We start from the raw sequence: 55067 nt of genomic DNA, 5'->3' as shown, positions 1-55067 counted from the left end.
TGCCGGTGATGTCGACGAGTTCGGCCGCAAGGTCGACAGCCTCGCTGGCGCCATCACCCAGCAGGTCCGTTCGGCGTACATGGGCGAAGACGCCGTTGGCAGCGCCACCAATGCCAAGGCCAGCCCCGCCGAGCAGAAAATGCTCGAAGACGCCGCGCTGATTGGCCACGCGATGCAGCTGGCGTACCTGGGCAAGGCCAGCGGCACCCAGGCGCCGCCGGTGTTCGAGGCGTGGATCAGCGACCGTGACCCGATCAAGCAGAACGTGCCCACCACCGATGTGCGGGTGCTGCTGACCAAGGCGCAGCTGAGCGACCTCAGCGACGTGCTCAAGCAGATCCTCGACGCCGCCAACGAAGGCATGATCTCGCCCAGCGAGATGTTCACCCGCCTGCGCGCCGTGGCCGCAACCATGGGCGCCGACCCTAACCAGCTCAAGCAAGACGCCCGCGTGGCCGACCTCGGTGTGCTCGGCGAGTACCTCGATGGCCTGCCGTACCAGAGCGAAGTGCTCAACCTCGATGAAGAAACCTGGAAAGGCTGGGACGGCCTGGCCCAGGAGAAATTCATCCGCAACCTGAGCACCAAGCTGCGCCACTACCAGCGTTACAACGCCGATGTTGACCGCTGGGTGGCGCTGGCCCCGGGCGCCGACAGCCGCGACAACGTCTACCCGGTTCCTCTGGAAATGATGCCCTGACCACTTATGCTCGAGATCAAGGGATTGCGTGTGGTCCGCGGCCAGGGACCACAGTCACACGCCGTGCGCCTGGATGCGCTGCAGTTGCGCGCGGGCGAGGTGTGGGCGGTAACCGGCGAGAGCGGCTGCGGCAAGAGCACGCTGCTCGAAGCCATCGGCCTGCTGCTCAAGCCTGAGCGACTGGACTGTTACCTCCTCGGCAGCGAGCAGCACGACGTTGCCCGGCTGCTGGCCGGCGAGCAGCACGCGGCCTTGGCTGCACTGCGCTCGCGCGAGCTGGGTTTCGTCCTGCAGAGCGGCGGCTTGCTGCCGTTTCTCAGCGTGCGCGACAACATCCTCTTGCCGCGCCGTCTGCTCGGTCTGGACGCGCACAGCCATGCGGTCGACAAAGCCGTCGCAGCGCTGAGCCTGACGCCATTGCTGGACAAACTGCCGCAGGCACTGTCGATCGGTGAGCGCCAGCGGGTCGCCTGCGTGCGCGCCATCGCCCACGAACCGCGGGTGCTGCTGGCCGACGAACCAACCGCCGCGCTTGACCCACACAACGCGCAGCGGCTGTTCGAGTTGCTGCTGGAGCTGGTTGCCGAACTGGGCCTGAGCGCCTTGCTGGTGTCGCACGACTGGGCGCTGGTCGAGCGCTTTGGCCTGCCGCGTCTGGGCGCGATCAATGGCCAGGGGGAGACCCGTTTTGAACCCTTGGTATAAGCGCCTGGCGCTGCTGGTCAGGCTGTCGCTGGCAGACCTCTGGCATGACCGCAACGTGTCGCTGTGCATGGCCGCGTCGCTGGTGGCGGTGATCGCGCCGTTGCTGTTGCTGTTCGGCCTCAAGCATGGGGTAGTCAGCCAATTGCAGCAGGAGCTGCTCAGCGACCCGCGCAACCTCGAAGTGAAGATGCTCAGCAGCGGCCATTACGACCAGGCCTGGCTGCAACGCCTGCAACAACGGCCCGAGGTTGGCTTTGCGATTGGCCAGACCCGCTCGCTGAATACCCAGGCCGACCTGCTTGGCGAGCGTGGGCGCTTTGTCGACAACGTCGAAGTGATCCCGACCGCGGCCAACGACCCGCTGCTGGCCAGCGAATTCAGCGCGCTGCAAGCCGACCAACTGATCCTCAGCGAGCGCGCGGCACAGCGCCTCGAAGCCAAGGTCGGCGACAGCGTGCGACTGCGCGTCAGCCGCCGCCTCAACGAAGTCAATGAACGTGGCGAGCGCACTCTGCGCGTGCAGGCGATTGTCGCCGCTGTGCGCTTTGCCCGCCCCGCGGCGTTCGTCAGCCCTGAGCTGCTGCTGGATCTTGAGCATTACCGCGACGGCTATCTGGTGCCTGCGTTGGGCGCCGGCAGCGGCCAGTCGCTGGAGGCGGTCGGAGTCGGCTATGCCCGTGCGCGGGTCTATGCACGCGATATCGACAGCGTCGCGCCGCTGGAGCAGTGGCTCAATCAACAGCGCATCGAGACCAGCAGCCGGCTGGCTGAAATCGACAGCGTCAAAGCCATCAACCATGTGCTGGGGCTGATCTTCGGAGTCATCGCCGGCGCTGCCCTGATCGGCTGCATTGCCTCGTTGGTGGGGGCGTTTCTGGCCAACATAGACCGCAAACGCCGCGACCTGGCGGTGCTGCGCCTGCTCGGCTTCACCAGCAGCGCGGTGGCCGTCTACGTGGTGCTGCAAGCGCTGCTGCTGAGCCTGACCGGGTTTGTCGGCGGGCTGGCCTGTTATTACCTGGGCAGCCTGCTGTTCGACCAGTTGCTCGGCAGCAGCCAGGCGACCGGCGCCTTTATTTGCCATATCACTGTCTGGCATGGCCTGGTGGCCCTGCTGCTGGCCTTGCTGGTCGCTGGCCTGGTTGCCTTGATCGGCGCCGTGCGGGCGATACGGATCCAACCTGCGGAGAGTCTGCGTGAACTGTAAAACCTTTGCTCGCCTGGCCCTGGCGCCCCTCGCGCTTGGCTTCGCCCTGGACGCCGCGGCAGCGAGCTGGGACGAGAAATTCTACAATCCCATGGCCGATGCCGACGATGTCGTGCTACCGATGCCCTGTGACGGCGCAATGGTGTTTCGCAAGGTGCTGATCCCGGTGGTCGGGCCGCTCGACGACTACCCGATCAACATCGGCGCCGACAGTGCCGAGTACGGTTATGTCGAGCAGACCCGACCAGCCTTCATCGCCGGCAGCTTCACCAGCGCCAAGGGCGACAAGTCGCGCTATTACCTGCTGGCCAAGTACGAGATGACCCAGCTGCAATACCGCGCCCTGACCGACGAAACCTGCCCGACACCGTCCAACAAACAGCGCCTGCCGGTGGTCTCGATCAGCTGGCTGGACGCCTTGCAGGCCGCCGACAAGTACAACCGCTGGTTGCGCGCCAATGCTGCCGACAAGCTGCCCCGCGAAGACGGCGCGCAGGGCTTCGTGCGCCTGCCGACCGAAGTCGAGTGGGAGTTCGCCGCACGCGGCGGGTTGCAGGTCAGCACCGCCGAATTCCGCGACATTCGCTACCCGATGGCTGACGGCCTGAACGCCCACGAATGGTTTGCCGGTGCGCAATCGGCCAACGGCCAGCTGCAGTTGAGCGGCCTGCTCAAGCCCAATCCGCTGGGCCTGCACGACATGCTCGGCAACGCCAGCGAGATGATGTTCGAACCGTTCCGCCTGAACAAACTCGACCGCCAGCACGGCCAGGCCGGCGGCTACGTAGTGCGTGGCGGCAACTACCTGACCAGCGAAGCCGAGCTGCGCACTGCCCTGCGTCAGGAAGAGCCCTACTACAACGCCGAAGGCGCGGTGACCAAGAAAACCAACGGCATGCGCCTGGCGCTGGTGTCGCCGACCCTGACCTCACGCGAACGGGTCAAGGCCATCGAGAAGAGCTGGAGCAGCCTGGGTAACGACCAGCCGGCCGCCGACAGCAAGGACAAAGGCACGGTCAAGGCCCTCGAAGCGCTGGCCTCGAGCGTGCAGGACGAGGCCCTCAAGGGTCAGTTGAAAACCGTCGAAAACCAGCTGCGCGCGAGCAACCAGCAGCAACAGGAAGCCCGCGACCAGGCCATCCGCGCCAGCCTCAACCTGGGTGCGTTCCTTTGCACCAAGATGCTCGACGACGGCCAGTACCTGGACTTCCTGCAGAAAAACTACGCCGCCAACTGCAAGGCCGGCGAAGAAGACCCAACCTGCGGCATGCGCAAGAGCAAGCTCGACGAGCAAAGCGCGCGCCTGCACAAGCTCAGCCGTTACTACGCAAGCTCGCTGGTCGAATCCGGCTCGCTGTATGGCAAGAGCCTGCTCGAAGCGCAGGTGCCGGTGCTCGAAGGGGTGCTTACCGCCAACAACAATCTCAAGGAACTGACGCCGTACCTGCGCGCCCATTGGGCCAACCAGGTGTCGTTCCTCAAGTCGCAGAAAATTGATACCAACGCCTGGCTGAACAGCTGCAAAGCCGTCGCCCACTGACACCACAAGGAAGCGTAATCGTGATGCACAGCAAAACCGCTCGTAGCAGCTCCTGGATGAGCCTGATGATGGCCGCCTGCCTGGTCCTGACCGGCTGCGCCAGCACCGGCAGCTCGATGCTTGGTGACAGCGGCGGCGGCAAGGCCGACCCGCGCCTGACCTCGGGCGCCGACGCCAAGTTCTTCAGCACTTCGGGATACCAGGCCTGCGCCGTGGCCGCCGGTGCCGGCGTGCTCGCCTGCGTACTGTCCAACTCGGGCAACAAGGCTGCCTGCGCGGTGATCGCCGGGGTTGCCGCTTGCGGTGTGGCCATGGGCGCCAACTACTACCTCGACCAGCGCCGCACCCAGTACGCCGACACTACCCAGCGGCTGAACGCGATGACCGGCGAAGTGCAGAAAGAAAACGCCAAGGTGGTCGAGCGCAGCAACACCCTGCAGCGGGTGATTGCCGACGACAAACAGCAGATTGCCGACATCCAGAAGAGCATCAAGGCCAAGACTGTCGACAAGGCCAAGGCGCAGCAGGAGATCGCCAATGTCGATACCAACATCGGCCTGATGCGCAAAGACCTGGGCAACATGAAAAGCCGCGTCACCGAGTTCGAGAAGGTCGCCAAACTCGAGCGTGACGGTGGTGCCAGCCCGGCCGAAGTGCAAAAGGTCGAGGCCGAGATCGCCAAGATGAACAACAAAGTCGTCGCCCTGCAGCAGGAAGTCGACGGCCTCTACAACCAGCGCTCCGCGATCACCCTCGGTTAAGGAACAGCCCATGTCACTTCGTCATTGCCTGGGCCTTGCCCTGCTCGCCAGCCTCGGCGGTTGCGCCACCACTGCCTCGCAGTGCAACGCTACCGACAATAGCGCCAGCCTGGTCAGCAAGCTCAATTGCGACTACGGCGGCGGCTATGCCGAAGGCGTGCGCAACAGCGAGCAGCAGTTGGTCACCGCGCAGGAGCAGAACCGCCAGTTCAATCAGGTGTTCAGCGAGCTCAGCGCCCTGCAGAGCTCGACCCGCCAGGACCTGGCCGGCCAGCAACGCCAGCAGGCCAACCTGGAGAAATCCCTGAACGGGCTGCTGGCCACGCTCAAGAGCCGCCATGGCAACAAGCAGGAGGTGCAGCAGCAGATTGCCAGCCTCGAGCAACAGCTGAAGAACCGCCAGGCAGCGCCAATGCAGAACGCCAGCAGCGCGCAGGTCGAAGCGCGCAAGCAGGAGCTCAAGGCCCTGCAGCTACAGGTCAGCCGTTTGCAGCTGAGCCTGGGTTACGAGTAAGCCCTTCGGCAGCTACGGCTGCCGATCCTTTTTCAGGATATCCACATGCAGCGGGTCACCCGCGATACCCGACCCGCGCAGGACGATCCGCGGGTGTTGGAACAGGCCATGGCGATCATCGTCAGGCACTTCCCGGCCAGCATCGCTCATCTCTACGCCACCCCGCGCACCGGCCAGGACGGTGTGCGTGAATGGTGGTCGCCGCTGGAAGGCCAGCCGCAGCGCTATCACGACCTCACAGGCGAACAGCAGACGACCTTGCTGCGCGTCTATGACCAGCGCCAGGACGCCCTGCGCCAGTTGGTCGGCGAGCTGAAGGAACGCGGCCAGGAGCAGGAGGCGAGCGTGCTGCGCGCGCTGATCGGCCCGGCCAACCTTGAGCACCTGTACAGCGTCAATGGCGAGCCACTGCTGGTGCGCTGGGCACAGCCGGCGCCGGTCAAGCCAGCACCGGTGGCGGCAGCGCCAGTGCCCGCACCGCGCCCGCGCCGCTGGATCTGGTTGCCGTGGTTCCTGCTGCCCCTGCTTGGCCTGTTGCTGCTGGCCCTGGCCTTGTGGTTTGGCTGGCCGTACCTGCAACGCTGGTATGAACAGCGCGAGCCGGCCAAATTTGCCTGCATGAAAGACGATCAGGCGCTGCCTCCGGAGTTCTCGGTGGTGCTGGATACCTCCGGTTCGATGCTACTGAGCGTCGCAGCGACGGCGGAGGACGAGCAGTGGTTCTTCCAGAACATCGCCGACCCCGCCATCGATCAGGCGCGAGTCGCCGAGGTTACCCGCGCGCCGGTACGCATCGATGTCGCCAAGCAGAGCCTCAAGCAGATGGTCGATGATCTGCACCCGGCCATCGACACGCGCTTCATCACCTTCGACGGCTGCCGAGCGCCGCTCGACCATGGCCTGTTCACCCCGGCCCAGCGCCCGGCGCTGATCAGCGGCATAGAGGGCCTGGTGCCGAACGACGGCACCGCCTTGAGCGCCAGCCTCGACCTTGCCGCAAAAAGCATGAACGGCCGCGACCGCGATGGCGTGATCGTGATGTTCGTCGACGGCGCCGATGGCTGTGGCGAGGATGTCTGTGCAGTCGCTCAGCGCATCGCCCAGGAGCAGCCGCGGCTGCGGGTCAATCTGGTCAATATCAGCAACAACAGCCTGGCCAACTGCATTGCCGACAGCACCGGCGGCCGGGTCTACAGCGGCGATAACGCCGTGCAAGTGGCGGCCGCGCTGAAACAGGCGAGCCAGGAAGTTTCCAGCAGCAACAACTGCAACTAGGACGATCGATGCAACGGGTAATCCGCGACAGCCACGCCAGCCAGGACGCCGCCGCTGCACTCGAGCAGCGGGTAGCGTTGATCCGCCAGCACTTCCCGCCGGCCATTGCTCACCTATATGCCATTCCCCGCCAGGGGCGTGATGGTGTGCTGGAGTGGTGGTCGCCGCTGGAAGGCCAGCCGCATGTGTATGCCGAGCTGGGCCGCGACCAGCAGGCAGCGCTGCTACAACGCTATGAAGAGCGCCAGGCCGCAGTCGGTCAGTTGGCCAACGAGCTGCAGCAGCGTGGTCAGACCCAGGCAGCAGGCGCCTTGCGCAGCCTGATCGCGCCGCCTGATCTGGGCAACCTCTACAGCATCAACGGCGAACCGCTGGTGATCCGCTGGGGGCAGACCGTGCCGGTGGCCGCGCCACCGCCGCCGCCACCGCCTGCACCAGCACCCAAGCCGGCGCCGCCCGCAGCCAGGCCGGCACCGCAGCCCAGGCCTGCGCCACCGCCCAGGGCCGTACCTGCGCGGCGCCTGCGGCTGTGGCCATGGCTGCTGTTCGGCCTGCTGCTGGCGTTGCTCTATGCGCTGTGGTTGAACTGGCCAATGCTGTGGGCGCGCTGGCAGGCCGATCACAGCGCCATGTGCACGCCGGGCGCTGGCTTTCAGGCTTCGGAGTTCGCCGTGGTGCTGGACACCTCCGGCTCGATGAACGAACGCATCCGCGTCAAGCGCGCAGACGACCCGTGGTACATCAGCTTGCTGGCGAAGATCCCGGTGGTCGAGCAGTTTCTGCCGTCGGGCAAGGCCCCGCCGACGACCCGCCTGAGCGTGGCCAAGACGGCCTTGGGCGCGGTCATCGAAGACCTCGACCCGAAGGTGGCGATGCGCCTGGTGACCTTCAATGGCTGCAAGTCGCCCGTCGATCATGGCGTGTTCGCACGTGACCAGCGCGCAGATCTGATCGACCGTATCGCCACGCTCAACGCACGCGGCGGCACGGCGCTCGGGGTCAGCCTGGAGGCGGCAGCGGCCAGCATGGATGGGCGTGAGCGCGACGGCGTCATCGTGATGTTCGTCGACGGCCGCGACAGCTGTGGCACCAGCATCTGCAAGGTCTCCGAGCAGATCGCCCAGAACCAGCCACGGCTGCGGATCAACATCGTCAACATCAGTGCCAGCACCGGCTCCAACTGCGCCGCCAGCAATACCGGTGGCCGGGTGTATACCGCTGATGATGCAGCTGCGGTGGCCGCCGCGTTGGAACAAGCCAGCCGCGAAGTCTCGCAGGGCAACGGCTGCTGAAGCGCAAACGGGCGCACGCCGTGCGCCCGTTTGCAGCCATGACGTTTTTCAATCGACTCCATGCCGTTTTCCGCGTTGCCGTGCAAGGCGCCTTGGCGGATGCTTTATTTACCTGAGCATCCCCCCATTCGCGCACCGAGGCCTGCATGAAAACCGTCGACGAAATCCTCAAGAGCAAGGCACAACACCAGACCGTCTACACCATCGGCCCAACCGAGTCGGTGCTGGCGGCGCTGAAGCTGCTCGCGGAAAAAAACATCGGCGCCTTGCCGGTGGTTGAAGACGGGCGCGTGGTGGGCATCGTCAGCGAACGTGACTATGCGCGCAAGCTGATGCTCAAAGGCCGCTCGTCGCCGTTCACTACAGTGGCCGAGATCATGACCGCAGCGGTGATCACGGTTGAGCCCAAAACCAAGCTCGATGAGTGCATGCAACTGATGACCGACCGCCATCTGCGCCACCTGCCGGTGGTCAGCGAGGGCAAGCTACTCGGCTTGCTGTCGATCGGCGACCTGGTCAAGGAAACCATTACCGAGCAGGCCAACCTGATCAGCCAGCTGCAACAGTACATTCGCGGCGAGTGAAGGTTGTTTCAGTGATAGGCGCTTTCCAGCTCGTCCAGCTGATGGTCGAAGCTGCGCAGGCGCGCTGACCAGGTGTACACCAGCACTTCCAGATCACGGTTGAGCACTGCCGTCCCGCCCTTGCCGGCCACCGGCCCGTCGCCCAGATCCAGCTGGTAGCGCTCACGGGCCATGGCCGTAGCCACGCTGGAAAGGTCGCGGGCAAATGCCAGCCAGTGCTGGTGCGGGTCGTGGATTTCGCGGTCGAGCTCGCGGCATTGGCACTTCAGCGCATCCAGGCTTTGCTCCAGCGGCGTGCCCTTGAGCTCGCCCATGACCTCTTCGAAGGTGCGCCCGGAGTGCCAGTAACTGCCCCAGAAATAGCGGTCGAACACGGTTTCGACCCGGCGCAGGGCAACTTTGGTGTTCCAGATGGTGACCAGGGTATGGCCCTGGCTAAGTTCGCGCCTGTTCAGCTGCAAGTGCTGCCAGGCGATCCAGGCCAGCCCGCAGAGCGCCGCTGCCGCGGTGACCGCAGCAGCGGCGTACAGAAACTGCACGGCCTGGTTCAGCTGATGGGTGTGCCGGATACCGTAGAAGTAGCCGGTGGTCAGGGTGCCGAGGATTGCCACGATGCACCAGAAACCGGCTGCATAGGGATCTTTCATCACGCTATCCCCTTGTTGTTTTACCTCAGCATAGCAACGCCACTTCACCCATCAGGTGCCGCTCGGCGCTTTATTTGCGGGGGCGACGCAGGGCTTCGTTGAGTTGATCAAAGGGCATTGCCCAGTCGGCGTCCTCAAGCACCGCTTCTTTGAGGAATGCGCGCTGCGAGTCGCTCCAGAACGGCGCATCGACCAGCTTGATTTCGTTTTTCAGCGGCGAGTGCGAGGTGATGAACTGATCGATGCTCTGCGCATCGTGGTCCAGCCCCAGTTGCATGAACAGTTCGGCAAACTGATGAGTCGGTGCTTCCATGGGTGCCTCCTCGCCAAGCTGGCCGTCGACGACGCCGGCCCGGCGCTGGTTGAGTGAGAGATGAGGTGGCCGCAGCCACCTTGCTCAAAGATAGACACCAGCCAGGCCACTCAAGGTCGAAGCAATTTGCACTTTTTATCCGACAAGCGTCACAGCGGCGCCCGGCGCAGTGTGGCGAGGAAAGCTGCAGCGCCGACAAACAACCCGGCAAAGGTACGGTTCAGGCGCTTCTGCTGTTTAGGCGTGCGCAGCAGCCGCAGCACCCGCGAGGCCAGCCCGGTGTAACCAGCCATCACCAGCAGGTCGACGCAGACCATGGTCGCGGCAATCGTCAGATACTGCGGCAGCAGCGCCTGATGCGGGTCGATGAACTGCGGCAGCACGGCGAGCATGAACACCAGTGCCTTGGGGTTGCTGACATTGACCAGCAAACCACGGAACACCAGGCTCAGCGGCTTGCCGATCGGCCGTATCGGCGACTCGGCGCTCATATCCATGGGCAGCGCGCGCCATTGCTTGTAGGCGAGGTACACGAGGTAGAACACGCCGAACCACTTGATCACCTGAAACGCCGTAGACGAGGCGGCGAGGATGGCGCCGACGCCGGCTGCAATGATCGCGATCTGCAGCAACAGACCGAGTTGCAGGCCCAGGGCGTTCCAGTAACCGCGCCAGAAACCGTACTGCAGGCCGCTGGACATCGAGGCAATCGCCCCCGCCCCCGGCGACAGGCTGATCACCCAGCACGCGGCAAAGAACGCCAACCACGTTTCCATCGACATGTAGCACCTCATAGCGGATATGTTGCAAAACATTAAGCTAAGAGGTTGGCGGCGAAATCACCAGCGTTTTTTGTGGGTTTGCAGCAGGTGCGGCTAACGTCAGTCAGCCTGGACAGCAACATCCTTGGCCACACCCGGCACCTCGCTGCCACGCCAGCGCCGTACGCACTTCTGGAAGAACTGGCTATTCGGCACCTGCACCAGCGCGCCGCCGGCATCGGGCATTTCCATCAGGGTGGTGAACAGCAGGTTGATCGCAATCACTCGGCCCTTCACGCCCGGCTTGTCGAGGGTTTCCACCAGCTCGACGACGTCACCGATACGAAACGGGCCGACAGTAAAGATCAGCACGGCGCAGAGCAGGTTGGACAACACGCTCCACATGGCAAAGAACGCCACCGCCGCTACGGCGACAAAGCCTGAAAGCGCGGTCCAGAGCACGGTGGCCGAGACGCCAAGACGCTCCAGCACAAACAGCAGAGCACTGCCCATGATCAGCCAGCGCAGGCCGCCACGTACCGGTACCAGCAATTCTGGTGGCAGTGGATAGCGTTCGCCCAGCCGGCTCAGGCAACGGCCGACAAAACGTTGCAGGATGAACGCTGCGGCGAGGATCAGCAGAATCTGCGCGCCTAGCCACAGCGAGCCCATCCATTGCCCCGGCAGCAGGCCGTGCAGGTCTTCCATCAGGACAACGCCTCAAGCTCGGCCTGCATGGTTTCGAGCAGCTCAAGTGCCTCCATCCAGGCTTCTTCAAGCTCGGCTTCGCGCTGCTTGAGTTTGCTCTGACGGCCGAGCAGATCACGCAGAGCATCCTTGCGCGATTGCTCGTAGAGGCCGCTGTCGGCCAGGGCCGTGTCGATCTCGGCCAGCTGACTGTGCACCTGGCCCAGCTCGGCTTCGAGCTTGTCGGCAGCGCGCTTGTGCGGCGCCAGTTGCTGGCGCAGGGCAGCGGCGGCCTGACGCTGGGCCTTTTTGTCGGTCTTGTCCGGGTTGACCGGGGTGCTGCTGACCGGAGCGTTGCGCTGGCGGTAGTCGATCAGCCAGCGGCTGTAGTCATCGAGGTCACCGTCGAAGGTGTCGACCTTGCCGTCGGCAACCAGCAGGAAGTCGTCGGTGGTGCTCTTGAGCAGGTGACGATCGTGAGAGACCACCACAACTGCCCCGCTGAACTCCTGCAAAGCCATGGTCAGCGCCAGGCGCATTTCCAGGTCGAGGTGGTTGGTCGGTTCGTCGAGCAGCAGCAGGTTGGGCCGTTCCCAGGCGATCAGGGCCAGGGCCAGCCGGGCTTTTTCACCACCGGAGAAGTTCACCACCGGCTCCTCGGCACGCGGGCCGTGGAAGTCGAAGCCGCCGAGGAAGTCGCGCAGGGTTTGCTCGCGCTCGGTCGGGGCAATCCGCTGCAGGTGCAGCAGCGGGCTGGCCTTGTCGTCCAGCGAGTCCAGCTGATGCTGGGCGAAATAGCCAACCGAAAGGTTCTCACCGCGCACCAGGCGCCCGCCCAGCGGCTGCAGTTCGCCGGCAAGGTTCTTGATCAGGGTCGACTTGCCGGCGCCGTTGGGCCCGAGCAGGCCGATCCGCGCACCCGGCGTGAGCTGCAGCTTGACATTCTCCAGCACGGCGGTGTCGCCGTAACCCAGACGGCCTTCGGAAAGGTCGAGCAAGGGGCTGGAGATTTTTTGCGATTCGCGGAAGACGAAGTCGAACGGCGAGTCGACGTGCGCTGCCGACAGCTCTTCCATGCGTTCCAGGGCCTTGATCCGGCTCTGCGCCTGACGGGCCTTGGTCGCTTGCGCCTTGAAGCGTGCGATGTATTTTTCCATGTGCGCACGCTGCGCCTGCTGCTTCTCGTAGGCCTGTTGCTGCTGGGCCAGACGTTCGGCGCGGGTGCGTTCGAAGGCGCTGTAGCCACCCTTGTACAGGGTCAGCTTGCGCTGCTCGACGTGGAGCACGTGGTCGACCACCGAGTCGAGGAAGTCGCGGTCGTGGGAGATCAGCAGCAGCGTGCCCGGGTAGCCCTTGAGCCAGTCTTCCAGCCAGAGGATGGCGTCCAGGTCCAAGTGGTTGGTCGGCTCGTCGAGCAGCAGCAGGTCGGACGGGCACATCAGGGCCTGCGCCAGGTTCAGGCGCATCCGCCAGCCACCGGAGAAGTCGCCGACGCGGCGGTCCATCTGCTCGTTGCTGAAGCCAAGGCCGGCCAGCAACTTGCGTGCACGGGCATCGGCGGTATAACCGTCGGCGCCCTCCAGCTCGCTGTGCAAGCGGGCCAGCGCAGTGCCGTCGTGGGCTTGCTCGGCCACTGCCAGCTCGGCCTGGACCTGACGCAGGCGCAGGTCGCCATCGAGCACATAGTCGACTGCCACGCGCTCGAGGGTATCGACCTCCTGACGCATGTGCGCGATGCGCCAGTCGCCGGGCAGCTGGCAGTCGCCGCCGTCGGGCGTGAGCTCGCCGCGCAGCAAGGCGAACAGGCTGGATTTGCCGGCGCCGTTGGCACCGATGAGGCCGGCTTTATGACCGGCGTGCAGCGTCATCTCGGCGCTATCTAGCAGGCGCTGCGGACCACGCTGTAAAGTGAGGTTGGTTAGTCTGATCATGATGGTCGCGGAGTCTACCAGCTTCCTCGGCCGCTAGCGCGAGTGGAACCATGCACACCGACCTGTGGAATTACGCCCTGGCCCTGTACGCCCGGCCCGGAGTTGAAGCGGCTTGCCTGCAACTGCAGGAGGACGGCGCCGACGTGTGCCTGCTGCTTTGCGCAAGCTGGCTGCAAGCGCGCCGGGCACGCGTCAGCGATGAGCGCGTGTGCGCCCTGCTGGCGTTAGCTGAGCCGTGGCGAATCGAGGTGGTCCAACCACTGCGCACGCTGCGTCAGCAATGGCGTATGGCAGCGCAGGGCGATGCCGCGCTGGCACTGTTGCGGGAGCAGTTGAAGGGCTTGGAACTACAGGCTGAAAGAACCTTGCTCGAGCGTTTGCAGGCGTGCTCGCAGCAATGGCCCGCAGGCTCGGACGAGACCGCGGACGATTGGCTGGTCCGGGTGGCGCCGGACCTGTGCCGCGACCACGGCGCGCTGGATCAATTGCGCGCCGCAGCGTCAGCCCTTCAGGACGCCGAAGACGGCGACTGAGCTGGGGTGTTGGCCGCTCCAGCAGGCGTTGCCGCTGGTGCTGCCGAGTTGGTGCTGGTTGCTGCGGTGCTGGCTTTGGCGTCGTCTGTTTTTGCAGCGGCTGGCTTGGCTGCAGCTGGCTTGGCAGCCGGTTTGGTTGCTGCGGCCTTGGCCGGTGCTTTGGCAACGGCGGGTTTGCCTGCAGCGGCTTTAGCTGGCGCCTTGCTGGCTGCAGGCTTGGCAGCAGCAGGTTTGGCAGCAGCCTTGGCGGCAACGGGTTTGGCAGCGGCAGGTTTGGCTGGCGCTTTGGCAGCCGCCGGTTTGGCAGCGGCAGTCCTCGCTGGGGCTTTGCTGGCAGTGGGCTTGGCAGCTACTTTGGCCGGTGCTTTGGCCGGTGCTTTGGCAACGGCAGGCTTGGCTGCAGCGGCCTTGGCTGGTGCCTTGCTGGCAGCCGGCTTGGCGACAGCTTTAACAGGCGCTTTGGCAGCAGCTGGCTTGGCGGCGGGTTTGACCGCAGCGACTTTGGCTGGAGCTTTGCTGGCAGTGGTCTTGCCGGCTGCCTTGGCTGGCGCCTTGTTGGCAGCAGGTTCGGCAACAGTGCGTTGCTCGAGGGCCTTGGCGGCTGCTTCACGGACCTTGCCTACGCCTTGAGCGATTTTCAGGCTCTGCTGCGCATCGCGCTTGAGCTGCTGGATGTAGATGCGGGTCTGCGATTGACGCTCTTTGAGCGAGTCGAGCACTTCTTCAAGTTCGCTGGCAGCCTTGTGCGCCTTGTTCTGCGCCTTGGCTTTTCCAGCCTGGGCAGCGTCTTGCAGTTTCAGCCGCGAACCGTGCAGTTTTTCCTGCGCCTTGCCGCGTTGTTTTTCCAACTTTGCCAACAGTTTCTCTGCATCCGCCAGCGCTTGCGAGCAGGCATCTTCCAGATGTTCGAGCAGGCTACCGGAAAGTTGCTGGAGCAGGTGCAACGGCGTACTTACTGGCTTCTTCTTGGCCGACATGGTTTACCTCCTGGCTGATGAGATTGCGGCTCATACTATGCTTCTGCTGCTACCGCCGCTAGGGCATCTTGACAGTATTGCTGGGGCCGCGTTGCATGCCTGGGCAAAGTTGTTATGGTGCAGCTCGAGCAAGTGTAGTTGGCCCTTGTTCGGCTGTTGCTACTTGGCCATCGCGTCCGGAGTCGATCGTGTCCCGTTATCTTCTGCTCAGCCTCTGCCTGCTCGCGCCATTGAGTGTTGCCGCGCCGGCCAGCAATACCGATCAGGATATGGCCTACAGCCTGGGCGCGAGCCTCGGTGAGCGGCTGCGTCAGGAGGTCCCTGACCTGCAACTGGAAGCCCTGGTCGAAGGCCTGCGCCAGGCCTACCAAGGCAAGCCGCTGCGGCTCGATCAAGCACAGATGCAAAGCCTGCTCGAGCAGCATGAAACCGAGGCCCAGGGCAGCCAGGCACAAGCGGCTGAAATCCGCTTCATGGCCAATGAACGCGGCCGAGTCGGCACCCATGAGTTACCTGAAGGAATTCTTTACAGCGAGTTACAGGCAGGCACTGGCGCGCAGCCCAAGCCCGGCGGCAAGGTGCAAGTGCGCTACGTAGGACGTCTGCCGGATGGCTCGGTGTTCGACCAGAACCAGCAACCGCAGTGGTTCAGTCTGGACTCGGTGATCGAAGGCTGGCAGGCGGCGCTGCCAAAAATGAAGGCGGGAGCCAAATGGCGTTTGGTGATCCCTTCGGCGCAGGCTTACGGCGCCGACGGGGCGGGCGACCTGATCGCACCCTACACCCCGCTGGTATTCGAAATCGAATTGCTGGCAGTGGCCGACTGATCGAGGCGATCAGGCCTGCAGTGCAGCTTCCTGTTTGTGTGCGGTGTGCAGCACTTCGATCAGGCAGTCTTCCAGCTCGAAGCGTTCGCGCAGATGGCCGCCCAGTGCTTGCAGGGTCTGGGCGAAGCGCTCAGGGTCGTTGCACTCGGCCTTGTCACAGTGATCGTTGAAGTCCAGCGCGATCTGGGTGATGTCGGTGATGCGTGGGGTCATGTCTTCGGCCAGCGCCAGGGCGCGCTTGTCGTCGAAGGCCTTGGCCTCGCTGAGCAGCTGCTCGAACACTTCGAAATGCCAAGCCGATACATAGTCGACCAACACGCCGCAGAAATCACGGCTCTGCGCCTTGTCAGCGAAGGCTGGCTTGGCGTCGCGCAGTGCGCGGAAAGCCACCACCAGCTCCTGGCGTTCCAGCAGCCAGCGATCGATCAGCTTGTGGACCCCGCCCCAGCGTTCCTGGGCATTCTGGCAACTATCGAGCATGGCAGTTCTTCCCTTCTGGGTAGATGCCGCTGCACCTCGTTGCGCAAAGGTGCGCGACAAAGGGACGTCAGCAGTACGGCATCGAGCAGTTGTGTTTTCAGTGTCCGTGCTGGGAGATTATTCCCGCACGTGCTACCCATCAAGGTACGCATCGGACAAAGTTCATACAAGCGTTTCATCCCTTGATAGCGCGCCGCCGGTCGAACCATGCGCCAAGCTTGCGCTGGATCAATGTTGGGCGAGGCGGCGCAAACGATCAGCCACCAGCCGCGACAGCGGCAGCGCTGCCAGCAGCAGGAAGGCCAGCAGGCTCCACTCGGGCAAGGTCAGGTCGAGAAAGCTCCAGGACAACGCGCCGCAGTCAGGGCCACCCTTGAGCAGGGTTTCCAACGCTTGCCGCCACGGCTGCTCAAACACCGTCGGCAGCGGCTGCAGGCCGGCGCCATGAGCAAACTCCGAGCCCTGCAGCCAGACCTGCCGCGCCGCCAACAGCGCGCCGCTGGCCGAGCAGGCCAATGCCAGCGTCGTGTAGACCAGCCAACCGAGACGCTGCGGGGCATGCACCAGCGCAACCAGGCAGACCAGCGCATACAGGCCCAGCAGCAGGCGCTGGCCGGAACACAGCGAGCAAGGCAGCAACCCCAGGTTTCTTTCGAGGGCGAAAGCGGCAAACAGGATCGCCAGCGAGGCCAGCAAGCCTGGGAAAAATAGAGTACGAAAACGGGCCAGCGGCATGGCGATGGGGTCCCGGAGGAGTCAATGACGTGGCTTGAGACGGTAGAGGAAATGGGTACTTTGTTTCAAGGCAATACAGTCGGGACAAGTCTCTGATTGCTGAGGAAAGTTTACCGATTGCTGTGGGAAATTTCCGAAGGGGGTCATCCCAAATTGACTTCACCGCTTCGGATTAGATACCAGCCCTTGGGCCTGCGCGGCTTGCGCAGACCCAAGGGTCGGTCAAGCTCGGGCGCCGTCTGGCAACGGCAGCGCCAGCAGGCGCTCGTCGAGCAGGCCAAGGCCTTCCTGGAACAATTGGTTGCTGCGTTCGGTTTCACCCAGGCTCGCCAGCAACCGCGCCAGCTCGGCGCAGGTTTCCGGGTTGCGCTCAAAACGCAGGCTGCTTTCAAGATAATCGCGCGCCTTGCCCCACAGGCGGTTCTGCAGGCTCAAGCGGCCTAGGGTCAACAGCAGGCTCGGATCCTGAGCGTGCTCTTTGAGCCAGCCTTCGGCGGTTTGCAGCTGGCGCGCTGGGTCATCACCACGGATCAGCCCGTACAGCCGGGCCAGATGGCTTTCGTACTGGCGTTTGAGTGCCGCACGCAAGACCTGCTCGGCTTCGCCCTGGGCGCCGACCTGACGCAGCTGTTCAGCGTAGGCGAGCACCAACTGCGGCTCCTGGCGCTGCGCGGCGGTCAGCTGCTGCCAGGCGCGTTCCAGCGCCTGCCGGGCGGCTACCGCATCATCACCACGTGTCGCGGCGATGCTCAGGTTCTGGCCCCAGGCACGCTGCTCCAGCGCAGCCAGCTCAGTGGCTGGCAATACCTTGCCCTTGCGCAGGTCAGGCAGCAGCCGAATCAGCGCCGGCCAGTCGCCACGCTGCAGGTGCAACTGCTGCAGCAGGCGCAGCACCTGGCCGTTATGCGGGTGGCGCTGTTGCATCGCCAGCAGGGTTTCGAGGGCACCGTCGCTGTCGCCGCGATCCATCTGCAGTTGGGCGTGGGTCAATGCCACCGCCAGTTCGGCCTGGGGCTGACGCTCGAGCGCGCGCTCCAGCAGGTTGTCGCTTTCTTCAGTGCGGCCCAGCTCGTTCGCCGCGCGGGCGGCGCCGAGGTAATACAACAGCGGCTGGCGCTCGGCTTCAGCGGCGCGGTGCAGGTGACGCTGCGCGCTGGCCCAACGACCTTCGGCCAGGTCCAGTTGGCCCTGTTCGATGGCGATGCGCGTGCGCCGGCGGCGATTGCGCCGCGACCATGGGTTGACCACCCCGGTCGAACTCAGGATCAGGCCAAGCACGTAGCGCAACAGCCACAGCACTACGATCAGGCCGATCAAGCCACCCAAGGCGGCCCACAGACCGGACTGATAGCGGAAGCTGCCGTAGGACACCATCACGTAGCCGCTGTGCTTGGCCACGGCGATGCCCAGCGCTGCGGCAACCACGATTGCCAGCACCGCGAGCAGATAGACTCGCTTCATGGCTTGCCCCCTTCGGCGTTGGCCGGCAGGTGGCGGCGCTGAATGTAGGCCTGTACCGCCGCCAGGCTTTCGCTGAGGTCAGGGGTGACCACCGACACTGGCTGCTCGGCCAGGGCGTTGAGGCTGTCGAGCATGGCCTTGCTTTGCGGGTTGTCGGCGTTGAAGTTGGCCAGCAGTACGCTGCGAGCATCATCCAGCGCCTGGGTATAAACCTTGGCTTCGCCATTCAGGGCCGCCCATTGGGCCTGCTCGATGGTCAGGCTCAGGGCCAGGCGCAGTTGATTCAGCGACTGCCCAGCCAGCAGTGGGCGAACATTGTTGTCGGCATCGAATTCGATCTGGAAGTACTTGGATATCTCGGCCCACCAGCGCGACCAGCGACTGCTGGCATCGCCATCCGCAGTCAGCGCGCCCATGGCGTCTGCGCTGCTGTCGAACTCAGGCGACTGGGCGCTGAGCTGCTGCACCTGCTCACGCTGCGCCGCCAGCTTGAGGAACAGGCCAGTGCGGTCTGGCTGCTGGGTGCTGTTGAGTGTGGCCAGGCTGCGGGCCAGCTGCTCGCGGGCGGCGAATGAACCTGGGTCGCTCTGTTCGCGGAGAATCTCGTCGGCACCTTCTACCAGCGCTTTGGCGCTGGTCACATCCTGCAGTGCAGACAAGCGCAAGGTCGCCAGGCGCAGCAGGTGCTCGGCTTCGGCCAGGCGCCATTCCTTGCGGCTTTCGCCCATTACCGTATCGAGCCGCTGGCTCAAGCGCTGCTGGTCGCCCTGCAACTGTGCCACCAGGCGCCGGCGGTCTTCCAGCTCGCTGGCCGGCGGCAAGCTGGCAAGTTGTGCGCTGATCTGCTGATCGCGCTGTTGCAACGCTGCGGTCTGCTCGCTGAAGGTTTCCATGCGCTGGCTTTGACCCAGCTCATTGCCCTGCAGTTGGCGCACTTGCCAGACACCCCAGCCGCCTACCGCAACACCGGCTGCGCCGAGCAGCAGGGCAACGACGGCAATGCCATTGCCTGAGCGCTTGGCCGGCGGGGTGACAGGGGTTTGCGGCGCGTCGAGCACCGAGGGCTGTTCATTCTGCGACAAGACAGTTTCGCTCACGTATCCATCCTTTGCATGGGGGCGCGTCGCTCTGAGCTTAGCGCCTTAAGAGGCAGGTGCAGCGCTGCGCTGCACAGCTGCCAGCAAGGCCGCGGCACTGGCGCCACGGCAATCCACAATCTGTTGTGCACCCAGCGCGCGGGCCTGCTCGGCTACGCGCGGGCTCGGCACGAACAACGGCAAGCGCGCCAGGCGCGGCCAATCGGCGTCTGCCAACTGGCGCAAATGTTCAAGACCCTGCCCACTGCTGACCACCAAGCCGTTTAAGCGTTCCCGATCGACCCGCTCGCGCAGGGTATCGGGCGGGTAATCCGGCAGGCAGCGACGATACAGTTGCAGATAATCGACACTAGCACCTAGCTCGGCAAGACGCTCTGCAAGCAGTTCACGACCCCCTACCCCGCGGACAATCAGGACACGCGGCGTAGGAACGGCGACAGCCTTGCGCAACTCGGGCAAGCCAAGCAAGGCCTCACTGTCGTCTCCCTGGGAAGGGAATGTCACCAAAAGCCCGGCGTTCTGCAATACCTGCGCGGTCGCCTCACCGACGCTGAACCAGGCGTTGGACGGCGGCACCAGGCCGGCTTTGGCCAAGTTGGCCAGCAGCAAGCGCGCAGCGGGCTTGCTCACCACGATGAATGCCTGGTAATTCGCCAGCTGGCTCAGCAGCTGGCGTTGCGCGTCATCCACAGTGACCGGTTCGATCGCCAGCAAGGGCAGGCTGCTGCTGGCGATGCCGGCGGCCGCCAAGGTCTGCGCCAGTGCCGCACAGTCCTCTTCAGGCCGGGTCAGCAGCAGGCGCCAGCCGCTCACGGATGGCCGGCCTCGCCATAGACTTCCTTGAGGATCGCCTCGGCGCCCTGCTCAAGCAGGTCTTTGGCAACCTGAACGCCAAGCGCTTCGGCATGCAGCCGCGGCGCCCGTGCTTCGGCTGCCAGCAGCAGCCCGCCGCTGGGTTGGCCAACCAGCCCGCGCAGCCACAACTGCTCGCCTTCAAGCACGGCGTAGCAGGCGATCGGCACCTGGCAACCGCCGTTGAGGTGCTTGTTCAAGGCACGTTCGGCCACCACCCGGTCGGCGGTGTCGACATGGTGCAGCGGCGCCAGCAGGGCGTGGATTTCGCTGTCGGCGCTGCGGCACTCGATGCCGACTGCGCCCTGGCCACCGGCCGGCAGGCTGTCGTCGACACTGATGCTGGCGCTGATGCGGTCTTCGAAGCCGAGGCGGATCAGGCCCGCGGCGGCCAGAATGATCGCGTCATATTCACCGGCATCAAGCTTGGCCAGACGGGTATTGACGTTACCGCGCAGGAAGCGAATTTGCAGATCCGGTCGGCGCGCCAGCAACTGCGCCTGGCGGCGCAGGCTGGAGGTGCCGACGATGCTGCCTGCAGGCAATGCGTCAAGGCTTGCGTAGGTATTGGAAACGAAGGCATCGCGCGGGTCTTCACGCTCACAGATGCAGTACAGGCCCAGGCCTTCAGGAAAGTCCATGGGCACGTCTTTCATCGAATGCACGGCGATGTCGGCTTCGTTCTCGAGCAGGGCGGTTTCCAGCTCTTTGACGAACAGGCCCTTGCCGCCGATCTTCGCCAGCGGCGCGTCGAGCAGCTTGTCGCCACGGCTGACCATCGGCACCAGGCTGACGATCAGGCCTGGATGAGCCTGCTCCAGACGTGCTTTGACGTACTCGGCCTGCCACAGGGCAAGGGCACTTTTACGGGTGGCAATGCGGATTTCGCGAGTGGACATGAAACGCCCCGATGCAGAGAAATGCTGCCGATGATAACAGCTACTCGGGGCCTGCCTGCAGACTCAGGTCAGCAATCGGTGGTGCCGCGCCAGTGCGCGCGAGCGCAGCGGCGCCGAGGGCGAGCGATCAGTGCAAGCCCTGCATCATCTTGCGCACGCCTGCTACATGGCGGCGGCTGACGATCAATGCATCCTCGCCCATGCCCTTGAGGTAGAGCTGGAAATGCCCCAGCGGCGTACGCTGCAGCTTCTCGATACGTTCCCGGGCAACCAGCGCGTTGCGGTGGATGCGCACGAAACGTTCGCCGAACTCGTCTTCCAGCGCTTTGAGCGGCTCATCCAGCAGCACTTCACCGGCCTCATGGCGCAAGGTCACGTATTTGTGGTCGGCAATGAAGTAGATCACCTGTGACAGCGGGATCAGCTCGATGCCTTTGCGGGTGCGCGCACTGATGTGGTTGCGCGGGTTGCCGCCGTCTTCAGTGGCTGGCCGGGTCAGCGCCGCCAGCAGCGCGCGGTTGGGTTTTTCTGCCTTGCGCAGGGCATCGCGCAGGGCCTGCGGCTGCACCGGCTTGCTGACATGGCTGAGGGTGCTGTCCTTGAACGCTTCGCTGCCGTATTCGTCATCACCGGTGCAGAACACCACCGCTGGCGGCGCTTCGCGCTCGCACAGGCGAGCAGCCACCTGCAGGCCGTCCAGGCCGGGCATGCCGATATCAAGCAGGACCACGTCAGGCTTGAGGCTGTCGATCAAGGCAAGAGCTTCCTCGCCATTGGTGGCGCTGGGCTCCAGTACCGTGTAGCCCTCCTGCCCGCCGAGCAAGCGGCTGAGGTCTTCGCGGGCTTTGGGTTCGTCATCAACGATCAGGACATTCATAGTTGCGCTGGATTCCTGAATGAGTCTCGCACAAGTAATAAGCGTAAACCGGGCTCGGTAGTCCGACGCCGCAGTCACGCTCTAGACCCATGCAATGGCCAAAGATTCACTGGTCTGACAGATTCAGCGCCAGCCTATTGTCAAACTGTAGACGCTTCGTGGAACGCTGCCGTTCAATCGGTAAATATCCTTTGCAGTAACTTCGCCGGTTGATTTCATGCTGTTTCTAGCGACCGATGCCCTGCGGCGGGCAGTGCAACCCTGTTATTATCGGCGCCACTTTTTATCGTTCACGCCTTCAACGAGTGAATCCATGAGCACTGACAAGACCAATCAGTCCTGGGGCGGCCGCTTCAGTGAACCCGTCGACGCCTTCGTCGCCCGCTTCACCGCTTCGGTCGACTTCGACAAGCGCCTGTACCGCCACGACATCATGGGTTCGATTGCCCACGCGACCATGCTGGCGCAGGTCGGCGTACTCAGCGACGCCGAGCGCGACACCATCATCGACGGCCTGAAGACCATTCAGACCGAGATCGAGGCCGGCAACTTCGACTGGCGCGTCGACCTTGAAGACGTGCACATGAACATCGAAGCGCGCCTGACTGATCGCATCGGTGTCACCGGCAAAAAACTGCACACCGGACGCAGCCGCAACGACCAGGTCGCCACCGACATCCGCCTGTGGCTGCGTGACGAAATCGACCTGATCCTAGGCGAAATCACACGCCTGCAGAAGGGCCTGCTGGAGCAGGCAGAGCGTGAAGCCGAGACCATCATGCCCGGCTTCACCCACCTGCAGACCGCGCAGCCAGTGACCTTCGGCCACCACCTGCTGGCCTGGTTCGAAATGCTCAGCCGTGACTACGAGCGCCTGGTCGACTGCCGCAAGCGCACCAACCGCATGCCCCTGGGCAGCGCCGCGCTGGCTGGCACCACCTACCCGATCGACCGCGAGCTGACCTGCAAGCTGCTGGGCTTCGAAGCGGTTGCCGGCAACTCGCTGGACGGCGTTTCCGATCGCGACTTCGCCATCGAATTCTGCGCCGCGGCCAGCGTGGCGATGATGCACCTGTCGCGCTTCTCCGAAGAGCTGGTGCTGTGGACCAGCGCCCAGTTCCAGTTCATTGATCTGCCGGATCGCTTCTGCACCGGCAGCTCGATCATGCCGCAAAAGAAAAACCCCGACGTACCTGAGCTGGTGCGTGGCAAGAGCGGCCGTGTGTTCGGCGCCCTGATGGGCCTGCTGACCTTGATGAAAGGCCAGCCACTGGCCTACAACAAGGACAACCAGGAAGACAAGGAACCGTTGTTCGACGCCGCCGACACCCTGCGCGATTCGCTGCGGGCGTTTGCCGACATGATCCCGGCAATAAAACCGCGTCACGCGATCATGCGCGAAGCGGCCCTGCGCGGTTTCTCCACCGCGACCGACCTGGCCGATTACCTGGTACGCCGTGGCCTGCCGTTCCGTGATTGCCACGAGATCGTCGGCCATGCCGTGAAGTACGGCGTCGACAGCGGCAAAGACCTGGCCGAAATGAGCCTTGAAGAGCTGCGCCGCTTCAGCGATCAGATCGAACAGGATGTGTTTGCCGTGCTGACCCTGGAAGGCTCGGTTAATGCACGTAATCACATTGGTGGGACTGCACCTGCCCAGGTGCGTGCGGCCGTGGTCCGTGGCCAGGCGTTGTTGGCTTCGCGCTAAGCGTCTTGGCGGGCTGCCCGGCAGCCCGCCTTTTCACCCTCATTTGCGTTTGCTGATCATCTCCAGGAATGCCGGCATCGCCGCTTCCTTGTCTGCACGAATTTTCGCCATGTGCGGGTTCTCGCCAAGCAACTCCAGCAGCGCCCTCGCCTGCGGGAAGTCCTCGAGAAAGTCCAGGTTCAATACCTTCTTGCCGACCGCGCAGGCAAGGTCGACCGAAAATACGAACATCAAGTCAGCCAGGGTCATCTGCTCACCGGCAACGTACGGCGCGAACTTGCCATTGCGCTTGAGCGTGGCAAAGCCTGCCAGCAGCTCGGTGCGGGCGCGCTCCTTGATCAGCGGCTCGACGGCCTGGCCGAAGAACGCTTCGGCGTAGCAGGTACGCGCCGGCAACTCGATGTACAGCTCGATTTCCTTGACCAGCTCGCGCACCTTGGCCTGGCCGAAGGCATCAGCCGGCAGCAGGGCTTTGCCCGGCTGAGTCTGCTCGATGTAGTCGAGCATCACGCTGGTTTCGCTGATAAAGCCATGCTCGGTCTCCAGCACCGGCACCTTGCCGCGCGGGCTGATGGCCAGCACTTGTGGGGTCTGGCCGGAAACGAACGGCACCTCTTCGAACGGCAGGGCTTTTTCCAGCAACGCCAGCTTGACCATGTTGTAGTAGTTGCTGACAGGGAATCCGTAGAGCTTGAGCATTGCGACAGCCTCCAGGCCGTGAGGGGATGGCCCGGCTGTTATAACCACTCCCTTACGCCATGACCAGCGTCATGCATGGCATAGATGGCCAGGCATTGCCGGCGCGGGCATGGCAAACTAGCCCCCTCACTACAGGAGCACTGCCATGAGCGAACCCCAAGACATCGACAACGAAGATGAAGAAGCCTTCGCCGAAGCTACCCTGACCCAGGCCATCGAAAACCAGATCGAAAGCGGCGAGCCGCCGGCGGCCCTGGCGACTTTCAACAAGCTGAAGCTGGTTGGCTATGAGCGCGAAGATATTCTCAACCTGATGGCTCATGTACTGGCCTTCGAGATTGACGCCATGCTCGATGCCGACCGCCCGTTCGATACCGAGTGGTATGAAACGGCACTGCGCGCCCTGCCGGAGCTGCCACCTGAGGCGGATCAAGGCAACGCTTGAAAAGTCTGTCTACACTCCATGATCAAGCACCCGCAGTGGTGCCTAAATCCTTGTCTGGAAGTCAGGAGTTGCCATGTCGCTTACCCCCGAACTGATCGCCGAGCTGGAAGTCCTTGCGCTGTTCAATCTCGATAGCAGCCAGGAAGGCATCCAGGTCCACCAATCCGCTTCGCCAGATAAAGTCGCTGCTGCCAAGCGCCTCTTTGACAAGCAACTGACCGACCAGCCCGATGGTGGTTATCTGACCAGCCTGGGCCGTGACGCGGCGCAGAGCGTGCAGATTGTGCTGAACATTCTCAAAGCCCCAGAAACCGCCTGAAGCCTTCGCGCCTGTTCGCGGGCCAGGTTGCTGGTCGCGAACAGGCCAACCGCCTTGCTATTAATTTGGCGTCAAAAAACCATAAATTACCCGCTATTGCCCCTTGCTCAGGCTAAACTCGGCACTGCCCTGGCCTGCCCCTGAGTGCGCAATGAACCACCCTCATGAAATCCGCCCAGACCTGGACGACGGTATCGACCGCAAAGTCCTGGCCACGCTGCGCGCGCGCTTCATGCAGATCAATCAGGGCCGCCTCGGGCGTGCACGGGAGGGCTTGTCAACGCGCCAGCAGCAGGTGCTGACGCTGTTGCCACTGTTGTTTCATGTCAATCACCCACTGCTACCCGGGTATGTCTCCGGCACCACTCCAGCCGGGGTGTGCAGGTATGAGCCGGATGCCGAGCTGATTGCCGAGGGCCAGCGCCTGGCGCGCTCGTTCAGCTACAAACCGCGGCTGGGCAATGCGCCGCTACCGATTCAGGGCCTGTACCTGATGGGCAGCCTGGGCACCCTGGCCCAGGCCGAACAGAGCGACATGGATGTGTGGGTCTGCCACGCCGCCGGCCTGGCCGAGTGGGCGCTGGCCGAGCTCAGGCGCAAATGCCAGTTGCTCGAAGCGTGGGCGGCGAGCCTCGGCGCCGAGGCGCATTTCTTTCTGATCGAACCGCAGGCCTTTACCGTCGGTGAGCGCGATGGCCAGCTCAGCTCAGACGACTGCGGTACCACCCAGCACTACCTGCTGCTCGACGAGTTCTACCGCACCGCGATCTGGCTGGCCGGGCGCACGCCACTGTGGTGGCTGGTGCCGGTGTATGAAGAGCACAACTATCAGGCCTACACGCAAACCCTGCTGAGCAAGCGCTTTATCCGCACCGATCATGACCTCGACCTCGGCCACCTGGCGCATATCCCGGTCGGCGAGTTTGTCGGCGCCGGCCTGTGGCAGTTGTTCAAAGGCATCGACTCACCTTACAAATCGCTGCTCAAGCTGCTGTTGACCGAAGCCTACGCCAGCGAGCATCCACAGGTGCGCTGCCTGAGTCTGGAGTTCAAGCAGGCGGTATTTGCCAACCAGCTCGACCTCGATGCGCTGGACCCGTACGTGATGGTCTATCGGCGCATCGAGCAGTATTTGCTACGCCGCGGCGATGTCGCGCGGCTGGAGCTGGTACGGCGCAGCTTGTATCTGAAGGTCAATAAAAAGCTCAGCGGCCGCTCGCGCAACGGCGGCTGGCAACGCCAGCTATTGGCTCGCCTGGTTCGCGAATGGGGCTGGGACGAGCGCCAGCTGGCGCTGCTCGACAGCCGCAGCCAGTGGAAGGTGCGCCAGGTTGCGCTCGAGCGCCGGGCGCTGGTGGCCGAGCTCAATCACAGCTATCGCTTCCTCAAACAGTTCGCCCGTGAACAGCAGGCCAGCAGCCGCGCCGACCAACGCGACCTGAACGTGCTCGGCCGACGCCTTTACGCCGCCTTCGAGCGCCGTGCCGGCAAGATCGAAGTGATCAACCCGGGGATTGCCCCGGACCTTGCCGAAGATACACTGACGTTGGTCCATGCGAGCAATCGCAAGGAGCCTGGCGCGTTCCACTGGAGCCTGTACCAGGGCAACCTGAGCGTGGATGAGCTGGACCACTCCAGCCCGCTCAAGCGCTGCCGCGAACTGCTCGAGCTGCTGACCTGGGCGCACCGCAACGGCGTGATCGACAGCAGCACACGGCTGGCCCTGCATCCGGGCGCCAGCGACCTGAGCGAGCTCGAGCTGTTCAACCTGCTCGGCAGCCTGCAACAGAGTATTGCCCTGCCCTTGGAGCCCGTCAGCGAGTTGCGCCTGCTGCAGCCAAGTGTGGCGGACGAGGTCCTGTTGCTGGTCAATGTCGGCGTCGACCCACTGCGCCATCAGCGTGAACTGAACATCCTCATGACCACCGCCCGCACCGACTCGCTGAGTTACGCCGGCGTACGCGAGAACCTGGTGCTGACCCTCGATCAGATCACCTTGAACAGCTGGAACGAGGTGCTGGTCCAGCGCTATGACGGCGAACATGCGCTGATGCGTTGCCTGCGTGACTTTCTCAACACCCCGGGCCAGCGCCAGCAACCGCCACGGCTGCAGGTGCGCAGCTTCTGTCACAACCGCGCCCAGGCCATTGCGCAGCGGGTCGAGGATGTGTTCGCCACGGCTCGTGCGTTGCTCCAGCAGCGGCTGAACTACCGATACCTGGTGCAGATCGCACAGGACACCCATGTGCTTGAGCTACAGCCTGGTGAAGTCAACCTGGTCACCTTGACCAACCACGAGCAACTGCTGGCTTATCTGGGCGAGGAGCGCAGCGAGTACAGCCCGCTGCACCTGGACGACAACGCGCTGGACGATGAAGATCTGGTATGGGTTCTGCCCCAAGGCCAGCCGCAGTGCATCCAGGTGTTCTACCGCCTGCTCGACGGCTGGGCCGACCTGTACGTGCTGGATGAATTCAATGCCCTGTGGCAGCAGCGCCTGCCGCTGGAAGATGAGGCGCACCTGTTGCTGCCGTTGCAGCGTTTTCTGCAATCGCTGGGCATGCGCCGCGATGCCCGGCTGCCGCTGACCAGTCTGCAACAGGGCTCATTGGATATTCTCTACTACCAACTGCTGCCTGCTGGCCTGGGCAAGGTGCGCAGCCTGGAGCCACGCCAGGCACCGAGCGACAACGGCAGCCAGCCCTATTACGAGGTGCAGGCGATCGTACAGAGCGGGATCGGCGATGAGGTGCACATCACCCTGTACTGCGATCAGCAGGAATATTCGCAGCTTGAATACGGCGATCAGCTGTACGCCGTGGTGGCGCGGCAGATCCTCGGCCAGCGGCGCAGTGCCGGGCGTTATCGCTGCTATATCACCGATCTGGATTTGTCCGATCTGCTCACCGATGAGCAGGGCTCGACATGCCTGCATCTGAGGTACAAGCGCGAGCTGGAGCAGGCGCTGAATGACGGCGTCGAGCAGTTGCAGGCCTCACTGCAGTGAGGCCCGCGTGACCTCTCAGAGGTCGAAGTCGCCTGCAGCTTCTGGCTGATACTCGACCGCCAGCAAGGTCAGCTTGAGGGTCTTGCCACCCGGCGCCGGCCAGTCGATCTGGTCACCTACCGACAGGCCGAGCAAAGCGCAGCCAATCGGCGCCAGGATCGATACCTTGCCTTCACCGCTGACGTCTTTCGGATAGACCAGAGTCAGGTGGTAGTCCTTGCCGCTGGCCTCTTCGCGGCAGTGCACCCGCGAATTCATGGTCACCACACCGGCCGGGACCTCCTCGTGACCGACTACCTTCTCGGCGCGGTCGAGCTCGTCCTGCAAGGCGGCGACACCCGGCGCGTTCTCATCGAGGCTATCGATCAGGCGCTCGAGACGTTGCACGTCCAGGCGGGTGAGGATGAGGGAAGGTTTGCGGCTCATGTTCCAGTCAGACTCCATGTTCAACAGACAATTTGCGGCGCACGAATAAAGCAAAACCCCGCCCAAGGGCGGGGTTTGTGCAGGCATTCGGCAGCGCCGACGCAGAGTCCGACAGTATCACAGCCGGGCGAATACTCAAGCCCGGGCGCGCAGGGCCTCGGCTTCCCGGCAGATCTGCCGGCGGCGTTCGTCGTCGGCAGAGCGCCACTCGCGGATGTGCTCGACATGGCGCTGGCAACCGGTGCAGACCCGTTCGGCATCCAGTCGGCAAACATTGATGCAGGGCGATTTCACCGCTGGGCTGACGTTACTGTAAAGCGGCTTGGGCGGCCGCGGCTGCTCGCTCATGTCAGATCTCGTCGAAGTCCAGCTTCTCGCCAACGTGCCCCCAGACGATGCGCTCAAGCATCTCGCCGAGCAGCTCCTCAGTCTTTTCGCAGGTCCATTTACCGCTTTCTTCGTCATAGTCGAAGTGGAAACCGCCAGACTTGTCTGCCAGCCACAACTGGCGCAGCGGCTCCTGCCGGCTGAAGATCAGCTGGCTGCCGTTTTCGAACTTGATGGTGAGTACGCCGGCGGAGTTTTCCATGTCCAGATCAAGATCGGCTTCATCGAACAGGTCTTCCAGCGCCTGTTGGGTGGCATCGACCAGGTCGTGAAAACGCGCTTCGCTCAAACTCATTGCAAGAACCTCGAAATTGGCTGCATACAGGCAAGCCGGGGAAGATACGGACGCTGGCGCAAGAATGCAAAGCCTCAGACCATCTGCCAATGTTGCAAGGATAACGCAGCAGCGGCCCCGCCAGCGTTGCTTACCGCCAGGCGGACCGGCCCTTGCATAGGCAATCAGGCAGGCGCTGGGTATACTCGGGCGCAATACTGCTTATTTCAAGGATTTCACCAATGAAGCGCCTGATTTCCTCCCTCGCGGCGCTGGTCGCGGTTGCCTGCCTCGTTTCGGCCTGCGGTCAGAAAGGCCCCCTGTTCCTGCCTGAAGACGGCAAGGACGGCAAGGCCAACAAGTCGCACCAGCACCAGCACGCTCAGCCCTCGCCGCAGCCAGCGCCGCAGCAAGAGCAAGACCCAGAGCAGCAGCCAGCGCAGTAAGGAAATCCAATGGACGCTTTCAACTACCGCGACGGCCAACTGTTCGCGGAAGGCGTGGCCCTGTCGGCCATTGCTGAACAGTTCGGCACCCCGACCTACGTCTACTCGCGTGCCCACATCGAGGCGCAGTACCGCAGCTATGCCGATGCCCTGCAAGGCGTCGAGCACCTGGTGTGCTTTGCGGTCAAGGCCAACTCCAACATTGGTGTGCTGAATGTGCTGGCCCGTCTGGGCGCAGGTTTCGACATCGTCTCCGGCGGCGAGCTGGAGCGCGTGCTGGCCGCTGGCGGGCGCGCCGACCGCGTGGTCTTCTCCGGCGTCGGCAAAACCCGCGAAGACATGCGCCGTGCGCTGGAAGTGGGCGTGCACTGCTTCAACGTCGAGTCCACCGATGAGCTCGAGCGCCTGCAGGTCGTGGCTGCCGAGATGGGCAAAGTGGCGCCGGTGTCGCTGCGGGTCAACCCGGATGTCGATGCTGGCACCCACCCGTACATCTCCACCGGCCTCAAGGAAAACAAGTTCGGTATCGCCATTGCCGATGCCGAAGAAGTCTATGTGCGCGCCGCACAGTTGCCGAACCTGGAAGTGGTCGGCGTCGACTGCCATATCGGCTCGCAGCTGACCACGCTGGAGCCGTTCCTCGATGCCCTTGACCGCCTGCTGGTACTGGTCGACCGCCTCGGCGAGTGTGGCATCCTGTTGCGCCACCTGGACCTGGGCGGCGGTATCGGTGTGCGTTACTGCGACGAACAGCCGCCATCGGCCGGTGAATACGTCAAGGCCATCCGCGAGCGCGTTGGCGATCGCGACCTGGCCCTGGTGTTCGAGCCCGGCCGCTACATCGTGGCCAACGCCGGCGTCCTGCTGACCCGCGTCGAGTACCTCAAGCACACCGAGCACAAAGACTTCGCTGTGGTCGATGCAGCCATGAACGACCTGATCCGCCCGGCCCTGTACCAGGCCTGGATGGGTGTCAGTGCCGTGCAGCCGCGTGCCGGTGATGGTCGTGCCTACGATATCGTCGGGCCGATCTGCGAGACCGGCGACTTCCTCGCCAAGGACCGCACGCTGAGCCTGGCCGAGGGCGATCTGCTGGCCGTCGAGTCGGCGGGCGCCTATGGTTTTGTCATGAGCTCGAACTACAACACCCGCGGTCGTTGCGCCGAGGTGCTGGTTGACGCTGACCAGGCCTTCGAAGTGCGCCGTCGCGAGACCGTCGCCGAGCTGTTCGCCGGCGAAAGCCTGCTGCCGGAGTGAACCCATGCTGCTGCGTTTTACCAAAATGCACGGCCTGGGCAACGACTTCATGGTCCTCGACCTGGTCAGCCAGCACGCGCACATCCAGCCCAAGCACGCCAAGCAATGGGGTGATCGGCACACCGGTATCGGTTTCGACCAGTTGCTGATCGTCGAAGCACCGAACAATCCGGACGTGGACTTCCGCTACCGGATCTTCAATGCCGATGGCTCCGAGGTCGAGCAGTGCGGCAACGGTGCGCGCTGCTTTGCGCGCTTCGTGCTGGACAAGCGTCTGACCGCGAAAAAGCTCATCCGCGTCGAAACCAAAGGCGGCATCATCGAGCTGGACGTGCGCAACGACGGCCAGATCTGCGTGGACATGGGCCCGCCGCGGCTGGACCCGGAGCAGATCCCGTTCCAGGCTGCCGAGCAGGCGCTGAGCTACGCGCTGGAAGTCGACGGCCAGAACTACTCGATTGCCGCCGTTTCGATGGGCAACCCTCACTCCGTGCTGCGCGTCGACGATGTCCTGACCGCACCGGTGCACGAGCTGGGGCCGAAGATCGAACACCACCCGCGCTTCCCGCAGCGGGTCAACGCCGGCTTTATCCAGATTGTCGACCGCCACCGCGCCAACCTGCGGGTATGGGAACGTGGCGCCGGTGAAACCCAAGCCTGCGGTACCGGCGCCTGTGCCGCTGCCGTGGCCGCTATCAGCCAGGGCTGGATGGATTCGCCCGTGTCCATCGACCTGCCAGGCGGGCGCCTGAGCATCGAGTGGGCAGGCCCCGGCCAACCGGTATTGATGACCGGCCCTGCCGTGCGCGTCTATGAAGGACAGGTTCGCCTCTAACCGAGTAAGCGCCATGACCGATCAGCCACAGGTTTTACCCGAACAGGCCACCGACCTCGATGCCGAGGCGGTGGTTGCCTACCTGCGTGCGCACCCGGCGTTTTTTGCCGAGCACGACGAACTGCTGCTCGAACAGCAGATCCCGCACCAGCGCGGCGACAGCGTGTCGCTGGTGGAGCGCCAGCTGAAGCTGTTGCGCGACCGTAATATCGAGATGCGCCATCGCTTGTCGCAACTGATGGACGTCGCCCGCGACAACGACCGGCTGTTCGACAAGACCCGCCGGCTGATCCTCGACCTGCTCGATGCCAGCAGCCTGGAAGAAGTGGTGATGGCCGTCGAAGACAGCCTGCGCCAGGAATTCAAGGTGCCCTTCGTCAGCCTGATCCTGTTTGGTGAAAACGCCACACCGGTCGGCCGCTGGGTCAGCAATGCCGAGGCGCAACAGGCCATCGGCGCCCTGCTGGGCAGCGGCAAGACGGTCAGCGGCAACCTGCGTGAGCACGAGCTGGCGTTCCTGTTTGGCGAAGAGCAACGCAAGGACGTCGGCTCCAGCGCGGTGGCCACCCTGGAATATCAGGGCCTGCATGGCGTGCTGGCGATCGGCAGCCACGACCCGCAGCACTACAAGAGCAGCGTCGGTACGTTGTTCCTCAGCTACATCGCTGAAGTGCTTGGCCGGGTGGTTCCACGGCTCACCCAGACCCTGCGACCGGTGCGCTGATGGAGCGCCAGCTGGAGGCTTATTGCGCGCATCTGCGCAATGAGCGCCAGGTATCGCCGCACACCCAGCAAGCGTACCGTCGCGACCTGGAGAAAGTCCTCGAATACTGCGGTGCCCAAGGCATTACCAACTGGGGCGCACTGCACATCCAGCAACTGCGCCAGTTGGTTGCCCGCCAGCATCATCACGGGCAGTCCTCGCGCAGCATCGCCCGGCTGCTCTCGGCGGTGCGCGGGCTGTACCGCTACCTGAACCGCGAAGGCCTCTGCGAGCACGACCCGGCCAATGGCCTGGCGCCGCCCAAGGGCGAGCGCCGCCTGCCCAAGGCGTTGGATGCCGACCGCGCTTTGCAACTGCTGGACGGTGGCGTCGACGACGACTTCATTGCCCGCCGCGACCAGGCCATTCTCGAGCTGTTCTATTCCTCTGGTTTGCGCTTGTCCGAGCTGACCAACCTCGATCTCGAGCACCTCGACCTCGCCGACGGCCTGGTGCAGGTGCAGGGCAAGGGCAGCAAGACCCGCGTGCTGCCGGTCGGCCGCAAGGCCCGCGAGGCGCTGCAGGAGTGGCTCAAGCTACGCGGCATCAGCGCGCCGCAGGACAACGCGGTGTTTGTCAGCCGCCAGGGCCGGCGACTCGGCCCGCGGGCCATTCAGTTACGGGTCAAGGCGGCCGGCGAGCGCGAGCTGGGCCAGCACCTGCACCCGCACATGCTTCGCCATTCCTTCGCCAGCCATATGCTGGAATCGTCCCAGGATCTGCGGGCGGTGCAGGAGATGCTCGGCCATGCCGACATCAGCACCACGCAGATCTATACCCACCTGGACTTCCAGCACCTGGCAGCGGTCTACGACAGCGCCCATCCCCGGGCCAAACGCAGCAAGGGCAACGACTCATGAGCATCCAGCTAATCACCTTCGACCTCGACGATACCTTGTGGGACACCGCGCCAGTGATCCTCAGCGCCGAGACCGTGCTGCGCGACTGGCTCGAAGCCAACGCCCCGCGCCTGGGCGGCGTGGCAGTCGAGCACCTGTACGCCATCCGTGAACGCCTGGTGCAAGCCGAGCCCGGCCTGAAGCACCGCATCAGCGCCCTGCGGCGGCGCGTACTCAACCACGCCCTGCGTGACGTCGGCTACAGCGACCAGCAAGCGCAGCAATTGGCCAACGAAGGCTTCGAGGTGTTTTTACACGCGCGTAATCAGGTCGAGGTGTTCCCTGAAGTGCAGCCGGTGCTGGAGATCCTGCGCCAGCGCTACACCCTGGGTGTGGTCACCAATGGCAACGCCGACGTCGCCCGCATTGGCCTGGCCGATTACTTCAAGTTTGCCCTGTGCGCCGAGGACCTTGGCATCGGCAAGCCGGACCCGGCGCCGTTTCTTGAGGCCTTGAAGCGCGGTGATGCGCCGGCTGAAGCCGCAGTGCACGTTGGCGATCACCCTGGCGACGATATCGCCGGGGCCCAGCGGGCCGGCCTGCGCGCGGTATGGTTCAACCCGCAGGGTAAGGCCTGGACCGGCGATAAAGCGCCTGATGCGCAGATTCAGCGGCTGTCGCAGCTGCCTGACGTACTCGCCCGCTGGCGCTGAACAGCAGCCACAAAAAAGCCCGCAGCGACGGCGGGCTTTTTTGCAGACAACCACTCAGATAGGGCGGCTGCCGTACTTGTTGTCGGGCTTCTTGGGCGGATCGGCGACCACATTGGCCTCCACTTCCTGCACCTTGCCACCGCGATTCAAGAACTCTTCCATGGCACGGGCCAGGGCGTCGCGCTCTTTCTGCTTGGCCTCCATGCTCGGCATGTCGTCTACCGTCACGGCAGCCTTGGACTTGCCTTTGGCAGCAGGTACCGGGGTGTCGTCGCCAGCGTCTTCGACGCCGTCATCGGCAGCAGCCTCAAGACCTTCATCAGCCTCGTCTTCGTCGCCTACTTCGAGGTCGTCAGTTTCCAGATCGTCGTCGCTCATGTTCTACCTCATGGCTTGCGAAAAGCAGGTTGGTTATAGACCAGTGTTGCCGTAGACCGGCAGCCACCAGTGAAAATTCAACTGGCCGTGGGTTTGGCCACTGCCCTTGAGCATGCGCTGCTGGATGAGCAGCGCTACCCTGCAGGCCCTGCTGCTGGCAGAGCCTGACGAAATCCCTGAGCCGGTGCTGGCCATACGATATTGGCAAGCCTAGCAAAGGCTGGAAGAAGCGCGAGATTAACTCTTCAGCACTCTCCGGCGCGCATTCTAGCGTGCTCGCAGAAAAAGCAAAGCTCCATAAACGCACTGCAGGTTGTAAGTTTTTGGCATCCGTCGCGAACGTAACGGATAAACCGTTTGCTCTGCACGAAACTGCGAAATTCAGACAAAAAAATGCCCGGCGAACCGGGCAATTTTTTTCGTCGTGATTACAGGTTGTAGCCACGCTCGTTGTGTTGCGCCAGGTCGAGGCCGACCGACTCTTCTTCTTCGGTGACCCGCAGGCCCATCACCATATCCAGCACCTTGAGGATGATGTAGGTGACGATAGCGGTGTAGACCACGGTGAAGATCACGCCCTTGGCCTGAATCCAGAACTGCGCGCCGATGTCGTCCACGGCGCCGAAGCCGCCCAGAGCCGGTGCCGCGAAGATACCGGTGAGCAAGGCGCCGACGATGCCGCCGATACCGTGTACACCGAATGCATCCAGCGAGTCGTCATAGCCCAGCTTGCGCTTGAGGCTGGTGGCGCAGAAGTAGCAGATCACACCCGAGGCCAGGCCGATCACCAGAGCGCCCATCGGGCCCACGGTGCCGGCTGCCGGGGTAATTGCCACCAGGCCTGCCACTACACCCGAAGCGATGCCCAGCGCGCTTGGTTTGCCGTGGAAGATCCACTCGGCGAACATCCAGCCCAGCGCCGCAGCGGCGGTGGCGATCTGGGTGACCAGCATGGCCATGCCGGCGGTGCCGTTGGCAGCTGCGGCGGAGCCTGCGTTGAAGCCGAACCAGCCGATCCACAGCATGGCTGCGCCGATCAGGGTGTAGCCCAGGTTGTGCGGTGCCATTGGCGTGGTTGGGTAGCCTTTACGCTTGCCCAGCACCAGGCAGCAGACCAGGCCCGCGATACCGGCGTTGATGTGCACCACGGTGCCACCAGCGAAGTCGAGTACGCCCCAGTCCCACATCAGTGCGCCGTCGCCGCTCCAGACCATGTGCGCGATAGGCGCATAGACCAGGGTGAACCACACTGCCATGAAGATCAGCATCGCCGAGAACTTCATCCGCTCGGCGAAGGCACCGACGATCAGCGCGGGAGTGATGATGGCGAAGGTCATCTGGAAGGTGATGAACACTGCTTCCGGGAAGGCCGCCGTCAGGCTGTCTGGGGTCACGCCGTTGAGGAAGGCTTTGGAGAAGCCGCCCACGAACGAGCTGAAGTTGAGCACGCCTTTTTCCATACCGGTGGTATCGAAGGCCAGGCTATAGCCGTACACCATCCACAGGATGCTGATCAGGCCGGTGATGGCGAAGCACTGCATCATCACCGAAAGCACGTTCTTGGAGCGGACCATGCCGCCGTAGAACAGGGCCAGACCTGGAATGGTCATGAACAGCACCAACGCCGTCGCAGTGAGCATCCATGCGGTGTCGCCGGAGTTCAGCGTAGGGACAGCTTCCTCGGCCAGCGCGAGGCCTGGCATTGCGAGGGACAATAGGGCGCCTAGCCCTGCGATCTGACGCAGAGTCATGTTGTTTTCTCCTGGGGCGTTGGGTTTGGTGAGGCTTTGTTGTGTCGCTTAGATCGCGTCGGTATCGGTTTCGCCGGTACGGATGCGGATCGCCTGCTCCAGATTGACTACGAAAATCTTGCCGTCACCGATCTTGCCGGTGTTGGCGGCCTTGGTGATGGCCTCGATTACCCGGTCCAGATCCTTGTCGTCGATGGCGACGTCGATCTTCACTTTGGGCAGGAAGTCGACCACGTACTCAGCACCGCGATACAGCTCGGTGTGGCCCTTCTGCCGACCGAAGCCTTTGACTTCAGTGACGGTGATGCCCTGCACGCCGATTTCCGACAGCGACTCGCGAACGTCGTCCAGTTTGAACGGCTTGATGATGGCAGTGACTAGCTTCATGAAACTCTCCCGATTTGGTGGACTTGCCCCAGGAAAACAAACCCGTCTCAAGTCTAAGCGCAGTGCTCGGCTTTGTAACGCATCGTTGGCATGGCTCGGCGTCGATCTCGCAAGTGACGCTGAACAAACGCCTCGCGGCGCGGCCTGCGCACTGCCTGGTCACAAGGACCCGCATCAGTGCATGGCTCGTAAAGGTCATTGCAGAAACCTTGCCAAAACCTGGAAATGCTCGGGAAACAGCGAGTTGCGTGGAATGTTCAGATTGGGCCAGTCGCCATCAGTGAAAACCTGCACGGTTTTGGTGCGCAGGTTATCTCCTGAATGCGCGAAAAGCGTGCGGCAAAGGGCCTTTATACCGGCGTGCTACACTTGGGCTCTTTTTTCGATCAAGCGGACAGCCCACCATGCTCGCGCCCAAAGCATTTCTAGACGCCCTTAGCGACCAGGCCTCGCGCCTGTTCAACGGTGACACTGCCCAGCCCCGCGCTGAACTGGAAAGCCAGTTCAAGGTGCTTATGCAGGGCGCCTTCAGCAAGCTCGACCTGGTCAGCCGGGAAGAATTCGACAGCCAGATGGTTGTGCTTGCACGCACCCGTGCGCGGCTTGAGGCGCTGGAGAAGCAGGTTGCTGAGCTGGATGCACGGATGAGTGCGGCGCCAGCGGCGCAGGCGGCTGAACCGGCGGCGGATCAAGCGGCTTCCTAAAGGCCCCCTGCAAAACCCCGAAGCACTCTTCCCGAAGCAGCCACACAACACCCCGCTACGCTGATGACGTGCCGCAGGACGCGGCGTTCATCAGCGACCACGGAGTGTCCATGTCCCTCGCCCTTGTTCATAGCCGCGCCCAGGTCGGCGTCGAGGCGCCTGCCGTCAGTGTCGAGACCCATCTCGCCAATGGCTTGCCCACGCTGACGCTGGTCGGCCTGCCGGAAACCACCGTCAAAGAGAGCAAGGACCGGGTGCGCAGCGCCATCGTCAACTCGGGCCTGAACTATCCCGCCAGGCGCATTACCCAGAGCCTCGCCCCTGCCGACCTGCCCAAGGACGGCGGGCGCTACGACCTGGCCATTGCTCTAGGTATTCTGGCGGCCGATGCGCAGGTGCCGGTTGCCCAGCTAAGCGAGATCGAGTGCCTGGGCGAGTTGGCCTTGTCCGGTGCCGTGCGGGCGGTGCAGGGGGTACTGCCTGCAGCGCTGGCGGCACGCGATGCCGGCCGGGCACTGGTGGTGCCGCGGGACAATGCCGAGGAGGCGAGCCTGGCCAGTGGATTGGTGGTGTATGCGGTTGCCCATCTACAGGAGCTGGTCGCCCACCTCAACGGCCAGGTGCCGTTGGCGCCTTACGCGGCCAATGGGTTGGTGCTGCAGAGCAAGCCTTACCCGGATTTGAGCGAAGTGCAGGGCCAGGTGGCGGCCAAACGGGCGCTGCTGCTGGCGGCGGCGGGTGCCCACAACCTGCTGTTCACCGGCCCGCCAGGCACCGGCAAGACCTTGCTCGCCAGCCGTCTGCCTGGCTTGCTGCCGCCGCTGGATGAGCATGAGGCGCTGGAGGTGGCGGCGATTCAGTCGGTGAGCGGGCGCACGCCGTTGAACAGCTGGCCACAGCGGCCGTTCCGACATCCGCATCACTCGGCCTCCGGGCCGGCCCTGGTCGGTGGCGGCAGTCGGCCACAGCCGGGGGAGATCACCCTTGCCCACCACGGTGTGCTGTTTCTTGATGAACTACCGGAGTTCGAGCGGCGGGTGCTGGAGGTGTTGCGGGAGCCACTGGAGAGCGGCGAGATCGTGGTGGCGCGGGCCAAGGACAAAGTGCGCTTCCCTGCCCGCTTTCAGTTGGTGGCAGCGATGAACCCGTGCCCCTGCGGCTATCTGGGCGACCCCACCGGCCGCTGTCGCTGCAGCACCGAACTGATCCAGCGTTACCGCAACAAGTTGTCCGGGCCGCTGCTAGATAGGATTGACCTGCATCTGACCGTAGCCCGCGAGAGCACGGTGCTGACCAACCAGCCCAGCGGCGAAACCAGTGCCGGCGTCGCTGCTGTGGTGGCCGAGGCCCGCGAGCGCCAACAACGCCGGCAGGGCTGTGCCAATGCGTTTCTCGACCTCAATGGCCTGCGCCGTTATTGCGGTTTGAGTGCAGAGGACCAGAGCTGGCTGGAGAACGCCTGCGAGCGCCTGACCTTGTCGCTGCGCGCGGCCCATCGGCTGCTCAAGGTAGCGCGGACCTTGGCTGATCTGGAGCAGTTGGACAGCATAGGCCGCGCCCATCTGGCTGAGGCGTTGCAGTACCGGCCAGGTTCGTAGATCAGCTCAGCGTGCCGGCATCACTTGCCGGCTGGGTCTTTCCAGCCACCACCCAACGCCAGAAACACGCTGATCTGCCCCATCGCCACCTGGCTGTTGGCCGCAGCCAGCTGCCCGCGCATGTCGGTGTAGGTGCGGGTCGCCTGCAGGTCCGCCAGGAACGACTCGCGCCCGGCCTGGAAGTAGCGGTGAGTCTGCTCGGCCGCTTGCTGGGCCGAACGTTCGGCCTCGGCCAACGCATCACGGCGGTCGAGCAGTGCGCTGTACTGCGCCAGCCGGGTCTGGGTTTCGCGGATGGCGTTGAGCACCACCCCGTCGAAGTGCGCCAGCGCTGCTTGCGTCGAGGCCTCGGCCTCGCGAATGCGGGCACGGGTGCCGTTGGTGGGGATGGTCCAACTGACCAGCGGGCCAAAGCCCCAGCGGTTGGTAGACGGCTCGCCGAGGTTGTCGAGGATGCCGATGGTGCCGACCTGAGCGCCGATGCTGATGTTCGGATACAGCGCACCTGTAGCGACACCGATGCTCGCTGTAGCGGCTGCCAACTGACGTTCTGCCTGGCGCACGTCGGGGCGGCGTTTGAGCAGTGCAGCGCCATCACCTACTGGGATCAACTGAGCCAGATGCGGCAGCTCGGCGCAGTCGGCAGTGCCTGCCGGCAGTTGCTCGACCGGTTTCGCCAGCAGCGCCGCCAGGGTGTACAGGCCGGTCTCGCGTTCAGCCTGAAAACGCGGTAACTCAGCGCTCAACGACTTGAGCTGGGTTTGCGAGCGAGTGACCTGGGTTTCATCACCACGGCCGGCATCACGCAGGCGCTGGGTCAGTTGCACGCCTTGCTGTTGCAGGTCCAGCGACTGGCGAGCGATGTGCAGCTCTTCGTTGGCCGAGCACACCTGCGTGTAAGCCTTGACCACGTCGGCCACCAAAGTGATGCGGGCAGTGTCGGCGGCGGCCTGGACGGCGTCGGCGTTGGCCTGGGCGGCTTCGGTGCCGCGCTTGAAGGTGCCCCACAGGTCGAACTGGTAGGAGGCGCTGATGATCGCTTCGCCGATGTTTGCGACCGGGACTTTTTCCGGTTGCAGGAAGGCTTCGCCAGACTCCTGCAGGCGTTGCGCAGCAAGCTTGCCGGAACCCCCAAAGCCGCCCTGCGATTCAGCGACCTCAAGCTGGGCGCGGGCCTTGGCGATGTTGGCTGCCGCCACGCGCAGTTCGCTGTTGCTGGCCAGGGCCTGGCGTACCAGCTGGTTCAGACGCGGGTCCTGGTACAGCTGCCACCAGTCCTCCGGCACCGGTGCCGAGACCACGCTGTCGGCGTCCTGGCGCAGGGCGCCGTTGAGGTCGCTGCGCTGGACCGCAGCGTCCTCTGGTACCTGATAGTCGGGGCCGACCATCTGGCAGGCGCCGAGTGACAGGCTCAGGCCAAGCAGCAACAGGCGTTTCATGGGCGCTGGCCCTCGAGGATAGTCACTGTGGCCGTGCGCCCGGCGATCATGCGGAAGTCGGCTGGCACCTGATCGAAGGCAATCCGCACCGGGATGCGCTGGGCCAGGCGTACCCAGCTGAACGCCGGGTTGACGTTGGGCAGCAGGTTGGCGCCGCTGCTACGGTCACGGTCTTCGATGCCGGCGGCAAAGCTTTCGACGTGGCCACGCAGGCGGGTGTCGTCACCCATCACGCGGATGTCGACGGCATCGCCGATATGGATGCCGCCGAGCTTGGTCTCTTCGAAATAACCATCGACGTGGTACGAGCCGCTATCGACCACCGACAGCACTGCACGCCCGGCGGTGACGAACTCATGGGCACGCGGGGCGCGGTCGTTGAGGTAGCCGTCGACCGGGCTGCGCACTACCGAGCGATCAAGGTTGAGTTGCGCGCTGTCGACCGCGACCTGAGCCTGATTGACCGCCGAGCGGGCGCGGGCTTCACGCGATTGGCTTTCTTCCAACTGCTCGGCCGCGACCAGGTTGCCCAGCTTTTTGTTGCGCCGGGTTTCGCGGGTGGCTTGAGCGAGGGTTTCCTGGCGCTCGCTCAAGGTCGCTTGGGCGTGGCGCAGGGCCAGGCTGAAGCGGTCCTGGTCGATGCTGAAGAGCACGTCGCCGCGCTTGATCACCTGGTTGTCGCGCACCTCCACGCGCTGGATCAGCCCGGACACGTCCGGGGCGATCTGGATCACGTCGGCGCGGATGTGGCCGTCGCGGGTCCACGGGGCGAACATGTAGTACACCACCATCTGCCAGATCAGCACGGCGGCAAAGGTCACTACCAGCAGGGTCAGGACCACACGGCCCAAGGTCAACAAAGGTTTTTTCATGGCAGCATCAGGCTTCGGCAAAAGTGGTCTACCGCGCCAAGCAGCACGGCATACAGGGCAACGTTGAACAACGCCCGGTGCCAGACCAGGCGGTAGAAATGCAGGCGCACCAGCACAGCGTGCACGCCAAGAAACAGCAGGTAGGTGCCGATCATCATCACCAGTAGCGTGGGCAGGAACACCCCGCTGATATCCAGTTCACCAATCACAGCGGGGCTCCATCGATGCCATCAGGCAGTTGCGCGGGGGCACTGGGCTCAAGCATCACCTCGACACCCGGCAGCAAGGCCAGGCGCAGGCCGCTCAAGGCGTGCAGCAAATGCACGCGGGCATCGCCACGATCGTGCAGATCGTCCAGCGCCAGGCTCTGCCGGGCGCGCTCCATGTTGCGCAGCAACTCTGCCGGCGCATGCAGGCGTTCGCCGGCGCGCAGGCACTGCGCATAGTGGGCGCCGACTTCTTCGATCACCGTTTGCAGCGCCTGGCGTGCTTGCAGGCCAGTCCGCGGCAGGTAGGCCTGTAAGTCCAGCAGGTTCAGGCCCACGCGCAGGTCACGCAGGGCCACGCCGCTGTCCTGGCCAGTCTGCGACAGCCGCGGCAGGTGTTGCATGAGGCGGTCGAGCATCTGCACACCGACTTTGCGCTGCTCAGCCAGCGGCGCTGGCTGGGTGATTTCGACGATGTCGCGCCAGGCAAAACGGGTCAGCCGTTTGGCCGCCAGCTCGACGCCGAACGGGCGCATCAGCAAGGTCCAGATAAACGCGAACAGCAAGCCCACCGGGCCTGCCAGGTTGGCATTGAGGAAGGTGAAGAAGTCGGCATCGTAGGCACCCTGGATGCTGACAAAGGTCGCGGTGTTGACGATGGTCAGCAAGGTGCCGAGGTAGAAGCGCGGCTGCACGGTGAGGGTGCCGACGCAGATGAACGGCACGGCGAAGGCCAGCACCAGCATCGGGAAGTCGTGCAGGTTGGGCAGGACCAGGAACAAGTACAGGCTGGAGAAGATCACCGACAGCATAGTCCAGAAGAAGAACCGGTAGATCTGCGGCGCGGGGTCGTCCATGGCGGCGAAGAAGCTGCAGGCGACCGCGGCGAGGATCACTGCGCTGGCGCCGTCGTGCCAGCCCAGGCCAATCCACAATGCGCAGGCGACGATGATCGCTGTAACCGTAGAGAACACCGAGTAGAGCATCAGCCCACGGTCGAAAAACGGCGTCAGCCGGCCCAGCCGCCAATGCCGGTAGACCGCCCGCCAGGGCGTAGCGTCATCGGTGCGTAAAGCATGTTGCAGGGCGCAGCAGTCCTGCCACAGGTCGACCCATTCGGTCAGTCGGTAAAGCGCGTTGGAGAGCAGCAGTTCGGGCCGCTGATCGAGCGCGGCAGCGCTTGGTTGCCGAGATTCGAGTTTGTCTCTGAGGGTGCGCCAGCGCAGCACCGAAGCATCCTCGGCGCTGCCTTGCAGCCAATCGCGAGCATCGGCCAGCAGCGGCTGAATCAGGTTGAACTGCGCTGGCGCGCGGCCTTCGAGGGCGTGCAGGGCGTCGTCGAGGGCATCAATGACCGGCAGCAGGTGGATCATCCGGCCACGCAGTTCGCGGGCATTCTTCAAGGTATGCGGGCCGGCGCCTTCGTGACCGAGCTGGCCGATCATCAGCTCGAGGCTGTTGAAGGTGGCAACCATCGAGGCGCGCAGGGCGGCGACATTGTCGACCGCGACATCACGGGCCAGGTAGCTGTCGCTGTAGCGGATCGCTTCGGCGAACCAATTGCCGGTAGAACCGACCACCACCGGCGCCAGCCGCCGCGGCCAGAAGATCGCGCCCACCACCGCTGCGCAAACGATGCCCAGGCAGATCTCCTGGGCCCGCGACGAGGCGACGTCGAACACCGCAAGCGGGTCGTCGACTACCGCCAGAGCAATCATCGGCAAGGTATAGCCCGCCAGCATCAGCACGTAGTTGTTGGCGGTGCGCAGGTTCAGCGAGAGGAACAGCAAGGTCCCTGTCCACAGGGCGATGGCCCCCGACAGCAAAAACGGCGACTGTACCAGCGGCGGTACCAGCAGGATCGCCCCGCCGGCGCCGAGCAGCGTACCGAGGGCGCGGTACAGGGCCTTGGAGCTGGTAGGGCCAACGAAAGGGCTGGAGACGATGTACACCGTAGCCATCGCCCAGTACGGGCGCGGCAGCTGCATCAGCAGGGCGATGTACAGGGCGATCATCGACGCGGCAAAGGTGCGCACGCCGTAGAACCAGTCGCGGGCGGGCGGCATCGAGCTGAAGAAGCCGTTCATGCCAGGCCCTCAATAGGCCCTTGAGCGGCGGCTTCGAAGGCCCGGATCACTCGCAGCGAGGCCTCCAGATCAGCCTGGCTGATGCCCTTGAGGATGTCACGCCGCAGACGCACCAACTCGCCTTCGATCGACTCGGCGAGTACCCGGCCCTCGGCAGACAGGCTCAGCGCCTTGGCCCGGCGATCGAGCGGGTCTTCACTGCGACAGACCAGCCCGGCTCGGCACAGCTGGTCGAGCAGGCGCACCAGTGACGGGCTCTCCAGCCCGGCAGCGTTGGCCACCGCAACCTGATGCACGCCATCGCCCAGGCGCACGATCATCAGCAGCGGCACCGCGCAGGCTTCGGAAATACCATAGCTGGTCAGGGCTGTATGGCAGATACGCCGCCAGTGGCGTGCGCCAACCACCATGCCGCTACTGACTTGCAGGTGCAGTGAATCGAGTGTCATGGAGTAACCGGAAATATATTCATAGTTTGCTAACTATCAATATACGCCCTGCCCCACCCCCCGCGTCAACCGCCGGCGATGAGCTGCGAGGATGAAAGGTTATTCATGCACTTCAGCGCTGAACCTGGTCTTCAAGCTTCATGGTCAAGGCCAGGTTGCTGCCCATCTGGATCGCCTGATCACGCCAACCCCTGTAGCGGGCCATGTTGCGGCTGCTGAAATGCACCGCCAGCTCTTCTGCTGCCTGCATCACCCCGGCGGCTGCAGCCAGCTCCAGCCAGTACAGGGCGGCCTTGATATCGGCCTCGACATACAACCCATGCAGAAAACGATGGCCGACCTCAAACCGACAGCGTGCCTCGCCCAGTCTGGCCCCGCGCATGAACCAGCGCAGCGCCTCGACCGGGTCAACCATCCATTCCTGCTCAGCGTCGCAGACTTCCTCTTCGAACAGGTCGCCCAACGCTGCGGCAGCGTGCAGCAGGCCGCCCTCGAATGCCTGGCGATAGCATTCGGCGGCTTGCTCGTAACACACCGCCACGCCTTTGCCGAAGTAGTGCTGCTGGCCAAGATTGAACCAGGCGGCAGCATTGCCCTGCAGCGCGGCCATGCGCAGCAGATGCCCAGCCAGGACCGTATCTGCCAGCCAGTACTTGCCGTTGAGCCAGATCCAGCCAAGGTCGTTCAGTGCAGCGATGTTGCCCGCCAGCGCAAGCCGGCGCAGGTCGGCATACACCGCCTGCAGGTCGACGGCTTCATCCAGGCGATTGACCAGGCCAGGGCGCTCGCCCAACTGCCCGCAGTAGCTGGGTAGACCGACACCGGTGAACAGGTGCTGACGCTGGCGCGGAGGAATCGGCACAGGGATTATCCGCGCCGGTAAAAGACGCGCGAGCAGCGAATGGATATTGCTGGCAGCAGACATGTTCATCCTCATTGAACGCTTCACAACCCAACCACAGCCGTGGTGAGGCGTGATTCTGCGGCATGCTACGACGAAACCTGTCGCGAACGATCCGAACCCAGGCAACCAAATGCAGGTTCATTGATCTGAGCGAGGTGTGGCTAATTGCCATGCGCGCCCTGTGCCGCCATTCTGGTGCGGCAAGCCTAGACAAGGACGTTTACCTTTGCCGTTCGCCACTACTCGCGCCACCCTCAGCCGTCAATGGGCCCTGCTACGTCAGCTGCCTAGCCGCTCGCCCGGCATTACCAGCGCCGAGTTGGTCTGGGGGTTGCGTGACGTCGGCTTTATCGTCAGCAAGCGCACGGTCGAGCGCGACCTCAACGAGCTTGCGTTGATCTTCCCGCTTGAGCGCAATGACAAGAGCATCCCGTTTGGCTGGCACTGGTCAGCGGCAGCGGTAAGCGAGCTGCGCGGCAATTTCGATTTGCAGGCGTACCTGCGCGGGGATGCGCTGCAGCCGGTGCAGGGTGATGGCATTGAGCTGCAGGCGTGGATCAGCGATCTGCTCGCTCGACAGTTGCGTGACGCGCCGTTGACCCCGGACATGCAGTTGACCGCGCTGGAACACGGCCACCGCCTGCGCGCGACGGTCAGCGACGGCTGGCCGCTGCGCTGGTGGCTGCTGAGTCAGGGCGACAGCCTGGTGGTCGAGCTGCCGCAGTCACTGCGTGAGGAAATCGGGCGTACCTTGAGCAGCGCTGCGGCTCAATATCAGGACTGAGCCACAGCGCCTGGCGCAGCCCTTAGCGTTGCATCCCCCAGCGACGCACGGTAACGCGCTCCAGCGTGTTGAACACCAGCCCCTCGACCAGCAAGCCGATCAAGATCACCACCGCCAGCCCGGCAAACACCTTGTCGGTGTACAGCTCGTTGCGGTTCTGGAAAATATACCAACCCAATCCGCCCTTGCCGCTGCTGGCGCCGAATACCAGCTCGGCAGCGATCAGCGTGCGCCAGGCGAACGCCCAGCCAATCTTCAAGCCAGACAGGATCGACGGCAGCGCTGCGGGCACGAGGATGTGTACGACCAGGCGCAGGCCGCGCAGGCCGTAGTTGCGCCCGGCCATGCGCAGGGTTTCGGATACACCCATGAAGCCTGCGTAGGTATTGAGTGCCAGTGCCCACAGTACCGAGTGCACCAGCACGAAGATCAGGCTGTTGTCGCCCAGGCCGAACCACAGCAGGGCCAATGGCAGCAGAGCGATTGCCGGCAGCGGGTTGAACATCGAGGTCAGGCTGCTGAGCAGGTCGCGGCCAAACTGCGTCGATACGGCGAGGCTGGTCAGGCCGAAGGCCAGCATGATGCCCAACAGATAGCCCTTGAGCAGTACCACCAACGAGACGCCGACCTTTTCAGGCAGTTCGCCGCTGAGCAGAGAATCCCACAGTGCCGCAGCCGTCTGCAGGAAGCTGGGCAGCAGCAGGTCGTTGTCGGTATAGCGGGCAGCCAGCTCCCAGGCGACTGCCAGCACCAGCAGAATCACTGTCTTGCGCAGCCAGCCTTGCTGCCACAAGCGTTGGCTTAACGGTAACTGCCTTTGCAGCGGCACACTGAGCAAAGGCTCCAGCTGCACTTCATATTCCTGGCGAACAGGTGTCGTGGTCATGCCCTGTCTCCCCTCAGTAGGCGATGCGAATGTCGTTGAAGCCCAGCTCGGCGCTGTGTTCAGGCTCTGATGCCTCGTCGAACAGCAGCCGGTGAATACGCCTGGCACTGGCCTGGAAGTCGCTGGCGCCCAGGCTGCCCAGGTGGTACTGGTGGCTGTGCACCTCAGCGCGAACTCGCCCTGGATGCGGCGACAGCAACAAGATGCGGTTGCCGACGATCAGTGCTTCCTCGATTGAATGGGTGACGAACAGCAGGGTGAAACGCACCTCCTCCCACAGCAGCAGCAGCTCTTCCTGCATCTTGCGTCGGGTGAGGGCATCGAGTGCAGCGAACGGCTCGTCCATCAACAGGATCTTCGGCTGGGTTGCCAGCGCACGGGCAATCGCCACCCGCGCTTTCATGCCTCCCGAGAGTGTGTGCGGGTAGGCATCGGCAAACGCAGCCAGGCCAACTTTGTCCAGGTAGTGCAAAGCCCGCTGCTCGGCCTCGTTGCGTTTGAGCTGACCGGATACCAGCAGCGGGAACATGACGTTCTGCTTCACCGTCTTCCAGGGTGGCAGTTGGTCAAACTCCTGAAACACCACGATGCGATCAGCACCTGGGCCGCGCACCGCTTCGCCCTGCAGACGGATCTGTCCTTCGCTGGGTTCGATAAAGCCGGCAACTGCCTTGAGCAAGGTTGACTTGCCGCAGCCGGAGGGCCCAAGCAGAACGAAACGATCCGCCTGGTCGACCTCGAAGCTGACCTGGTGAGTGGCGCGCACCACCTGCTGCGCGGTGCGATATTCAAGGCTCACGTTATCCACAGTCAGCAATGCCGGCGTAGCGACATGGCTCAGCTTGCTGGCCGCGTGGCCTGGCAATTGGGCGGTCATTGGCGTTCAGCTCCCCTGCAGAGGACGAGCGTCCTCGAAGAAATAGTCCTGCCAGGATGCGGGCTTGTTCTTGATCGCGCCGACCCGGTAGAGGAATTCGGCCAACGGGTAGGTGTTTTTCGGCGTGATGGTGAACTCGTACTGCGGGTTGTCGATCAGCCGGATCAGCGCGTCGCGGTCGATCTTGGCCTTGGTCACGCGGATATAGGTATCGGCTGCGGCGGCCTTGTCGTGCTGAGCAAACTCGGCGGCTTCGGCCAGTGCGGCGACAAAGGCTTTGTAGGTTTTCGGGTTGTCGTTGCGGAATTTTTCGGTGGCGAACAGCAGAGTCGGCGAGTTAGGCCCAAGCAAGTCATAACTGTTGAGCACAATGTGCACGTTCTTGTTGGCCAGCACCTGGTCCTGGAACGGCGGGTTGGAGAAATGCCCGTTCAGTTCGGTGCCGCCGGCCAGCAGTGCTGCGGTGGCATCGGGATGCGGGACAGCGAGGGTGTATTTGTCGAGACGGTTGTACTCCTTGTCACCCCACTGCTTGGCGGCAGCGTACTGGAGGAAGCGCGACTGGACTGACACCCCTACGGCCGGCACCGCGATGCGGTCTTTCTCGGACAGGTCGGCAATGGTTTTCACATTCGGGTTGCTGCTGACCAGGTAGTACGGGAAGTTGCCCAGCGAGGCCACAGCCTTGACGTTCTGCCGGCCTTTGGTCCGATCCCAGACGGTCAGCAGTGGGCCGACGCCGGCGCCGGCGATATCCACCGATCCGGACAGTAATGCGTCGTTAATCGCCGCGCCCCCTGATAACTGTGCCCAGTCGACCTTGATGTCGAGGCCTTCTTCCTTGCCGTGCTTTTCGATCAGTTGCTGGTCACGCACTACGTTGAGCAGCAGATAGACGATACCGAACTGCTCGGCGATGCGAATCTTGCCTTCGGCATGTGCCGCGACCGGCGCTGCCAGGGTGCCAACGGCCAGGGTCGCGCCCAAGGTGATGCTCGCCGCCAGGCGGCTGATGGATTTGCGCATGGTGAATTCTCTCGGTCGTCAGAACGGGGCATCGCCCTGGATGGTGGTGCGGAAAAGTTTGCGCCGCAGGTGCGCTGGGCAGCCGGCGGCCAGATGGATCAGCGAGCGGTTGTCCCAGAACACCAGATCATGCGGCTGCCACTGATGGCGGTAGATGTTCTGTTCAAGAACACTCAGGGCGTACAGCTGCTGCAGCACATCACGGCTCTCGTCTGCCGGCAGGCCAACGATGCGGGTGGTGAAGCCTTCGCTGACGAACAGCGCCTTGCGGTGGTTTTCCGGATGGGTGCGTACGACCGGGTGGATCACCTCCTGAACCTGCGCGAGCTGCTCGGCAGTAAGGGTCGGGCGCCAGTTGCCTTCAAACTTGGTCTCGGCATACCGCGCTGTATACGAATGCGCGGCATCACGGCCGGAGATGACCTTGCGCAGGGCATCGGGCACGGCGTCCCAGGCTTTGTGCATATCAGCGAACAGGGTATCGCCGCCTTCGCTGGGCAACTCCTGGGCGTGCAGCATCGAACCGAGGCTGGGGAGCTCTTTATAGGAAAGATCGGAGTGCCAGAATTTACCCGCATCGCCCAAGCCAACGTTCTGGCCGTTTTCGACAATGTTGGAAACGATCAGTATCTCTGGATGACCCGGCAGCAGGAACTGTTTGAGCACATGGATCTGCAGCTCGCCGAAGCGGCGGCTGAACGCAATCTGTTGTTCGGGAACGATGCGCTGGTCACGGAAAACCAGCACGTGATGGTCGAGGTGAGCGCGATGGATACGCTGGAAGTCTTCGCTGTTGACCGGCTGAGCCAGGTTCAGGCCGATGACTTCGGCACCGACTGCGCCGGCAAATGGACGAACCTCGAAGGGTTGCGAGGGTGCGCTGTCGTTGCTCGACAAGGCGCTGGAGACGGCTGGCATGTGTCACTCCCACATAGTGCGCGATGCAAAAGGCGCGCAACGATCAGAAACGCACGGGGGACTCCCGTGTGGATTCACATCGTGCGGCGCGCCGATTGGTCGGCAGGTACGCAGTGGAGTGACTATAAAGTCATAAGAACATTATTTTAAATACCGTTAGTGCATATACATATGAACGGCTGCTCAGATCAAACCACCTTCAGGCTCTTCTTCGATCAGGTTACTCAATCCACCCAATGCACGCCGTGCGCTGGAGCGGCTGAGCAACTTGGCCTGAGCGCCGGCCGGCAGGTCGGTAATGCTCAGCACGCCTTTGTTGGTCAGCACTTCGATCAAGTCCTCGAGCACCCGGATCATGTCCAGATCGCTCTGTTTGAGCTGGTTGAGGCTGTTGCCGACAACATCGTCGGCCAGCCAATGCAGGACCTCGACGTGGTCACCCGGCAGGGTTTCGGTATGGCCTTCAAAAGCCTTGGCGTCGACCCGCGACAGGCGCCCATCGGCGTCGCGCTGCACGTAATACAGGCTGTGATCCGTTGTCACGGTGAATCCTTCTGGTTGCGATAGGGGCAGGATAACGCTTGAGGTAGCCCAACACGACTCCGGCCTCGTTGCAGGCAAGCTGCGACGAGGCCGGAATCGAATCAGTGCACAACGCCAGCTGCAGTTGCCTGCTGCTGGCGGGTGAACATCAGCCGTTGTGGTTGTCGACCTTGATCAGCGGATCGGCACCGCTGATCAGCGAGTTGATGGAGCTGTTCGACCAGTTGACGCCCTGCACGGTGATAGTGGTATCGACGTGATTGGTGCCATCTTGAACGTTGAGCTTGCCATCGCTGCTGATCTGCAGAACGGTGTCACCTTGCACGGTGGTCATCTTCAGATAGTTGTCGATGGTGCTGCCCTTCTCGCCCTGGAGCAGTTCGCTGAGGTCGATGCGGTCGCCTTCGGACGCCTTGAAGTCGGTGATCACATCGTTGCCGGTGTGGCCCGCTTTCCAGACGAACAGGTCGGCACCGCTGCCGCCGGTGAGGGTGTCGTTGCCCTTGCCGCCGATCAGCGTGTCGTTGCCGGCACCGCCGAAGATGTTGTCGTTACCGTCGCCGCCCAGCAGCGTGTCATTGCCGCTGGTCCACGCCGGTGCCGCCAGGCCAGCTGCGCCTGGGCCGGTACCTTGAATGGTCACGTACAGGTGCGCGGTGTCGGTATCGCCGTCCGGCTGGGTCAGTTTGTAATCGAACTGATCCATGTGGCCGACGCCGTCTTTGCTCGCAGTCGGGGTGTAGGTGTACGAGCCGTCTTTGGCGATCACCAGGCTGCCGTACTGACCGTCGACGGTGGTGCCGCCTGTTGGTACATCGACCCAGGCGCCGTTGACCTTGATTGCCAGGGTCGAGACTTCGCCGTCAGTGCCCCACACGTCGTTGCCAGCCACAGTGCCAGTGACAGGGGTGGCAGTCCACTCGACCACGGGGGCGCCAGGTACGGTGACTTTGAAGTCGTCGAAGCTGACCGAGGCATTACCCGTGTAGAAGCTGCTGGTGTCGTCATGCACGCTCAGTTGCACGCGGTACTGGGCGTTCGCTTCCAGCGCATCGGTGGTGATGGTGGAGGTACCGTTGGCGATCGAGCCGCCTCCGGCCACGGTCCAGTTGACGCCATCGGTGCTCTTGAACAGCGTCCAGGCCGCAGTGTCTTTCTCGGTCGAAAACCAGTAATTCACTGTCGACAGCGAAGCTACCGCCTTGAACGACATCGTCTCGCCGCCCACTGCTTTGTACAGCGGGGTCAGGATCGAGGCATCGCCGTTGCTATTACCGTTGCGATCCGTCAGCACGAGGGTCGGATTGCTGCCGCTGCTGACACTGGCATCCGCCGTGGTGCCGACCACCGAACTCACCTGCCAGCGGCCGGTGTCGGCTGCCGGGTTAGGCGTGTCGCGATCGACTGCGTTCTCGAACCGCCACTGGCTCTTCTCGCCGCTTGTGAAGCTGGCCAAGGTAACGTCGGTTGGCGCGCCCATGACCGTTTTCGAGGTCAGTGTGGCGGTCACGTCGTCGTTGCCAGCGATTGGGTCGCTGCGGTCGTTGACAGTCAGGGTCAGCGACGAGGACGCGGTGTTGCCAGCAGCATCCTTGACCGTGAACTTGACCACTGCCGACAGCGAATCGGCCGTGTCGAAGTTGTCCTTGCCCGAGAAGGTGTAACTGCCATCGGACTTGATCACTACCTTGCCGACATTGCCCAGGTCGAGGGTCTTGGAGTCGGTGGCACTGGTGAACGAGTAAGTAACGCCGTTGTACTCAACCGACGTCAGCTTCCAGCCGTTGCTGGCCCAGCCAGCGGTACCGCTGGTGGCGTTGTCGGTGACGTTGCCGGACACCGCGCTGCCGCCAACGCTACCCACCAGCGCCTGAGTCAGGGCGCTGAGCGAGGTATCGACGACCAGTACGTGGTTGTCATTCACACCTTGAGTGATGGAACCGGCGGTTTCACCTGGCTTCCAGCCGATCGGCTCGAGGTAGTTCTTGTCGGTATTGCTCAGCCCGCCGAAGCCCACAGCGAAGGAGTCATTGAAGCCTTTCTGGTCAAGGAAGTTGATCCAGTTGTTTTCATTGGCGCCCTGGCCGCTGGTAGGCACGCCGTCGGACATGAAGATGTTGACCAGCTTGTTGCCGCCCGGCGGCGGCGCTGTGTAGTTGTTGATGACCGTGTTCAGGGCACTGTTGTAGTAGGTCTGGGTGCCAGCCTTGAGGGCGTCGATGGCCGCATAGGCGTCATCCAGGTTGGTGAACCAGCCGCCATCTTTACCGGAACTGTGGAAGGTGGCACTGGAGCCGAACGACACGATAAACACCGAATGCACGGTACCGGAGTCGAACAGGTTCTTGACCGCTTCCTTGAGCATCTGCAGGCGCGAGGTATACGGCCCGCTACCATCCGGGTCGCTGCCGCCGTCGCCGTTGCCCTTCGGCCCCATACTGCCCGAGCGGTCGAGGACCAGGACCACATCAGCGCCACCTCCGGTGCCGCTCTCGATGATCGAAGCGCTGCCAGGCGCGGTGATGACCGGGCCTTTGTCGTTGTCGATGATGGTGCCAGTGGCGACGTTCTGGCTGCCCACCGCGAGGTTCTCGAACACCTGATTGGTGTCGTTGACCTGCTTGATGGTGGCGGTCAGCGTCTCGCTGCTTTCGATCTTGGTGTCGTCGAAGGTCTTGACGTTGAACTCGACGCTGCTCTTGCCGCCATTGATGGTCACGCTGGTTGGCAGCGTACCTTCAATGTCGCTGGCATCAGCATTGCCGGACCATTCCAGGTTGACCGAAACCGACTTGCCGGTTGGCACACTGATCGAGTTGCCCGACTTGTCGACCAGCTCGACCTTGTAGGTCAGGTTGCCGCCTTCGTTGACCGAACCGGTACCGACCATGCTGATCTTGGCGTAGACGGTATCGATGGTGTCGGCGATATCGGCAATCGCGGTTGCGCCGGTTTCGATCTTCTCGTAGTTGCCACCGGTGCCGCTGACCACGGTCGCAACCAGCTTGCTGGCGTCTTTGAAGACGTCTTCGGTGTTTGGGTTAGGTACGCTCAGCGTGCCTTGGCCTTGGCTGTTGATCGAGACGTTGTAGTTGCTGGCGCCGACTTTGACGACCAGTACCACTGGGTCGCTGCCAGCCTGCGGCGGCTTGCTCATCTGGAAGTTGAAGATGACGTCGGCGTCAGCTTCAGTCGCAGCTTGCGGCGTGATGATTACGCTGACAGGGGTTTCGGTGTCAGCAATTTGTGCTGTGCCAGTCGCGCCGGTTTCGATCTTCTCGAAGTTACCGCCGGTGCCGCCGGTGACGGTGGCGACCAACTCGCTAGCGTCTTTGTACACGTCTTCGCTGTTCGGGTTCGGGACCTGAATGGAGCCCTTGCCGTTGCTGTCGATGTTGACGGTGTAGTCAGTGCTGCCAATGCGCACGTTCAATACGACTGGCGCGCTGCCGGCCTGAGGCTTGTCGCTCAGCTCGAAGTTGAAGGTGACCTTGGCATCTGCTTCGGTGGCCGCAACGCCGGTGACCTTGACGGTGACTGGGGTCTCGGTGTCAGCGATTTGTGCTGTGCCGGTCGCGCCAGTGGCGATCTTCTCGAAGTTGCCGCCAGTGCCGCCGGTGACGGTGGCGACCAACTGGCTCGCGTCCTTGTACACGTCTTCGCTGTTCGGGTTCGGGACCTGGATGGAGCCCTTGCCGTTGCTGTCGATGTTGACGGTGTAGTCGCTGTTGCCGATGCGTACGTTCAGAACGACTGGCGCACTGCCGGCCTGCGGCTTGTCGCTCAGCTCGAAGTTGAAGGTGACGTTGGCATCAGCCTCGGTAGCCGGAACGCCAGTGACCTTAACGGTGACAGGGGTCTCGGTGTCAGCGATTTGCGCTGTGCCGGTCGCGCCAGTGGCGATCTTCTCGAAGTTGCCGCCAGTGCCGCCGGTGACGGTGGCGACCAACTGGCTGGCGTCCTTGTACACGTCTTCGCTGTTCGGGTTCGGGACCTGGATCGAGCCCTTGCCGTTGCTGTCGATGTTGACGGTGTAGTCAGTGCTGCCGATGCGCACGTTCAGTACGACTGGCGCGCTGCCGGCCTGAGGCTTGTCGCTCAGCTCGAAGTTGAAGGTGACCTTGGCATCAGCTTCGGTGGCCGCAACGCCGGTGACCTTGACGGTGACTGGGGTCTCGGTGTCAGCGATTTGCGCTGTGCCGGTCGCGCCAGTGGCGATCTTCTCGAAGTTGCCGCCAGTGCCGCCGGTGACGGTGGCGACCAGTTGGCTGGCGTCCTTGTACACGTCTTCGCTGTTCGGGTTCGGGACCTGGATCGAGCCCTTGCCGTTGCTATCGATGTTGACGGTGTAGTCGGTGCTGCCGATGCGTACGTTCAGTACGACGGGATCGCTGCCAACCTGAGGCTTGTCGCTCAGCTCGAAGTTGAAGGTGACCTTGGCATCTGCTTCGGTGGCCGCAACGCCGGTGACCTTGACGGTGACTGGGGTCTCCGTGTCAGCGATTTGCGCCGTGCCGGTCGCGCCAGTGGCGATCTTCTCGAAGTTGCCGCCGGTGCCGCCAGTGACGGTGGCGACCAGTTGGCTGGCGTCCTTGTACACGTCTTCGCTGTTCGGGTTCGGGACCTGGATGGAGCCCTTGCCGTTGCTATCGATGTTGACGGTGTAGTCGGTGCTGCCGATGCGTACGTTCAGAACAACTGGATCGCTGCCGGCCTGAGGCTTGTCGCTCAGCTCGAAGTTGAAGGTGACCTTGGCATCTGCTTCGGTGGCCGCAACGCCGGTGACCTTGACGGTGACTGGGGTCTCGGTGTCAGCGATTTGCGCTGTGCCGGTCGCGCCAGTGGCGATCTTCTCGAAGTTGCCGCCAGTGCCGCCCGTGACGGTGGCGACCAGTTGGCTGGCGTCCTTGTACACGTCTTCGCTGTTCGGGTTCGGGACCTGGATCGAGCCCTTGCCGTTGCTGTCGATGTTGACGGTGTAGTCGGTGCTGCCGATGCGTACGTTCAGGACGACCGGATCGCTGCCAGCCTGAGGCTTGTTACTCAGCTCGAAGTTGAAGGTGACGTTGGCATCGCCTTCTTTCGCCGGTACGCCGGTGACTGTCACAGTCGTGGTATCGATGGTGTCTTCGACGGCAACAGTGGTGGTCGCGCCGGTCAGATCGACGGCTTCGAAGTTACCGCCATTGACCGCAGTGACGGTCGCAGTGACTTCACTGCCATCTTTGTAGACATCTTCAACGTTGGTATTCGGGACCGACAAGGTGCCCTTGCCATCAGCGCCAACAGTGACGGTGTAATCAGTGCCACCGACGTTAACGGTCAAGTTAGCAGTGGTACCCGCCTGCGGCGGATTGCTCAGCTGGAAGTTGAAGGTGAGGTTGGCATCCCCTTCTTTCGCAGCTTCAGCAGTGACGGCCACAGTCGTGGTATCGATGGTGTCTTCGACGGCAACAGTGGTGGTCGCGCCAGTCAGGTCGACGGC

General features: G+C 63.4%; 56 protein-coding genes (1 of these 56 running past the window's edge). 24 read left to right on the top strand and 32 right to left on the bottom strand.

Annotated features, from left to right (window positions below; genetic code table 11):
• The 9 genes from ACIOAU_RS18690 to ACIOAU_RS18650 all read left to right on the top strand — a co-directional run.
• Positions 1-700, top strand: the 3' end of a protein-coding gene (locus tag ACIOAU_RS18690) for a vWA domain-containing protein (protein ID WP_150570543.1). The gene continues 1259 nt to the left of window position 1, outside the view; the window shows 700 of its 1959 coding nt (coding positions 1260-1959); the start codon falls outside the window, past its left edge; its stop codon occupies positions 698-700.
• A 6-nt stretch (positions 701-706) separates the two neighbouring features.
• Entirely contained in the window at positions 707-1405 is a 699-nt protein-coding gene (locus ACIOAU_RS18685; RefSeq protein ID WP_103435361.1) for an ABC transporter ATP-binding protein, read from the top strand.
• Positions 1389-2612, top strand: coding sequence for an ABC transporter permease (locus ACIOAU_RS18680; RefSeq protein WP_101322610.1), 1224 nt, complete (start codon positions 1389-1391; stop codon positions 2610-2612). Before ACIOAU_RS18685 ends, ACIOAU_RS18680 begins: the two co-directional genes overlap by 17 nt.
• 91 nt (positions 2613-2703) lie before the next feature.
• Positions 2704-4152, top strand: a complete 1449-nt coding sequence (locus ACIOAU_RS18675; RefSeq protein ID WP_262500185.1) for a formylglycine-generating enzyme family protein — start codon at positions 2704-2706, stop codon at positions 4150-4152.
• Between the two features lie 20 nt (positions 4153-4172).
• Complete coding sequence (locus ACIOAU_RS18670; RefSeq protein WP_375139952.1) at positions 4173-4913, top strand: hypothetical protein; 741 nt, start codon at positions 4173-4175, stop codon at positions 4911-4913.
• 10 nt (positions 4914-4923) lie between these two features.
• Positions 4924-5427: a hypothetical protein gene (locus tag ACIOAU_RS18665; protein ID WP_401183837.1), complete on the top strand. Its 504-nt coding sequence runs from the start codon at positions 4924-4926 to the stop codon at positions 5425-5427.
• Between the two features lie 45 nt (positions 5428-5472).
• The gene (locus ACIOAU_RS18660) at positions 5473-6702 is read left to right on the top strand and encodes a hypothetical protein (protein ID WP_220632783.1); all 1230 of its coding nucleotides are present in this window, start codon (positions 5473-5475) and stop codon (positions 6700-6702) included.
• A gap of 8 nt (positions 6703-6710) precedes the next feature.
• On the top strand, positions 6711-7994 hold the full coding sequence (locus ACIOAU_RS18655) for a hypothetical protein (RefSeq protein WP_401183834.1): 1284 nt from the start codon (positions 6711-6713) through the stop codon (positions 7992-7994).
• A 146-nt stretch (positions 7995-8140) separates the two neighbouring features.
• On the top strand, positions 8141-8578 hold the full coding sequence (locus tag ACIOAU_RS18650) for a CBS domain-containing protein (protein WP_101322616.1): 438 nt from the start codon (positions 8141-8143) through the stop codon (positions 8576-8578).
• Between the two features lie 8 nt (positions 8579-8586).
• Here the strand turns inward: ACIOAU_RS18650 and ACIOAU_RS18645 are convergent, their stop codons facing one another.
• The 5 genes from ACIOAU_RS18645 to ACIOAU_RS18625 form a co-directional block, all read right to left on the bottom strand.
• Positions 8587-9225, bottom strand: coding sequence for an NADH:ubiquinone oxidoreductase subunit N (locus tag ACIOAU_RS18645; RefSeq protein ID WP_188036872.1), 639 nt, complete (start codon positions 9223-9225; stop codon positions 8587-8589).
• Between the two features lie 70 nt (positions 9226-9295).
• Positions 9296-9538 (bottom strand): DUF2789 domain-containing protein, encoded by a 243-nt coding sequence (locus ACIOAU_RS18640; RefSeq protein WP_188036873.1) that lies wholly within the window; start codon positions 9536-9538, stop codon positions 9296-9298.
• 149 nt (positions 9539-9687) lie between these two features.
• A complete protein-coding gene (locus ACIOAU_RS18635) occupies positions 9688-10320 on the bottom strand; it encodes a LysE family transporter (protein WP_101322619.1) in 633 nt (210 codons plus the stop codon).
• Positions 10321-10419: 99 nt separating this feature from the next.
• Positions 10420-11007 carry a mechanosensitive ion channel domain-containing protein gene (locus ACIOAU_RS18630; protein WP_401183829.1) on the bottom strand — a complete coding sequence of 196 codons (588 nt, stop codon included), beginning with the start codon at positions 11005-11007 and terminating at the stop codon, positions 10420-10422.
• Positions 11007-12917 (bottom strand): ATP-binding cassette domain-containing protein, encoded by a 1911-nt coding sequence (locus ACIOAU_RS18625; RefSeq protein WP_401183826.1) that lies wholly within the window; start codon positions 12915-12917, stop codon positions 11007-11009. Before ACIOAU_RS18625 ends, ACIOAU_RS18630 begins: the two co-directional genes overlap by 1 nt.
• Positions 12918-12967: 50 nt before the next feature.
• On the opposite strand from ACIOAU_RS18625, the gene ACIOAU_RS18620 reads away from it, so the two are divergent.
• Positions 12968-13450, top strand: a complete 483-nt coding sequence (locus ACIOAU_RS18620) for a TIGR02444 family protein (protein ID WP_181108538.1) — start codon at positions 12968-12970, stop codon at positions 13448-13450.
• On the opposite strand, the gene ACIOAU_RS18615 is transcribed toward ACIOAU_RS18620, so the two are convergent.
• A complete protein-coding gene (locus ACIOAU_RS18615; protein ID WP_312391252.1) occupies positions 13426-14427 on the bottom strand; it encodes an AlgP family protein in 1002 nt (333 codons plus the stop codon). The genes ACIOAU_RS18620 and ACIOAU_RS18615 overlap by 25 nt on opposite strands.
• Before the next feature lie 188 nt (positions 14428-14615).
• On the opposite strand from ACIOAU_RS18615, the gene ACIOAU_RS18610 reads away from it, so the two are divergent.
• Positions 14616-15254, top strand: a complete 639-nt coding sequence (locus ACIOAU_RS18610) for an FKBP-type peptidyl-prolyl cis-trans isomerase (protein WP_150573208.1) — start codon at positions 14616-14618, stop codon at positions 15252-15254.
• A gap of 9 nt (positions 15255-15263) precedes the next feature.
• Here ACIOAU_RS18610 and rsd read toward each other — a convergent pair whose 3' ends face one another.
• From rsd to ACIOAU_RS18575, 7 genes are all read right to left on the bottom strand, one after another.
• Positions 15264-15734, bottom strand: coding sequence for a sigma D regulator (gene rsd / locus ACIOAU_RS18605; RefSeq protein WP_101322625.1), 471 nt, complete (start codon positions 15732-15734; stop codon positions 15264-15266).
• A 228-nt stretch (positions 15735-15962) separates the two neighbouring features.
• A complete protein-coding gene (locus ACIOAU_RS18600; RefSeq protein WP_401183821.1) occupies positions 15963-16469 on the bottom strand; it encodes a disulfide bond formation protein B in 507 nt (168 codons plus the stop codon).
• A gap of 222 nt (positions 16470-16691) precedes the next feature.
• Positions 16692-17930, bottom strand: coding sequence for a heme biosynthesis protein HemY (locus ACIOAU_RS18595; RefSeq protein ID WP_150571418.1), 1239 nt, complete (start codon positions 17928-17930; stop codon positions 16692-16694).
• The gene (locus ACIOAU_RS18590) at positions 17927-19027 is read right to left on the bottom strand and encodes a uroporphyrinogen-III C-methyltransferase (protein ID WP_181088970.1); all 1101 of its coding nucleotides are present in this window, start codon (positions 19025-19027) and stop codon (positions 17927-17929) included. Before ACIOAU_RS18590 ends, ACIOAU_RS18595 begins: the two co-directional genes overlap by 4 nt.
• A 45-nt stretch (positions 19028-19072) precedes the next feature.
• Positions 19073-19840 carry a uroporphyrinogen-III synthase gene (locus ACIOAU_RS18585; protein ID WP_224785571.1) on the bottom strand — a complete coding sequence of 256 codons (768 nt, stop codon included), beginning with the start codon at positions 19838-19840 and terminating at the stop codon, positions 19073-19075.
• Positions 19837-20778, bottom strand: a complete 942-nt coding sequence (gene hemC, locus ACIOAU_RS18580) for a hydroxymethylbilane synthase (RefSeq protein ID WP_101322628.1) — start codon at positions 20776-20778, stop codon at positions 19837-19839. Before hemC ends, ACIOAU_RS18585 begins: the two co-directional genes overlap by 4 nt.
• Before the next feature lie 127 nt (positions 20779-20905).
• Entirely contained in the window at positions 20906-21655 is a 750-nt protein-coding gene (locus ACIOAU_RS18575) for a LytTR family DNA-binding domain-containing protein (RefSeq protein WP_101322629.1), read from the bottom strand.
• A 313-nt stretch (positions 21656-21968) separates the two neighbouring features.
• On the opposite strand from ACIOAU_RS18575, the gene argH reads away from it, so the two are divergent.
• Positions 21969-23363 carry an argininosuccinate lyase gene (gene argH, locus ACIOAU_RS18570; protein ID WP_101322630.1) on the top strand — a complete coding sequence of 465 codons (1395 nt, stop codon included), beginning with the start codon at positions 21969-21971 and terminating at the stop codon, positions 23361-23363.
• 39 nt (positions 23364-23402) lie between these two features.
• On the opposite strand, the gene ACIOAU_RS18565 is transcribed toward argH, so the two are convergent.
• The gene (locus ACIOAU_RS18565; protein ID WP_150571419.1) at positions 23403-24062 is read right to left on the bottom strand and encodes a glutathione S-transferase; all 660 of its coding nucleotides are present in this window, start codon (positions 24060-24062) and stop codon (positions 23403-23405) included.
• Between the two features lie 145 nt (positions 24063-24207).
• On the opposite strand from ACIOAU_RS18565, the gene ACIOAU_RS18560 reads away from it, so the two are divergent.
• The 3 genes from ACIOAU_RS18560 (at position 24208) to ACIOAU_RS18550 (ending at position 27833) form a co-directional block, all read left to right on the top strand.
• Positions 24208-24507, top strand: a complete 300-nt coding sequence (locus ACIOAU_RS18560) for a hypothetical protein (RefSeq protein WP_101322632.1) — start codon at positions 24208-24210, stop codon at positions 24505-24507.
• A 73-nt stretch (positions 24508-24580) separates the two neighbouring features.
• Complete coding sequence (locus tag ACIOAU_RS18555) at positions 24581-24826, top strand: TIGR02647 family protein (RefSeq protein WP_101322633.1); 246 nt, start codon at positions 24581-24583, stop codon at positions 24824-24826.
• 151 nt (positions 24827-24977) lie between these two features.
• Positions 24978-27833, top strand: a complete 2856-nt coding sequence (locus tag ACIOAU_RS18550) for a class I adenylate cyclase (RefSeq protein WP_401183813.1) — start codon at positions 24978-24980, stop codon at positions 27831-27833.
• Between the two features lie 15 nt (positions 27834-27848).
• On the opposite strand, the gene rnk is transcribed toward ACIOAU_RS18550, so the two are convergent.
• The 3 genes from rnk to cyaY all read right to left on the bottom strand — a co-directional run bounded on the left by rnk (position 27849) and on the right by cyaY (position 28941).
• On the bottom strand, positions 27849-28259 hold the full coding sequence (rnk, locus tag ACIOAU_RS18545) for a nucleoside diphosphate kinase regulator (RefSeq protein ID WP_101322635.1): 411 nt from the start codon (positions 28257-28259) through the stop codon (positions 27849-27851).
• 135 nt (positions 28260-28394) lie between these two features.
• The gene (locus ACIOAU_RS18540) at positions 28395-28607 is read right to left on the bottom strand and encodes a DUF1289 domain-containing protein (RefSeq protein WP_101322636.1); all 213 of its coding nucleotides are present in this window, start codon (positions 28605-28607) and stop codon (positions 28395-28397) included.
• A gap of 1 nt (position 28608) precedes the next feature.
• On the bottom strand, positions 28609-28941 hold the full coding sequence (gene cyaY / locus ACIOAU_RS18535) for an iron donor protein CyaY (protein ID WP_101322637.1): 333 nt from the start codon (positions 28939-28941) through the stop codon (positions 28609-28611).
• Between the two features lie 221 nt (positions 28942-29162).
• On the opposite strand from cyaY, the gene ACIOAU_RS18530 reads away from it, so the two are divergent.
• The 6 genes from ACIOAU_RS18530 to ACIOAU_RS18505 are packed head-to-tail and all read left to right on the top strand — an operon-like array spanning position 29163 to position 33773.
• Complete coding sequence (locus ACIOAU_RS18530; protein ID WP_103435382.1) at positions 29163-29366, top strand: lipoprotein; 204 nt, start codon at positions 29163-29165, stop codon at positions 29364-29366.
• Positions 29367-29375: 9 nt separating this feature from the next.
• The gene (gene lysA / locus ACIOAU_RS18525; RefSeq protein WP_401183808.1) at positions 29376-30623 is read left to right on the top strand and encodes a diaminopimelate decarboxylase; all 1248 of its coding nucleotides are present in this window, start codon (positions 29376-29378) and stop codon (positions 30621-30623) included.
• 4 nt (positions 30624-30627) lie between these two features.
• Positions 30628-31458, top strand: coding sequence for a diaminopimelate epimerase (dapF, locus tag ACIOAU_RS18520; protein ID WP_101322640.1), 831 nt, complete (start codon positions 30628-30630; stop codon positions 31456-31458).
• A gap of 13 nt (positions 31459-31471) precedes the next feature.
• Entirely contained in the window at positions 31472-32182 is a 711-nt protein-coding gene (locus tag ACIOAU_RS18515; protein ID WP_101322641.1) for a DUF484 family protein, read from the top strand.
• Positions 32182-33081 (top strand): tyrosine recombinase XerC, encoded by a 900-nt coding sequence (gene xerC / locus ACIOAU_RS18510; protein WP_101322642.1) that lies wholly within the window; start codon positions 32182-32184, stop codon positions 33079-33081. The genes ACIOAU_RS18515 and xerC overlap by 1 nt, the downstream gene beginning before the upstream one ends.
• Positions 33078-33773 (top strand): HAD family hydrolase, encoded by a 696-nt coding sequence (locus ACIOAU_RS18505; protein WP_101322643.1) that lies wholly within the window; start codon positions 33078-33080, stop codon positions 33771-33773. The genes xerC and ACIOAU_RS18505 overlap by 4 nt, the downstream gene beginning before the upstream one ends.
• 54 nt (positions 33774-33827) lie before the next feature.
• Here the strand turns inward: ACIOAU_RS18505 and sutA are convergent, their stop codons facing one another.
• The 3 genes from sutA to glnK form a co-directional block, all read right to left on the bottom strand.
• Positions 33828-34151, bottom strand: coding sequence for a transcriptional regulator SutA (gene sutA / locus ACIOAU_RS18500; protein ID WP_101322644.1), 324 nt, complete (start codon positions 34149-34151; stop codon positions 33828-33830).
• Positions 34152-34579: 428 nt separating this feature from the next.
• A complete protein-coding gene (locus tag ACIOAU_RS18495; protein ID WP_150573217.1) occupies positions 34580-35902 on the bottom strand; it encodes an ammonium transporter in 1323 nt (440 codons plus the stop codon).
• Between the two features lie 48 nt (positions 35903-35950).
• Positions 35951-36289, bottom strand: coding sequence for a P-II family nitrogen regulator (gene glnK / locus ACIOAU_RS18490; RefSeq protein WP_002555808.1), 339 nt, complete (start codon positions 36287-36289; stop codon positions 35951-35953).
• Positions 36290-36693: 404 nt separating this feature from the next.
• Between glnK and ACIOAU_RS18485 the strand changes: the two genes are divergently transcribed.
• On the top strand, positions 36694-36993 hold the full coding sequence (locus tag ACIOAU_RS18485) for an accessory factor UbiK family protein (RefSeq protein ID WP_181109146.1): 300 nt from the start codon (positions 36694-36696) through the stop codon (positions 36991-36993).
• A gap of 110 nt (positions 36994-37103) precedes the next feature.
• Positions 37104-38591, top strand: a complete 1488-nt coding sequence (locus tag ACIOAU_RS18480) for a YifB family Mg chelatase-like AAA ATPase (protein WP_312389591.1) — start codon at positions 37104-37106, stop codon at positions 38589-38591.
• A gap of 20 nt (positions 38592-38611) precedes the next feature.
• Here ACIOAU_RS18480 and ACIOAU_RS18475 read toward each other — a convergent pair whose 3' ends face one another.
• From ACIOAU_RS18475 to ACIOAU_RS18450, 6 genes are all read right to left on the bottom strand, one after another.
• Positions 38612-40030 (bottom strand): efflux transporter outer membrane subunit, encoded by a 1419-nt coding sequence (locus tag ACIOAU_RS18475; protein ID WP_150571427.1) that lies wholly within the window; start codon positions 40028-40030, stop codon positions 38612-38614.
• Positions 40027-40902 (bottom strand): HlyD family secretion protein, encoded by an 876-nt coding sequence (locus tag ACIOAU_RS18470; protein WP_150571428.1) that lies wholly within the window; start codon positions 40900-40902, stop codon positions 40027-40029. Before ACIOAU_RS18470 ends, ACIOAU_RS18475 begins: the two co-directional genes overlap by 4 nt.
• On the bottom strand, positions 40899-41111 hold the full coding sequence (locus ACIOAU_RS18465) for a DUF1656 domain-containing protein (protein WP_101322650.1): 213 nt from the start codon (positions 41109-41111) through the stop codon (positions 40899-40901). Before ACIOAU_RS18465 ends, ACIOAU_RS18470 begins: the two co-directional genes overlap by 4 nt.
• Complete coding sequence (locus tag ACIOAU_RS18460) at positions 41108-43195, bottom strand: FUSC family protein (protein ID WP_401183799.1); 2088 nt, start codon at positions 43193-43195, stop codon at positions 41108-41110. The genes ACIOAU_RS18465 and ACIOAU_RS18460 overlap by 4 nt, the downstream gene beginning before the upstream one ends.
• Complete coding sequence (locus ACIOAU_RS18455) at positions 43192-43644, bottom strand: MarR family winged helix-turn-helix transcriptional regulator (RefSeq protein WP_101322652.1); 453 nt, start codon at positions 43642-43644, stop codon at positions 43192-43194. The genes ACIOAU_RS18460 and ACIOAU_RS18455 overlap by 4 nt, the downstream gene beginning before the upstream one ends.
• A 112-nt stretch (positions 43645-43756) precedes the next feature.
• Positions 43757-44569, bottom strand: a complete 813-nt coding sequence (locus ACIOAU_RS18450; protein WP_401183797.1) for a tetratricopeptide repeat protein — start codon at positions 44567-44569, stop codon at positions 43757-43759.
• A gap of 205 nt (positions 44570-44774) precedes the next feature.
• Between ACIOAU_RS18450 and ACIOAU_RS18445 the strand changes: the two genes are divergently transcribed.
• Positions 44775-45332: a WYL domain-containing protein gene (locus ACIOAU_RS18445; protein ID WP_101322654.1), complete on the top strand. Its 558-nt coding sequence runs from the start codon at positions 44775-44777 to the stop codon at positions 45330-45332.
• Positions 45333-45354: 22 nt separating this feature from the next.
• On the opposite strand, the gene ACIOAU_RS18440 is transcribed toward ACIOAU_RS18445, so the two are convergent.
• From ACIOAU_RS18440 to ACIOAU_RS18415, 6 genes are all read right to left on the bottom strand, one after another.
• Positions 45355-46218, bottom strand: a complete 864-nt coding sequence (locus ACIOAU_RS18440) for an ABC transporter permease (protein WP_401183794.1) — start codon at positions 46216-46218, stop codon at positions 45355-45357.
• Between the two features lie 13 nt (positions 46219-46231).
• Positions 46232-47095 (bottom strand): ABC transporter ATP-binding protein, encoded by an 864-nt coding sequence (locus tag ACIOAU_RS18435; protein ID WP_150573222.1) that lies wholly within the window; start codon positions 47093-47095, stop codon positions 46232-46234.
• Between the two features lie 6 nt (positions 47096-47101).
• Entirely contained in the window at positions 47102-48121 is a 1020-nt protein-coding gene (locus tag ACIOAU_RS18430; RefSeq protein ID WP_101322657.1) for an ABC transporter substrate-binding protein, read from the bottom strand.
• Positions 48122-48139: 18 nt separating this feature from the next.
• Positions 48140-49039 carry a TauD/TfdA dioxygenase family protein gene (locus ACIOAU_RS18425; protein WP_375140317.1) on the bottom strand — a complete coding sequence of 300 codons (900 nt, stop codon included), beginning with the start codon at positions 49037-49039 and terminating at the stop codon, positions 48140-48142.
• 183 nt (positions 49040-49222) lie between these two features.
• Positions 49223-49564, bottom strand: a complete 342-nt coding sequence (locus ACIOAU_RS18420) for a tryptophan synthase subunit beta (RefSeq protein ID WP_101323136.1) — start codon at positions 49562-49564, stop codon at positions 49223-49225.
• A 166-nt stretch (positions 49565-49730) separates the two neighbouring features.
• Positions 49731-55067: immunoglobulin-like domain-containing protein (locus tag ACIOAU_RS18415; protein WP_401183790.1), on the bottom strand; the 5337-nt coding region annotated here is incomplete at its 5' end.

The organism is Pseudomonas sp. NPDC088322 (genome assembly GCF_044740745.1).
Classification (GTDB): domain Bacteria; phylum Pseudomonadota; class Gammaproteobacteria; order Pseudomonadales; family Pseudomonadaceae; genus Aquipseudomonas; species Aquipseudomonas shirazensis.
This window is presented reverse-complemented; position numbering and strand designations above follow the sequence as displayed.

What these genes read in the sequence shown, in the direction of transcription:
- ACIOAU_RS18685 (WP_103435361.1), top strand. Translation starts at nt 707, where the DNA reads ATGCTCGAGATCAAGGGATTGCGTGTGGTCCGCGGCCAGGGACCACAG.
- ACIOAU_RS18675 (WP_262500185.1), top strand. Translation starts at nt 2,704, where the DNA reads ATGGCCGATGCCGACGATGTCGTGCTACCGATGCCCTGTGACGGCGCA.
- ACIOAU_RS18665 (WP_401183837.1), top strand. Translation starts at nt 4,924, where the DNA reads ATGTCACTTCGTCATTGCCTGGGCCTTGCCCTGCTCGCCAGCCTCGGC.
- ACIOAU_RS18660 (WP_220632783.1), top strand. Translation starts at nt 5,473, where the DNA reads ATGCAGCGGGTCACCCGCGATACCCGACCCGCGCAGGACGATCCGCGG.
- ACIOAU_RS18655 (WP_401183834.1), top strand. Translation starts at nt 6,711, where the DNA reads ATGCAACGGGTAATCCGCGACAGCCACGCCAGCCAGGACGCCGCCGCT.
- ACIOAU_RS18650 (WP_101322616.1), top strand. Translation starts at nt 8,141, where the DNA reads ATGAAAACCGTCGACGAAATCCTCAAGAGCAAGGCACAACACCAGACC.
- ACIOAU_RS18645 (WP_188036872.1), bottom strand. Translation starts at nt 9,225, where the DNA reads ATGAAAGATCCCTATGCAGCCGGTTTCTGGTGCATCGTGGCAATCCTC.
- ACIOAU_RS18640 (WP_188036873.1), bottom strand. Translation starts at nt 9,538, where the DNA reads ATGGAAGCACCGACTCATCAGTTTGCCGAACTGTTCATGCAACTGGGG.
- ACIOAU_RS18635 (WP_101322619.1), bottom strand. Translation starts at nt 10,320, where the DNA reads ATGTCGATGGAAACGTGGTTGGCGTTCTTTGCCGCGTGCTGGGTGATC.
- ACIOAU_RS18630 (WP_401183829.1), bottom strand. Translation starts at nt 11,007, where the DNA reads ATGGAAGACCTGCACGGCCTGCTGCCGGGGCAATGGATGGGCTCGCTG.
- ACIOAU_RS18625 (WP_401183826.1), bottom strand. Translation starts at nt 12,917, where the DNA reads ATGATCAGACTAACCAACCTCACTTTACAGCGTGGTCCGCAGCGCCTG.
- ACIOAU_RS18620 (WP_181108538.1), top strand. Translation starts at nt 12,968, where the DNA reads ATGCACACCGACCTGTGGAATTACGCCCTGGCCCTGTACGCCCGGCCC.
- ACIOAU_RS18615 (WP_312391252.1), bottom strand. Translation starts at nt 14,427, where the DNA reads ATGTCGGCCAAGAAGAAGCCAGTAAGTACGCCGTTGCACCTGCTCCAG.
- rsd (WP_101322625.1), bottom strand. Translation starts at nt 15,734, where the DNA reads ATGCTCGATAGTTGCCAGAATGCCCAGGAACGCTGGGGCGGGGTCCAC.
- ACIOAU_RS18600 (WP_401183821.1), bottom strand. Translation starts at nt 16,469, where the DNA reads ATGCCGCTGGCCCGTTTTCGTACTCTATTTTTCCCAGGCTTGCTGGCC.
- ACIOAU_RS18595 (WP_150571418.1), bottom strand. Translation starts at nt 17,930, where the DNA reads ATGAAGCGAGTCTATCTGCTCGCGGTGCTGGCAATCGTGGTTGCCGCA.
- hemC (WP_101322628.1), bottom strand. Translation starts at nt 20,778, where the DNA reads ATGTCCACTCGCGAAATCCGCATTGCCACCCGTAAAAGTGCCCTTGCC.
- ACIOAU_RS18575 (WP_101322629.1), bottom strand. Translation starts at nt 21,655, where the DNA reads ATGAATGTCCTGATCGTTGATGACGAACCCAAAGCCCGCGAAGACCTC.
- argH (WP_101322630.1), top strand. Translation starts at nt 21,969, where the DNA reads ATGAGCACTGACAAGACCAATCAGTCCTGGGGCGGCCGCTTCAGTGAA.
- ACIOAU_RS18565 (WP_150571419.1), bottom strand. Translation starts at nt 24,062, where the DNA reads ATGCTCAAGCTCTACGGATTCCCTGTCAGCAACTACTACAACATGGTC.
- ACIOAU_RS18560 (WP_101322632.1), top strand. Translation starts at nt 24,208, where the DNA reads ATGAGCGAACCCCAAGACATCGACAACGAAGATGAAGAAGCCTTCGCC.
- ACIOAU_RS18555 (WP_101322633.1), top strand. Translation starts at nt 24,581, where the DNA reads ATGTCGCTTACCCCCGAACTGATCGCCGAGCTGGAAGTCCTTGCGCTG.
- ACIOAU_RS18550 (WP_401183813.1), top strand. Translation starts at nt 24,978, where the DNA reads ATGAACCACCCTCATGAAATCCGCCCAGACCTGGACGACGGTATCGAC.
- rnk (WP_101322635.1), bottom strand. Translation starts at nt 28,259, where the DNA reads ATGAGCCGCAAACCTTCCCTCATCCTCACCCGCCTGGACGTGCAACGT.
- ACIOAU_RS18540 (WP_101322636.1), bottom strand. Translation starts at nt 28,607, where the DNA reads ATGAGCGAGCAGCCGCGGCCGCCCAAGCCGCTTTACAGTAACGTCAGC.
- cyaY (WP_101322637.1), bottom strand. Translation starts at nt 28,941, where the DNA reads ATGAGTTTGAGCGAAGCGCGTTTTCACGACCTGGTCGATGCCACCCAA.
- ACIOAU_RS18530 (WP_103435382.1), top strand. Translation starts at nt 29,163, where the DNA reads ATGAAGCGCCTGATTTCCTCCCTCGCGGCGCTGGTCGCGGTTGCCTGC.
- lysA (WP_401183808.1), top strand. Translation starts at nt 29,376, where the DNA reads ATGGACGCTTTCAACTACCGCGACGGCCAACTGTTCGCGGAAGGCGTG.
- dapF (WP_101322640.1), top strand. Translation starts at nt 30,628, where the DNA reads ATGCTGCTGCGTTTTACCAAAATGCACGGCCTGGGCAACGACTTCATG.
- ACIOAU_RS18515 (WP_101322641.1), top strand. Translation starts at nt 31,472, where the DNA reads ATGACCGATCAGCCACAGGTTTTACCCGAACAGGCCACCGACCTCGAT.
- xerC (WP_101322642.1), top strand. Translation starts at nt 32,182, where the DNA reads ATGGAGCGCCAGCTGGAGGCTTATTGCGCGCATCTGCGCAATGAGCGC.
- ACIOAU_RS18505 (WP_101322643.1), top strand. Translation starts at nt 33,078, where the DNA reads ATGAGCATCCAGCTAATCACCTTCGACCTCGACGATACCTTGTGGGAC.
- sutA (WP_101322644.1), bottom strand. Translation starts at nt 34,151, where the DNA reads ATGAGCGACGACGATCTGGAAACTGACGACCTCGAAGTAGGCGACGAA.
- ACIOAU_RS18495 (WP_150573217.1), bottom strand. Translation starts at nt 35,902, where the DNA reads ATGACTCTGCGTCAGATCGCAGGGCTAGGCGCCCTATTGTCCCTCGCA.
- glnK (WP_002555808.1), bottom strand. Translation starts at nt 36,289, where the DNA reads ATGAAGCTAGTCACTGCCATCATCAAGCCGTTCAAACTGGACGACGTT.
- ACIOAU_RS18485 (WP_181109146.1), top strand. Translation starts at nt 36,694, where the DNA reads ATGCTCGCGCCCAAAGCATTTCTAGACGCCCTTAGCGACCAGGCCTCG.
- ACIOAU_RS18480 (WP_312389591.1), top strand. Translation starts at nt 37,104, where the DNA reads ATGTCCCTCGCCCTTGTTCATAGCCGCGCCCAGGTCGGCGTCGAGGCG.
- ACIOAU_RS18475 (WP_150571427.1), bottom strand. Translation starts at nt 40,030, where the DNA reads ATGAAACGCCTGTTGCTGCTTGGCCTGAGCCTGTCACTCGGCGCCTGC.
- ACIOAU_RS18470 (WP_150571428.1), bottom strand. Translation starts at nt 40,902, where the DNA reads ATGAAAAAACCTTTGTTGACCTTGGGCCGTGTGGTCCTGACCCTGCTG.
- ACIOAU_RS18460 (WP_401183799.1), bottom strand. Translation starts at nt 43,195, where the DNA reads ATGAACGGCTTCTTCAGCTCGATGCCGCCCGCCCGCGACTGGTTCTAC.
- ACIOAU_RS18455 (WP_101322652.1), bottom strand. Translation starts at nt 43,644, where the DNA reads ATGACACTCGATTCACTGCACCTGCAAGTCAGTAGCGGCATGGTGGTT.
- ACIOAU_RS18450 (WP_401183797.1), bottom strand. Translation starts at nt 44,569, where the DNA reads ATGTCTGCTGCCAGCAATATCCATTCGCTGCTCGCGCGTCTTTTACCG.
- ACIOAU_RS18440 (WP_401183794.1), bottom strand. Translation starts at nt 46,218, where the DNA reads ATGACCACGACACCTGTTCGCCAGGAATATGAAGTGCAGCTGGAGCCT.
- ACIOAU_RS18435 (WP_150573222.1), bottom strand. Translation starts at nt 47,095, where the DNA reads ATGACCGCCCAATTGCCAGGCCACGCGGCCAGCAAGCTGAGCCATGTC.
- ACIOAU_RS18430 (WP_101322657.1), bottom strand. Translation starts at nt 48,121, where the DNA reads ATGCGCAAATCCATCAGCCGCCTGGCGGCGAGCATCACCTTGGGCGCG.
- ACIOAU_RS18425 (WP_375140317.1), bottom strand. Translation starts at nt 49,039, where the DNA reads ATGCCAGCCGTCTCCAGCGCCTTGTCGAGCAACGACAGCGCACCCTCG.